The 45,632-nt window shown below is 42.5% G+C and carries 30 protein-coding genes and 1 pseudogene; 17 read left to right on the plus strand and 14 right to left on the minus strand.

Annotated elements, in window-relative coordinates:
• Positions 1 to 82: 82 nt before the first annotated feature.
• The 9 genes and pseudogenes from WKT20_RS09395 to WKT20_RS09430 all read left to right on the plus strand — a co-directional run bounded on the left by WKT20_RS09395 (position 83) and on the right by WKT20_RS09430 (position 16,329).
• Complete coding sequence (locus WKT20_RS09395; protein WP_340417274.1) at positions 83 to 1,930, plus strand: 2-oxoacid:acceptor oxidoreductase subunit alpha; 1,848 nt, start codon at positions 83 to 85, stop codon at positions 1,928 to 1,930.
• Between the two features lie 33 nt (positions 1,931 to 1,963).
• Positions 1,964 to 2,974: a 2-oxoacid:ferredoxin oxidoreductase subunit beta gene (locus tag WKT20_RS09400; protein ID WP_340417275.1), complete on the plus strand. Its 1,011-nt coding sequence runs from the start codon at positions 1,964 to 1,966 to the stop codon at positions 2,972 to 2,974.
• 145 nt (positions 2,975 to 3,119) lie between these two features.
• Positions 3,120 to 3,281: pseudogene (locus tag WKT20_RS18325) on the plus strand (two-component regulator propeller domain-containing protein); the annotation flags it as partial.
• A 75-nt stretch (positions 3,282 to 3,356) separates the two neighbouring features.
• Complete coding sequence (locus tag WKT20_RS09405) at positions 3,357 to 6,041, plus strand: helix-turn-helix domain-containing protein (RefSeq protein WP_340417276.1); 2,685 nt, start codon at positions 3,357 to 3,359, stop codon at positions 6,039 to 6,041.
• Between the two features lie 284 nt (positions 6,042 to 6,325).
• Positions 6,326 to 8,659, plus strand: a complete 2,334-nt coding sequence (locus WKT20_RS09410) for a GH92 family glycosyl hydrolase (protein WP_118165600.1) — start codon at positions 6,326 to 6,328, stop codon at positions 8,657 to 8,659.
• A gap of 2 nt (positions 8,660 to 8,661) precedes the next feature.
• Entirely contained in the window at positions 8,662 to 9,456 is a 795-nt protein-coding gene (locus WKT20_RS09415) for a basic secretory protein-like protein (protein ID WP_118028242.1), read from the plus strand.
• 16 nt (positions 9,457 to 9,472) lie between these two features.
• Positions 9,473 to 11,785, plus strand: coding sequence for a GH92 family glycosyl hydrolase (locus tag WKT20_RS09420; RefSeq protein WP_340417277.1), 2,313 nt, complete (start codon positions 9,473 to 9,475; stop codon positions 11,783 to 11,785).
• A gap of 32 nt (positions 11,786 to 11,817) precedes the next feature.
• Positions 11,818 to 14,937 carry a SusC/RagA family TonB-linked outer membrane protein gene (locus WKT20_RS09425; RefSeq protein WP_118028244.1) on the plus strand — a complete coding sequence of 1,040 codons (3,120 nt, stop codon included), beginning with the start codon at positions 11,818 to 11,820 and terminating at the stop codon, positions 14,935 to 14,937.
• A gap of 21 nt (positions 14,938 to 14,958) precedes the next feature.
• Positions 14,959 to 16,329, plus strand: a complete 1,371-nt coding sequence (locus tag WKT20_RS09430) for a RagB/SusD family nutrient uptake outer membrane protein (RefSeq protein WP_118165602.1) — start codon at positions 14,959 to 14,961, stop codon at positions 16,327 to 16,329.
• 34 nt (positions 16,330 to 16,363) lie between these two features.
• On the opposite strand, the gene upp is transcribed toward WKT20_RS09430, so the two are convergent.
• Entirely contained in the window at positions 16,364 to 17,017 is a 654-nt protein-coding gene (upp, locus tag WKT20_RS09435; RefSeq protein ID WP_118165614.1) for a uracil phosphoribosyltransferase, read from the minus strand.
• A gap of 280 nt (positions 17,018 to 17,297) precedes the next feature.
• On the opposite strand from upp, the gene pckA reads away from it, so the two are divergent.
• The 3 genes from pckA (at position 17,298) to WKT20_RS09450 (ending at position 21,553) form a co-directional block, all read left to right on the plus strand.
• Positions 17,298 to 18,902, plus strand: a complete 1,605-nt coding sequence (gene pckA / locus WKT20_RS09440; RefSeq protein ID WP_117702786.1) for a phosphoenolpyruvate carboxykinase (ATP) — start codon at positions 17,298 to 17,300, stop codon at positions 18,900 to 18,902.
• A 99-nt stretch (positions 18,903 to 19,001) separates the two neighbouring features.
• The gene (locus WKT20_RS09445; protein WP_445323274.1) at positions 19,002 to 20,885 is read left to right on the plus strand and encodes an alpha-L-fucosidase; all 1,884 of its coding nucleotides are present in this window, start codon (positions 19,002 to 19,004) and stop codon (positions 20,883 to 20,885) included.
• Between the two features lie 20 nt (positions 20,886 to 20,905).
• Entirely contained in the window at positions 20,906 to 21,553 is a 648-nt protein-coding gene (locus WKT20_RS09450) for a nitroreductase family protein (protein WP_117673302.1), read from the plus strand.
• A gap of 5 nt (positions 21,554 to 21,558) precedes the next feature.
• On the opposite strand, the gene WKT20_RS09455 is transcribed toward WKT20_RS09450, so the two are convergent.
• The 5 genes from WKT20_RS09455 to WKT20_RS09475 form a co-directional block, all read right to left on the minus strand.
• Complete coding sequence (locus WKT20_RS09455) at positions 21,559 to 23,379, minus strand: LTA synthase family protein (RefSeq protein ID WP_118242321.1); 1,821 nt, start codon at positions 23,377 to 23,379, stop codon at positions 21,559 to 21,561.
• A gap of 16 nt (positions 23,380 to 23,395) precedes the next feature.
• On the minus strand, positions 23,396 to 24,022 hold the full coding sequence (locus WKT20_RS09460; protein ID WP_117702783.1) for a ribonuclease H1 domain-containing protein: 627 nt from the start codon (positions 24,020 to 24,022) through the stop codon (positions 23,396 to 23,398).
• 83 nt (positions 24,023 to 24,105) lie between these two features.
• Positions 24,106 to 25,923, minus strand: a complete 1,818-nt coding sequence (gene argS / locus WKT20_RS09465; RefSeq protein ID WP_117702782.1) for an arginine--tRNA ligase — start codon at positions 25,921 to 25,923, stop codon at positions 24,106 to 24,108.
• 85 nt (positions 25,924 to 26,008) lie between these two features.
• Positions 26,009 to 26,329 carry a helix-turn-helix domain-containing protein gene (locus WKT20_RS09470; protein ID WP_259300818.1) on the minus strand — a complete coding sequence of 107 codons (321 nt, stop codon included), beginning with the start codon at positions 26,327 to 26,329 and terminating at the stop codon, positions 26,009 to 26,011.
• Positions 26,330 to 26,471: 142 nt separating this feature from the next.
• The gene (locus WKT20_RS09475) at positions 26,472 to 27,695 is read right to left on the minus strand and encodes a M16 family metallopeptidase (RefSeq protein ID WP_118165606.1); all 1,224 of its coding nucleotides are present in this window, start codon (positions 27,693 to 27,695) and stop codon (positions 26,472 to 26,474) included.
• A 107-nt stretch (positions 27,696 to 27,802) separates the two neighbouring features.
• Between WKT20_RS09475 and WKT20_RS09480 the strand changes: the two genes are divergently transcribed.
• A complete protein-coding gene (locus WKT20_RS09480; protein WP_118242317.1) occupies positions 27,803 to 28,336 on the plus strand; it encodes an LOG family protein in 534 nt (177 codons plus the stop codon).
• Positions 28,337 to 28,359: 23 nt separating this feature from the next.
• Positions 28,360 to 28,962 carry an SIS domain-containing protein gene (locus WKT20_RS09485; protein WP_007564050.1) on the plus strand — a complete coding sequence of 201 codons (603 nt, stop codon included), beginning with the start codon at positions 28,360 to 28,362 and terminating at the stop codon, positions 28,960 to 28,962.
• A 77-nt stretch (positions 28,963 to 29,039) separates the two neighbouring features.
• On the opposite strand, the gene WKT20_RS09490 is transcribed toward WKT20_RS09485, so the two are convergent.
• Entirely contained in the window at positions 29,040 to 30,173 is a 1,134-nt protein-coding gene (locus WKT20_RS09490; RefSeq protein ID WP_118165610.1) for a glycoside hydrolase family 88/105 protein, read from the minus strand.
• Positions 30,174 to 30,410: 237 nt separating this feature from the next.
• Between WKT20_RS09490 and WKT20_RS09495 the strand changes: the two genes are divergently transcribed.
• Positions 30,411 to 31,745 carry a rhamnogalacturonidase gene (locus WKT20_RS09495; RefSeq protein ID WP_117702502.1) on the plus strand — a complete coding sequence of 445 codons (1,335 nt, stop codon included), beginning with the start codon at positions 30,411 to 30,413 and terminating at the stop codon, positions 31,743 to 31,745.
• A 39-nt stretch (positions 31,746 to 31,784) separates the two neighbouring features.
• Here WKT20_RS09495 and ndk read toward each other — a convergent pair whose 3' ends face one another.
• The 5 genes from ndk to WKT20_RS09520 all read right to left on the minus strand — a co-directional run bounded on the left by ndk (position 31,785) and on the right by WKT20_RS09520 (position 38,577).
• On the minus strand, positions 31,785 to 32,261 hold the full coding sequence (gene ndk / locus WKT20_RS09500) for a nucleoside-diphosphate kinase (protein ID WP_340417278.1): 477 nt from the start codon (positions 32,259 to 32,261) through the stop codon (positions 31,785 to 31,787).
• A 97-nt stretch (positions 32,262 to 32,358) separates the two neighbouring features.
• Entirely contained in the window at positions 32,359 to 33,006 is a 648-nt protein-coding gene (locus WKT20_RS09505) for a response regulator (protein WP_117702503.1), read from the minus strand.
• Positions 33,007 to 33,076: 70 nt separating this feature from the next.
• Positions 33,077 to 34,984 carry an ATP-binding protein gene (locus WKT20_RS09510; RefSeq protein WP_117702504.1) on the minus strand — a complete coding sequence of 636 codons (1,908 nt, stop codon included), beginning with the start codon at positions 34,982 to 34,984 and terminating at the stop codon, positions 33,077 to 33,079.
• Positions 34,985 to 35,112: 128 nt separating this feature from the next.
• Entirely contained in the window at positions 35,113 to 35,523 is a 411-nt protein-coding gene (locus WKT20_RS09515) for a LytTR family transcriptional regulator DNA-binding domain-containing protein (RefSeq protein ID WP_007564062.1), read from the minus strand.
• Positions 35,524 to 35,664: 141 nt separating this feature from the next.
• The gene (locus WKT20_RS09520) at positions 35,665 to 38,577 is read right to left on the minus strand and encodes an exo-beta-1,4-galactosidase (protein WP_117702531.1); all 2,913 of its coding nucleotides are present in this window, start codon (positions 38,575 to 38,577) and stop codon (positions 35,665 to 35,667) included.
• Positions 38,578 to 38,765: 188 nt separating this feature from the next.
• On the opposite strand from WKT20_RS09520, the gene WKT20_RS09525 reads away from it, so the two are divergent.
• The gene (locus WKT20_RS09525; RefSeq protein WP_302463214.1) at positions 38,766 to 41,540 is read left to right on the plus strand and encodes an alpha-L-rhamnosidase; all 2,775 of its coding nucleotides are present in this window, start codon (positions 38,766 to 38,768) and stop codon (positions 41,538 to 41,540) included.
• Positions 41,541 to 41,561: 21 nt separating this feature from the next.
• On the opposite strand, the gene WKT20_RS09530 is transcribed toward WKT20_RS09525, so the two are convergent.
• Together WKT20_RS09530 and WKT20_RS09535 are read right to left on the minus strand one after the other, a co-directional pair.
• Complete coding sequence (locus WKT20_RS09530; protein WP_117702506.1) at positions 41,562 to 43,100, minus strand: YifB family Mg chelatase-like AAA ATPase; 1,539 nt, start codon at positions 43,098 to 43,100, stop codon at positions 41,562 to 41,564.
• 22 nt (positions 43,101 to 43,122) lie between these two features.
• Positions 43,123 to 44,145, minus strand: a complete 1,023-nt coding sequence (locus tag WKT20_RS09535) for a thioredoxin-like domain-containing protein (RefSeq protein ID WP_259300802.1) — start codon at positions 44,143 to 44,145, stop codon at positions 43,123 to 43,125.
• A 347-nt stretch (positions 44,146 to 44,492) separates the two neighbouring features.
• Between WKT20_RS09535 and WKT20_RS09540 the strand changes: the two genes are divergently transcribed.
• Positions 44,493 to 45,632 (plus strand): site-specific integrase (locus WKT20_RS09540; RefSeq protein ID WP_032559192.1); only part of this gene is annotated, 1,140 nt, incomplete at its 3' end.

Below are 45,632 nucleotides of genomic sequence, written 5' to 3' on the forward strand. Positions count from 1 at the left end.
TATCTCCCGATTTATTTTGTTTTTTTACGGAACTTCCCCATTTTTGCCAAAATTGATTTTGTGAACTTTAAATAAATACGATATGGCAGAAGAAATGATTGTCAAGGAACTGGACGAGGTAGTAGTCCGTTTCTCGGGTGATTCCGGTGACGGAATGCAACTGGCCGGTAATATGTTTTCCAATATTTCGGCAACCGAAGGAAACGATATCAGTACATTTCCGGATTATCCGGCAGATATTCGCGCCCCGCAAGGTTCATTGACTGGTGTGTCTGGCTTTCAGGTACATATTGGTGCCGGAAAGGTCTATACTCCTGGCGATAAGTGCGATGTGCTGGTAGCCATGAATCCGGCAGCCTTGAAAACACAATATAAATTTTGTAAACCGCAGGCGGTAATTATCATCGATTCCGATTCATTTACCAAACGTGATTTGGAAAAGGCCAAGTTTACGTTGGAAAATCCCTTTTCGGAATTGGGTATTAAGAATGAAGTCGTGTCGGCAGCTATCACTACTATGTGTAAGGAAAGCCTGAAGGATAGCGGGCTGGACAACAAGTCTATCTTGCGAACAAAGAACATGTTTGCTTTGGGGCTGGTATGCTGGCTGTTCCATCGTGATGTGAAGGTGGGCGAAAAAATCCTGCGCGAAAAGTTTGCCAAGAAACCGGAAATTGCTGAAGCTAATGTGAAGGTGCTTTACGACGGTTATCATTTTGGTGAGAATACTCATGCTTCTGTATCGATGAGTTATACCGTGCCAAGCAAGGCACAGAAAGAGCCGGGAAAATACATGGACATCAACGGCAACAAAGCTACTGCATACGGCCTGATGGCAGCTGCCGAGAAAGCAGGCTTGCAATTGTATCTGGGTTCTTATCCGATTACACCGGCTACGGATATCTTGCACGAGCTGGCCAAGCATAAATCGTTGGGGGTAAAGACAGTGCAGTGTGAAGATGAGATTGCCGGATGTGCTTCTGCCGTAGGAGCTTCGTTTGCCGGGGCACTGGCTGTAACGACCACTTCCGGACCGGGTATCTGTTTGAAGAGTGAGGCCATGAACCTGGCGGTGATTACGGAACTTCCGCTGGTGATTGTAGACGTACAGCGTGGAGGCCCTTCTACCGGACTGCCGACCAAGTCGGAACAGACCGACTTGCTTCAGGTACTTTTCGGACGTAATGGAGAAAGTCCGATGCCTGTGGTAGCCGCTTCTTCACCGACCGACTGTTTTGATGCGGCTTATCTGGCCTGCAAGGTTGCTCTGGAACACATGACTCCGGTCGTTCTGTTGACCGATGCCTATATTGCCAATGGCTCTGCCGCATGGCGTCTGCCCGATTTGAATACTTATCCTTCTATCTGTCCGCCTTACGTGAAGCCGGAAATGGCTGATTCATGGACACCGTTCCAGCGTGACCCGCAGACGGGTGTGCGTTACTGGGCTACACCGGGTACTCCGGGATTTATGCACCGTATCGGAGGATTGGAAAAGAGCAACGAAACCGGAGCCATTTCTACGGAACCGGAAAACCATTTCCTGATGACGAAATTGCGTGCCGAAAAGGTAGAAAAAATTGCCGATTCATTGCCGCCGCTTACGGTGGAAGGCAATCCGGATGCCGATTTGCTGATTGTAGGCTTTGGAGGTACTTACGGGCACTTGCATTCTGCCATGGATCAGTTGAACGCCATGGGAAAGAAAGCAGCACTGGCACATTTCCGTGTTATCAATCCGTTGCCGAAAAATACAGCCGAAGTATTGCGGAAATACAAGACCATCGTGGTGGCCGAACAAAATATGGGACAGCTGGCAGGTTATCTCCGCATGAAAGTGGAAGGTATTCACCTGCATCAGTTCAATCAGGTAAAAGGCCAGCCGTTCGTAGTAAAAGAGCTGGTAGAGGCTTTCAGTCAACTTTTTTAATGATTCATCAATAAATATTCTGGAGGAATAACAATGAGTGAAACAAAATATACGGCAGCAGATTACAAATCCGGACAGCCTCGCTGGTGTCCGGGCTGCGGCGACCACGCTTTCCTGAATTCTTTTCACAAGGCTTTGGCCGAACTGGGAGTACCTCCCCATGAAATTGCGGTGATTTCCGGTATCGGATGTTCTTCGCGTTTGCCTTATTACATGAATACGTATGGCATGCACACCATTCACGGACGTGCGGCTGCCATTGCTACGGGAGCCAAGGTGGTTAATCCGAATCTTACTATCTGGCAGATTTCCGGTGACGGTGACGGCCTGGCCATCGGTGGTAACCATTTTATCCATGCTATCCGTCGTAATGTAGATATTAACATCATCCTGTTGAATAACCGTATTTACGGATTGACCAAGGGACAGTATTCTCCGACTTCAGCCCGTGGGTTTGTAAGTAAATCTTCTCCCTACGGTACAGTGGAAGATCCTTTCCGTCCGGCAGAATTGTGTTTCGGAGCTCGCGGCCGTTTCTTTGCCCGTTGTGCGGCAGTAGATGGCGGTCCCTCTGTGGAAGTGCTGAAAGCAGCTGCCCGTCATAAAGGTACGTCGGTAGTGGAAGTATTGCAGAACTGTGTCATCTTCAATGACGGTACGCACAATGCGGTGGTCAAGAAGGAAGATCGTGAACGCAATGCGATTTATCTGGAGCACGGTAAGCCTATGCTCTTCGGTCCGAACAAAGAATTCGGTCTGATGCAGGAAGGCTTCGGGCTGAAAGTGGTGAAACTGGGTGAGAACGGTATCACGGAAAAAGACATCTTAGTGCACGATGCCCATTGTGAAGATCACACCCTTCAGTTGAAACTTGCGCTGATGGAAGGCCCGGATTTCCCGATAGCCTTGGGTGTGATTCGTGATGTGGATGCACCGACATACGATGAGGCAGTAGAAGCCCAGATTGAAGAGGTTTCAGCCAAGAAAAAGTATCACACGTTTGCCGAATTGCTGGAAACGAATGATACGTGGGAGATTAAATAACGTAATAAGATAGTTCTAAGAGGAGCCGGTGATTTCTTTCGCGCGGCTCCTTATTTGTCTTTATTCTTTATTTATCACGATTTTGTGTATTTTTGTATGACATTTTAATAAATGAATTATAGTTATGACAAGAAGCATCGGTAATATGAAAATTTATTTTACAGCTATTTTCTGGATTGTCTGTTGTCAGATTGCACGAGCTTCTGCTTCTTCTTATTCTTCTTTTGTGATTAATCACCTGCAGGGGCTTTCAAATAGTGCAGTGTTAAGTATTTTGCAGGATAACCAGGGACTCATGTGGTTCGGTACTTATGATGGTTTGAATTGTTACGATGGAAGAACAATTGAGGTGTTCCGTACTGATTTTTCCAAAGGGCGGACATTGGATAATAATATTATTTCCCGCATTCAGGTAGCAGGGAACGATAAATTGTGGGTACAGAGCTTCTTGGGAATTAATTTGTTTTCGACAGATTCTTTATCCGTGATAGATAATTACATTTTTCCAAATGAAGAAACTATCGTTTATTCTAACAGGAAAGGTGACAGTTGGGTCTTAGGGAAGCGTAATCTGTATTATTATAATACATATCATCAATGTTTTATCAAGGCGGATAGCGTGAAAATGCATCTTGATAATCTTGCACAATGTGCTTTTGTGGACGATAAAGGTGGATTACATGTGGTTCCGGCCAATGATACGCAAATGTATCATTTTTCATTGAATACATTTTCATCCGATTCATTGCAGGTTCACATGCAGGTAGCTTCTTCTCCATTGCATTCCAAACATATAAAGAATACATTTATTCAGGGAGGAGTCATTTGTTTTATCGATGAAGCGTATGATTTGTATCTTTATGATGTGTCGAAAAAATCGAAGATGTATATTCGTAACGTCAGGGAACTGTATACGAAGTATGGAAATTTTATAGATGTTTTTCCTTTTTATGATGATATCCTGGTAACACTTCATACGGGAGGTGTACTTCGTTTGATGGCTTCGCAGCAGTATGCTGAGGATTTGATGCGGGTTGATTTGCGTATATTTTCTGCTTATACAGATAATCAACAGGGCATTTTATGGCTGGGAACCGATGGGAACGGCGTGGTTAAGTTTACTAAAAAGAATGCATTAGTTACGAATTTGCTGCTGAATCACTTGTCTCCTGCTATCAGTGGACAAGTTAGAGGAATTATGACAGACCGTTATGGTACTTTGTGGATAGGAACAAAAGGAGATGGCTTGATATGTATTCCTGATTATCAAAAAGATTTTGACGGGAAATCGCTTTTTATTTATTCTCCAAAAGGAAAGTTGCCCTTAGCGAATTATATGCGTGGGCCTAATTTCTATCCGGTTTTTTTACTTAAAAAGAAAAATAACAGTGATGATTTCTGGGTGGGAATGTCTGATTCTTTACTTTATTATTACTCTTATCAGGAGGATAGATTGATTCAGGTACAGGGGTCTATACATCGTTCAACGGAGATACATGGCATATACGAAGAAAATGATTCTACTCTTTGGTTAGCAACGATGGGCAGCGGTCTGCTTCGAGTTACCTTGGATGTCTCTTCCAGAATCCCTCGCATTCGTAAGTTTAGATGTTTCCGTTGTTTTTCTGAACAAAAAGAGATTGTGGAATATTCCTCTTTGTGGGTACAAGGGGATTCTTTATTGTGGCTTGGAAGCCGGGGACAAGGACTCGTACGGTTTGATATAAAGAATCATGAATATCAAGTCTATTCGTTGCGTGAAAAATTGGGAAAGGCGGTAGACGATATATTGTGCTTGTGTGAATATGGGAAAAATCATTTCTTTGCTGGTACTACAGCTGGATTAGTTTCGGTCAATATTGACGGACGAAATATTATTCCTTCTTATATTGGACGAGAGCAAGGGCTTGTAAATGAGATGATACATGGCCTTGTGAAGGATGAAGCAGGTATTTTATGGATGGGAACAAATAAAGGAATGATAAAATACGATCCGGTTAGTGAAGGTTCCTACACATATTATTATAGCAAAGGAATTGAAATCGGAGAATTCAGTGATGATAGTTATTATCGAAGCCCTTACAATGGAGATATTTTCCTTGGGGGAGTAAATGGGCTGCTTTATATGGATGCTCATCAGTCGTCTATTCCTGAATATTATCCGGAGCTTATTCTTCGTCGATTAATGATTGATCGTGAAGAAGTGAATATCAATAAATATTATTCCTCAGATAAAAAGGCAATTTGCTTGTCTGAAGAGAAGAATACTTTTTCTTTACAGTTTGTGGCTTTAGATTATTTGAATTCCGACATTGAGTATTCTTATATATTAGAAGGCTATGACGAAAAGTGGAGTCTTTTCTCTAAGGAGAATGAGGCTGTATTCCGGCATGTCCCGCCTGGGGAATATATATTTCGCGTACGTTATAAAAAAGATGTGTTAGATACGGTTTGTAAGGAATATTCGGTTATAATTAAAATCGTTCCTTTGTGGTATCATACAGTGTGGGCATATGTAGGAATTTTCTTACTGTTTCTGGCTTGTCTGGTAGGATATGTTTATAAGTTATATCGTAAGGGATTTTTTAGTCATGTGGCAAGAGCCTGGGCTGTATCACGTAAGGGACTGGAAATCGAAAACGAAAGAGAACTTTCAATGAAGCAGGCTGCATTGGGAGATTGGGCTGACTATTTTTCTCATTGTCATTTACCTGAACAAATCACGTTTGTACAGAGAATTCTTGAGGTTATAAATGAGAATTTGGATAAAGAAGAGCTGGGACCAACCTTTCTGGCAGAAAAAATGCATGTAAGTCCTCGTCAATTTTATCGGAAATTCAAAGATTTATCGGGTATCACTCCCAGTGATTTTATTAAGAAATATCGAATAGTGAAGGCTGCTCATCTTTTGGCTGAAACAGATTTATCCATTCAGGAAGTTATTGAATCTGTCGGGATTTCCAGTCGTCCGTATTTCTATAAGGAGTTTGCAGAAAAATATGGAACCACTCCTAAAAATTATCGCATGCAGCATCGAAAAGATGAAAATGTGAATAATATGGAGTAAACTCTGAGAAAAGGGCATTTATGTAGTGGCATAGGTGTTCTTTTTTTGTTTATAGTTGTTCTCTAAATGATTTTATTACCTTTTCTTTATTTGTTCTCTAAATGAATATAGTGTAATGCAATATCTTGTAAATCAGCATGTAATTATGTTCTGCATTTTGTTTGTAATTCTTTGTTGAGACATTCTAATCAGCAAGTGGAAAATGTCTGTAGCAAGGAAAGGTTTATAGTAGTTAAACTCTACTTTTACATGTAGTAAAAACTGACTTTAAACCTAATTTTAGTATGCTTCGAAAAATACAATTTTGCTTGCTTGCCGGACTGCTCGCTTCTCCGGTATTTGCTCAACAAAAGGCAGTGGATTATGTAAATCCAATTATTGGAACCAATGGGATGGGACATACTTTTCCCGGCGCTTGTGTACCTTTTGGCTTGATACAGCTTAGTCCGGATACTGATACTATCCCTCACAATGTAAATGGAGAATACCAGAAGGATGTATATAAATATTGTGCCGGTTACCAATATTCAGATCCTACTATTGTAGGCTTTAGTCATACACATTTAAGTGGTACGGGACACTCCGACTTGGGGGATATGTTGATTATGCCGACGGTGGGAGAGCTGAAACTGAATCCGGGACGTGCTTCTCATCCGGATGAAGGATACCGTTCCCGTTACAGTCATTCCACTGAGCATGCATCGGCTGGATATTATGAAGTAGAGCTGGAAGATTATAAGATAAAGGCTCAGCTTACAGCTACTCCTCGTGTCGGTATTCATAAATATACTTACCCTTCCTCTGACGGGCGTATTGTTCTCGATTTGAATCATGGTATTTATAATTATGATGGGAAAGTGCTTTGGAGTTATTTGAGAGTAGAAAACGATACTCTTCTGACCGGCTATCGGATAACTAACGGATGGGCCCGGACGAACTATACGTATTTTGCCATTTCTTTCTCACAGCCGATAAAAGATTACGGGTATGTAGATAAAAAGAAACCGGTTTATACGGGTTTCTGGAGACGTTTTAAGATGGATCGTAACTTCCCGGAAATAGGCGGACGTTCTGTGGTTTCTTATTTTAATTTTGACACTTCTTCCAATAAAGAACTGGTAGTAAAAGTGGCTCTTTCGGCTGTCAGCACGGAGGGGGCACTGAAAAATTTATTGGCAGAAGCTGGTGGAAAAAGCTTTGAGCAGGTAGTAGCGGAAGCATCAGAAGCTTGGAATGAAAAGCTGGAACTGTTTGAAATAGAAGGAACGGAAGACCAGAAGGCCATGTTCTATACTTCGCTGTACCATACGATGATTAACCCTTCTGTGTATATGGATGTGGATGGGCATTATCGCGGACTTGACCATAATGTGCATCAGGCGGAAGGATTCACTAATTATACAATTTTTTCTCTGTGGGATACCTACCGTGCAGAACATCCGTTCTTGAACCTGGTTACTCCTTTGCAAAATGCGGATATGGTGAAGTCTATGATTGTGCATCAACAACAGAGCATACATAAAATGCTGCCGGTATGGAGCTTGATGGGAAATGAAAACTGGTGTATGAGTGGCTATCATGCCGTACCTGTATTGGCTGATGCTATAGCTAAGAAGGTTGTTACGGAAAAAGAAGCGGCTTTACAGACGATGGTGGAAACATCGAATGTAGATTATTATGACCATTTGGACGATTACAAGGAACTGGGATATATTCCTTTTGAAAAGAGCAGTACGGCAGTTTCCTCTACCTTGGAGTTTGCGTATGACGACTGGGCTATCTATCAGACGGCCTTGCAGGCTGGCAAAGAAGATATTGCCAAGAAATATTATGCCCGTGCCTTGAATTACCGTAATGTGTTTGATAAGAAAAGAGGTTTTGCTTGTCCACGTGATGCGAAAGGGAACTTTAAGGCGGATTTTGATCCTTTGCAGACACATGGAGAAGGTTTTATTGAAGGAAATTCATGGAATTTCTCTTTTCATGTACCTCATGATGTATACGGTGTGATGGATTTGATGGGAGGAGAGAAAGTTTTCCTGAATCGTCTGAATGAGCTTTTTGAGATGCATCTTCCAAAAAAATATTACGAAAAGAACGAGGATATTACGGAAGAAGGTCTGATAGGTGGTTATGTACACGGCAATGAACCCAGTCATCATATTCCTTATCTGTATGCCTGGACTTCACAGCCTTGGAAAACACAGTTCTGGACACGTGAGATTGTAGACCGGATGTATCGCAATGATATTAACGGGTTAGGAGGAAATGATGACTGCGGTCAGATGTCAGCCTGGTACATGTTTACGGTGATGGGCTTTTATCCGGTTTGTCCTGGAACGGACCAATATGTACTTGGAGCTCCTTATTTCCCTTACCTGAAACTACATCTTCCTAATGGAAAAACGTTGGAAATCAAAGCTCCTGGTGTAAGCGACAGCCGGCGTTACGTACAGTCGCTGACCATTAACGGAAAGAAATACGAAAAACTGTATGTCACTCATGCAGACCTGCTGGAAGGCGGTGTATGGGAATTTAAGATGGGAGCCTCTCCAAACAAGAAAAGAGGACAAAAAACAGAGTATAAACCTTATTCATTAACTAACGGAATTAAATAAGTATGAAAACACAATTGTTATTGGCCGGTATAGCCTTTGGGTTGGCCGGAATCTCGGCTTGCACCGGGCATCAGTCAAATTCAGAGGAGAAAACGGTGGATATCTGGAAGGATTATCCTGTAGGTTATATTGTATTCGATGACCAGGCGCCCGAGACAGAAGGTTCAAAGGTTTACCATCGTATTGTGACTCATCCGCAGGATTACATTGCAGAACAGGCGCGTACGGTGTTAGCCACATTGTATGATGCTCCGTCGGACAGCATTGTTCCGGTAGATACTATTCACTATTCGTTGCAGGATATAGAAGGAGTCTCAGCTAAGGATGGTGGAAATGGGGTAGTAAGTATCTTCTATAGTACTCGTCATATTGAAAAATCGTTTGCTGCTAATGACACGGCAAAATTGTTTTTCGAAACCAGAGGTGTTCTGCTGCATGAACTGACTCATGCTTATCAGTTAGAGCCGCAGGGAATAGGAAGCTATGGAACCAACCGTGTGTTCTGGGCCTTTATCGAAGGCATGGCTGATGCCGTACGTGTGGAAAATGGAGGATTTACTCCGGCTGACCGTCCGAAAGGAGGAAATTACATGGACGGATACCGTACAGCAGGATATTTCTTTGTTTGGTTGAAAAACAATAAGGACAAGAATTTCCTGCGTAAGTTCAACCGTAGTACGTTGGAGGTTGTTCCCTGGTCGTTTAATGGAGCGATTAAGTATGCATTGGGAGAAGAATATGATATAGATAGTTTGTGGCATGAATATCAGGTGGCTGTAGGCGATATTAAGGAATAGTAAAAAACAGTTGATTATGAAGCGTATTCTTAAAATATTCTTTTTGTGTACAGCTTTGCCAGTGTGTTCGCTTTCAGCTGAAAGTCTGACACAGTATGTCAATCCGATGATTGGTACTGATGGTTACGGCAATGTTTATCCGGGTGCACAGATTCCGTTTGGTGGTATACAGATAAGTCCGGATACGGATGCTAAGTTCTATGATGCAGCGGCCGGATACAAGTATAATCACACTTCTATTCTGGGATTCAGCCTGACACATCTGAGCGGAACAGGAATTCCTGATTTGGGTGATTTCTTATTCATACCTGGAACAGGGGAGATGAAACTCGAGCCGGGTACACGGGAGAACCCCACAGAAGGTTATCGTTCGCGTTATTCTCATGAGAAGGAGTGGGCTTCTCCTAATTATTATGCTGTAGAACTGTCTGATTACGGTGTGAAAGCTGAAATGACAGCCGGATTACGTAGTGGCATGTTCCGTTTCACCTATCCTAAGTCGGACAAGGCATTTATCATGATTGACATGAACCATACCCTTTGGCAGAATTGTGAATGGTCAAATTTGCGTATGGAGAATGACTCTACCCTGACAGGTTACAAGCTGGTAAAGGGCTGGGGACCGGAACGCCATGTCTATTTTACCGCAGTATTTTCTAAGAAGCTGAAAAACCTGCGTATCATGCAGGATAAGAAACCGGTTATCTATAACACTTCCCGTTTCCGCAGTTGCTATGAAGCGTGGGGAAAGAATCTGATGGCTTGTATCTCCTTTGCAGCCGAAGAGGGAGAAGAAGTGATTGTGAAAACATCGGTGTCGGCTGTCAGTACTGCTGGAGCGACACTGAACTTACAGGAACTGAACGGTATGACATTCGATGCTTTACGTGAAAAGGGAGTCGGTCTGTGGGAAAAGGAATTGTCCAAGTATCAGATTGAGGCCAAACCGGAAGTGAAGGAAGCTTTTTATACGGCTGCCTATCGTGCAGCGCTGCATCCGTTTGTTTTTCAGGATGCAGACGGCCAGTTCAGAGGGTTGGATAAGAACATTGAGAAAGCCGGGGGTTTTACCAATTACACTGTCTTCTCATTGTGGGATACATACCGTGCCTTGCATCCTTGGTTTAACCTGGTACATCAGGATGTCAATGCAGACATTGCCAATTCGATGCTGGCCCACTATGACAAAAGTGTAGAGAAGATGTTGCCGATATGGTCTTTCTATGGCAATGAAACCTGGTGTATGATTGGTTATCATGCTGTATCTGTACTGGCAGATATGATTGTGAAGGGCGTAAAAGGTTTTGATTACGAACGTGCCTATGAGGCCATGAAGACTACAGCGATGAACGAACACTATGACTGTCTGCCGGAATACCGTGAGAATGGCTATGTTCCTTTTGACAAGGAAGCTGAATCTGTTTCAAAGACATTGGAGTATGCTTATGATGACTACTGTATTGCGCAGGCTGCCAAGGCATTGGGTAAGACAGAGGATTATAAGTACTTCCTGAACCGTTCGCTTTCATACCAGACGTTGATTGATCCGGAGACAAAGTACATGCGTGGCAAAGACAGTAAAGGTAACTGGCGTACACCTTTCAGTCCGATAGCTTATCAGGGACCGGGTTCGGTGAACGGATGGGGCGATATAACCGAAGGTTTCACGATGCAGTACACATGGTATGTACCTCACGATGTGCAGGGATACATCAATTTGGCAGGAAAGAAACTTTTTCAAAAACGGTTGGATGAACTGTTTACCGTGGAGTTGCCTGAAGATATTCCTGGCGCTCACGATATACAGGGACGCATTGGCGGATATTGGCATGGAAATGAGCCTTGTCATCATGTAGCCTATCTCTATAACTATTTAGGTCAGCCTTGGAAATGCCAGTACTGGGTGCGTGAGATTACTTCCCGTTTCTATGGCAATGAGCCGGGCTCGCTGAGTGGAAATGACGACTGCGGTCAGATGTCGGCATGGTATATGTTTAACTGTCTGGGATTTTATCCGGTAGCTCCTTCCAGCAACTTTTATAACATCGGTTCGCCTTGTGTCAAGAGCCTGACAGTGACATTGAGCAATGGCAAGCAGATAAAGATGACTACGGAAGGTTGGTCAGAAGAGGCAGTTTACGTAAAGGACCTGTATGTGAACGGACAGAAATATACGAAATCCTATTTGCCGTACGACATGGTAAAAGAGGGAGTAACACTACATTTTGTCATGAGTGAAAAGCCTTCTTACAAAAGAGGAGTGGCTAAAGGGGATATACCTCCATCAATATCTTTACCTAATAAAACTGCTTTGTATCGAAGTGAATAATAACATAATATTAACCTTTAATGTAATGTAATATGAAAGCAACATTTTTTATGCAGCGTCCTATAACAGGCTTGCGTTATAAGTCGGTGGCTGCTTTATTGGCGTGTGGAAGTATGGGAATGCCTTTTGCTGTTGCTGCAGAGACTGCAGGAGAATGGGGAAATATGGCAAAGGAAACCATGCAGCAGACTCAAAAAGTGAGTGGTACTGTGGTTGATAAAGATAATGTGCCTATCATTGGTGCTACGGTTGTAGTAGAAGGTACATCAACAGGTGTTATTACGGATTTGGACGGTCGGTATACGATTGATATGCCAGCAGGAAAAAATAAGTTACAGTTTTCTTATATAGGTTATTCTACTTTAACCGTAGATGTTAATTCTCGTGCAGAAGTAAACGTTACTTTATTCGAAGAAACGGTAAATATGCAGGAAGTTATTGTAGTAGGCTATAATACGGTGAAAAGAGGACAGTTGACAGGAGCAGTTGATATGGTGAAGAGTGAGAAAATCTCGAATCAGACTTCTGCTGCATTGGAAGACCGTTTGCAGGGAAAAGTCGCTGGTTTGATGATTTCTACCGGTTCTGGTCAGCCTGGTAGCTCTGATGTCAAGGTTCGTATTCGAGGAACCGGATCTATTAACGGTTCTAATACTCCGCTCTATATATTAGACGGTGTAATGATTGAGGCTGCTCAGTTTGCTTCTTTGAATAATGATGATATTGCCGATATTCAGGTACTTAAGGATGCTTCTGCAACAGCAATTTATGGATCTCGGGGTTCTAATGGTGTAATTGTGATTACAAGTAAGCGTGGTAAGGAAGGACGTACCTCTGTAAATTATAATCTCAAATTGGGAACTTCTATTATGCGTGATTTGAAGAATAGGATGATGACAGGTGCGGAGAATATCTTATACCAAACTTATTGTGCAGAACAGAATCCTGACTCTAATCAGTTCCCTTTAATGCATTTGTTAAGCCTTGAGAGTAAAGAAAAGCAAGGTACGATTAGTGCCAGTGAATTGGCTGAATTGAATGCAGGACGCGGTCGCTTGGAAAGTGCACGTGCTACTGATACCGATTATTTGGATTTGATGACACAGAATGGCTTTACAATGGAGCATAATGTGTCTGTGAACGGAGGAAATGAGAAAACGAAGTTTTATGTTTCGGGTTCTTTCTTAAAGCAAGATGGAGTTCTGAAAGAGTCTGGAATGTCTCGTTATTCTGGCAGATTTAATTTAGACCATAAATTGAGCAGAGTGATAGATTTTGGTCTGAGTACCAGCATAGGTTATTCGGATTCAAAATTTGCTGACCCAGATTATGATGAGTCCGGAAACCGTCAAAGCTGGATGAACCCTTGGTTTACTACCTATCTGGCATATCCTTATGAAAACCCGGATGAATGGTTTAATGGGGATAACCCGACTTTACTTACCAAATATCTTCATCGTAAAAAGGGATTGCTTCGTTTGGTCGGATCAGCTTATGTAAATGTAAATATTACTGACTGGTTGCGTTTTAAGACTAATTTTGGTATGGACTATTATGGTCGTAAAACTACTACCACTCTGGACCGTGAACATCCAAAGGCAGTCAGCAATCATGGCTATATGTCGCAAGCCACTTCAGACATGCGCCGTTATACGTGGACAAACACGTTGAATATGATGAAAACCTTTAATGATATTCATTCATTATCGGGAGTTGTAGGTTTTGAATTGTATGATGGAGTATATTCTGGATTTAATCAGACCGGATATGATTTGGATCCGTTTATGTCTGATTCTCCGGCTGGTATCGGTGATAAGACTGGCTCATCCGATAATCCTCCTACAATTGGTGGTAGTAAGACACATAGTAACTTGATGTCCTTCTTTACTCAGTGGAACTATACTTTGAAAGATCGTTATAATTTCTCAGCGAGTGTACGTTATGATGAATCTTCTAAATTCTTAGGTAGCAATAAAGGAGCAGCGTTTTGGTCAGCTGGTGTTGCCTGGACTATCAGCAATGAAGATTTTATGAGTCGCTTTGAAAAGATTAATCAATTGAAATTGCGTGCCAGCTACGGTACAACGGGTAATCAAGATGGAATCAGTGACTTTGGCTCTTTCAATGGGTATACAAAAACATCTTATAACGGACAATCTGGCTATTATCACAGTATATTAGGAAATGCAGACTTAAAGTGGGAAACTTCAGGACAGTTTGATTTAGGTATGGATTTACGTATGTTTGATAATCGCTTGAATGTTTCTGCTGATTTTTATATTAAGAATACTCAAGATTTGCTGATGGATAAAAAAATCTCACAGACATCTGGGTTTAGTGAAATAAAAACGAATGCAGGTTCTATTCGTAATACTGGTATTGAATTGTCAATAAGTGGAACGCCTGTACGTACTGCTGATTTTGAATGGAATATTGGAGCTAATATTACGTATAATAAAAACCAGATTACTGACCTTGGTACTTGGGCAAATGCGGACAACAAGTTTGTAAATGGAGATTATCTTTATGAAGTTGGTAAGTCTTTAGGTACTTGGTACATGGTAGAATGGGCCGGTGTAAATCCTGAAACAGGAGAAGTATGGTTCTATGATCAGAAAGGTGGAAAAACGGAAGATATTTCTCAGGCACCTTTTGTTGATAAGTTCAAATCATCTGAAGTTCCTGTGTTTGGTGGATTTGATACCAGTCTGACTTATAAAGGAATTTCCTTGTCAGCCAATTTTACTTATGCATTGAATTATTATATTATGAATGCTACTCGCTGGTATGTAGATAACCATAATTTTAATGGTAACAAACCGGCTTATATGTTGACAATGTGGAGACAACCTGGTGATATAACCAATGTGCCTCGTTTTGATTCCCAAAATAACCCGAGTCCTTGGGCTTCACAATTCCTTGAAGATGCTTCTTTCTTGCGCTTAAAAACATTGCGCTTGTCTTGGACTCCTTCTCGTAAGTTGTTGGAAAAGCAGAAAGTGTTCCAGTCAATGAATATATTCTGCCAGGGTGAAAATTTGTTTACAGTAACTGGATATTCAGGCATGGACCCGGAAGTAAGTGGAGATACAGACTATATGTCATATCCAACTCCTATATCAGTTACTTTTGGAGTTAATGTAAGTTTTTAATTAATTAAAACGAATGAAATTATGAAGACATTATATCAAGCCCTTTGCATTGGGGGAATGGCATTGATGGCTGTTTCTTGCGATTATACAGATTTGCAGCCAACAGATCAGATTGGTGATGAAATGATTTTTAGTTCTGTATCAGCTTTAGAACAGACGGTTACAGGTGCGTATGCACAAATGTCTGCAAAACAGATTATTCGTGTGACTGCAGTATTGTCTGATGATGTGATTAAAGGAGGACAAAATGGAGGAGCCGGTGATGATACATATCAGTGGACTTATACAGCTTCTACGGGTGAACATGCTGATATCTGGTCTAAAGAATGTAATGTAATTAATCAGGTAAATAGAATCTTGAAAGGAGCAGAGAGCGTAGAAGCTACTACTGATGAAGAAGTTGCCAGTAAAAATAATAGTATTGCTACTGCTAAATTCTTGAGAGCATATAATAGCTTAGAATTATTATTGTTCTTCTCTGATATTGAAAAAGAAGATTCATACGGTATTCCTTATGTAAAGGAACCGGTTGTGCTGGAAACTCCGGGCCGGAATACTGTTGGGGAATGCTTTGATTACATGATTCAGGACTTAACTGATGCGCGTCCTTTATTGCGTCAGGTTGCTCCAGATGATCCGGTTTATGTATCACAAACTGCCGTGGATGCATTGTTGGCTCGTATATATTTGTATAAAAAAGATTATGGCAAGGCTTATCAGTATGCGGATGCCGTTCTGCAACAGAAGTCTTTTGCCACTATGGGTGAGTATACGGATATTTGGAGTGATAAGAGTAATGCAGATATAATCTGGAAACTGAAAAGAGCGGTTGGTGAGGAAACTATTGGTACAATATTCTGGGGTGCAGATAACAGTAGTTCTTTTGAAGCTGCTCCTGAATTAATCAATTCTTACTTGGCTGACGATATTCGATTGAATTTGTTCATTGCTGACGGCGTGGATCGTGATGGAGTTGCCGTAAAGAAGGTCAATAAGTATAAAGGAACAGAAGCAAATGTAGGATTAGCTGATGGTAAGATGTTGCGTTCATCCGAAATGCAGCTAATAAAGGCAGAAGCTATTGCTTATACAGATCTTGACAAGGCAAATGTCTTGTTAAATGATTTAAGACGTGAGCGCATTTCAGGATGGGTTGATCAGAATTATGGAACATTAGATGAATTTATGGAGGAATTACTAGTGGAGCGTAGAAGAGAATTGTGTTATGAAGGACATCGTTTCTTCGATATGCGTCGGTTTGGAAAATCTCTTTACAAGCCTGTGATTAAAAAGACATTGGAAGCAGGTAATTTCCGTTGGTTAATGCCGATACCACTGGGTGAACTTCAAGGTAATTCTGTAATTGCTAAGCAGCAAAATCCTGGTTATTGATAAAAGGAGAGGATGCAATCGCATCCTCCTTTATTTATTCTTTTTCTCCATAACACAAATCGCCTGCATCTCCCAGTCCCGGCACGATATAGGAATGAGCATTCAGTTCCGGGTCGATGGCGCCGCACCATACGGTGGTTTTTTCAGCCGGGAATACTTTTTTGATATGCTCGATGGCTTGACGGCTGGCAATGACCGAAGCAATGTGTATATGCGCTGGCTCTCCTTTGGTAAGTAAAGCTTCGTAGGCTAATTCCATGGAACTGCCGGTAGCCAGCATCGGATCGGTCAGAATCAGAATCTTTCCGTCCAGTCGCGGAGAAGCAATGTATTCAATGTGGATATCAAAGTTGTCTTCATTGATGTACTTACGATAAGCAGAAACGAAGGCATTTTCCGCATGGTCGAAATAATTGATAAATCCCTGATGAAGTGGAAGTCCTGCACGAAGGATGGTAGCTACTACGGGCTGTTCGGAAGGTATGTTCTCTACGGCTGTGGCGAGTGGGGTTTGTACGGATACCGGATGGTAGGGAAGGGTCTGGCTGATTTCGTATGCCATGATTTCACCCACACGTTCAATGTTGCGTCGGAAGCGGATGCGGTCACCTTGTACATGTACGTCGCGGATTTCAGAAAGAAACTGGTTGAAAAGGCTGTTGCTTTGGTTAAAGTTGATTATTTTCATAAACATTTTCAGGTTCTTAGGGGTTTTATTATTTAGATTTCAGTCTGCAAAGAAACAAAATAAAATTGATTTGTAATGTGGATTTGACAATTTTGTTACACAAGTATAAATCTTTAAATGATTACGGATTTTTTTCTGTAATAACTTCTTTGAATTAAAAATATCTACTACTTTTGTAGTGCCTAAAACAAGGAGATGTTGAAGAGCAGAAAAAGCAGATTAGGCTTACAGATTTAGACAATAAACATTTGATATAATAACCAAATTAATCATTTGAACAATGGCAAATTTAGATCTTACTAAGTACGGTATCACTGGAACCGTAGAAATCGTACACAATCCTTCTTACGATGTATTGTTTGCAGAAGAAACAAAAGCAGGTTTGGAAGGCTTCGAAAAAGGTCAGGTAACTGAACTGGGTGCAGTAAACGTAATGACTGGTATCTACACTGGTCGTTCTCCTAAAGATAAATTCTTGGTAAAAGACGCTACAAGTGAAAACACTGTATGGTGGACTTCTGAAGAATATAAAAACGACAACAAGCCTGTAACTACAGAAACTTGGAATGTATTGAAAGAATTGGCTGCTAAAGAATTGTCAAACAAGAAATTGTATGTTGTTGATGGTTTCTGCGGCGCTAACGAAGCTACTTGCTTGAAAGTTCGTTTCATCATGGAAGTTGCATGGCAGGCTCACTTCGTAACTAACATGTTCATCCGTCCGTCTAAAGAACAGTTGGAAAACTTCGAACCTGATTTCGTTGTTTACAACGCTTCTAAGGCTAAAGTTGAAAACTACAAAGAACTGGGTCTGAACTCAGAAACTGCAGTTGTGTTCAACTTGACTACTAAAGAACAGGTTATCCTGAACACTTGGTACGGTGGTGAAATGAAGAAAGGTATGTTCTCTATGATGAACTACTTCAACCCGTTGCGTGGTATCGCTTCTATGCACTGCTCTGCTAACACTAACATGGAAGAAACTGAATCAGCTATCTTCTTCGGTTTGTCTGGTACTGGTAAGACTACTTTGTCTACAGACCCGAAACGTAAGTTGATTGGTGATGACGAACACGGATGGGATAACGAAGGTGTATTCAACTACGAAGGTGGTTGCTACGCTAAGGTTATCAACCTGGATAAAGAATCTGAACCAGATATCTACAACGCAATCAAACGTGACGCTCTGTTGGAAAACGTAACAGTAGACGCTAACGGTAAGATTGACTTCGCAGATAAGAGCGTAACTGAAAACACTCGTGTTTCTTATCCTATCCACCACATCGAAAACATCGTGAAACCTACTTCTAAGGGTCCTCACGCTAAACAAGTTATCTTCTTGTCTGCTGATGCATTCGGTGTATTGCCTCCAGTATCTATCTTGAATCCTGCACAGGCTCAGTACTACTTCTTGTCTGGATTTACTGCTAAGTTGGCTGGTACAGAACGTGGTATCACTGAACCGACTCCGACATTCTCTGCTTGCTTCGGTGCTGCTTTCTTGAGCTTGCATCCTACTAAATATGCAGAAGAACTGGTTAAGAAGATGGAAATGACTGGTGCAAAAGCATACTTGGTTAACACTGGTTGGAACGGAACTGGCAAACGTATTTCTATCCGTGATACTCGTGGTATCATCGACGCTATCCTGGATGGTTCTATCGAAAAAGCTCCTACTAAGACTATTCCTTACTTCGATTTCGTTGTTCCGACAGAATTGCCGGGTGTTGATCCGAAGATCTTGGATCCGCGTGACACTTACGCTGATGCTGCTGAATGGACTAAGAAAGCTGAAGACTTGGCTGGACGTTTCATCAAGAACTTCGCTAAGTTTACAGGTAACGAAGCTGGTAAGGCTTTGGTTGCTGCTGGTCCGAAATTGTAATTCAGACTTACAAAATCTTAAATATGAAAGCGGTTTCCTTCGGGAAGCCGCTTTTTTTGTATCTTTGGTCGTAGTTTTAATTCGTAAATCTAATTTATTATGAGAAAGTCTATTCATCTTCTATCCATTCCAGTTGTGGCTTGTTGCTTGTCGTGTACTTCCGGAAAGGTGCTTCCGCCTGAACCGATTCTTCCTGTGCCTGAACCTAAGCAGGTGGAATGGCAGCAGATGGAAACGTATGCTTTTATCCATTTTGGCCTGAATACTTTTAATGACCGGGAATGGGGATATGGAGATACGGATCCGAAAACGTTTAATCCGACGAATCTGGATTGTGAGCAATGGGCGCAGACACTGGTAAAAGCTGGTATGAAAGGAGTGATTCTTACTGCCAAACATCACGACGGATTCTGTTTGTGGCCGTTTGAAGGTACAGACTATAGTGTAAAGAACTCTCCGTGGAAAAACGGACAGGGAAATGTGGTGAAAGAATTGTCGGAGGCTTGTAAGAAATATGGACTTAAGTTTGCTGTTTATCTTTCGCCATGGGATCGCCATCAGGCTAATTATGGTACGCCTGAGTATTTGCCTTACTTTTATGCGCAGCTACATGACTTGCTGACGAACTACGGACCTGTATTTGAAGTATGGTTTGACGGTGCTAATGGTGGTGACGGATGGTATGGTGGTGCCAAGGATATACGTACCATTGATCGCAAGAACTATTATAATTATCCTCGTATTTATGAAATGCTGGACAGTATTCAGCCTCAGGCTATCATTTTCTCGGATGGAGGACCTGGTTGCCGTTGGGTAGGTAACGAGAAAGGTTTTGCTGGAGCTACCAACTGGTCATTCCTGCGAAAGGGAGAGGTGCATCCGGGATATGATAAGAACTATGAATTGCAGTATGGACATCCGGATGGAAATCAGTGGGTGCCTGCAGAGTGTGATGTGTCTATCCGTCCGGGATGGTTCTATCATCCGGAGGAAGATGACAGAGTAAAAAGTCCGGATCAGCTGGTGGATTTGTATTACCGCAGTGTGGGGCATAATGCCACTTTGTTGTTGAACTTCCCAGTAGACCGGAGAGGGCTGATTCATCCGGTAGATTCTGCCAATGCGGTTCGTTTTCATGAGATGATTCAGCAGCAGTTGAAGACAAATCTGGTGGCAGGAATGACTCCCAAGGTTTCAAATGAACGTGGAGGAGATTTTGTGGCATCTGCCTTGACCGATGATAATTTTGATACTTACTGGGCTACGGAAGACGGGGTAACTACAGCTGATATCGAGTTCTCGTTTGATACGCCTGCTCGGATGAACCGTATGATGCTTCAGGAATATATTCCGTTGGGACAGCGTGTAAAGGCATTTGTGGTGGAATATCTTGATAAAGATACATGGCTTCCGGTGAAACTGAATGAAGAAACGACTACCATTGGATACAAACGTCTGTTACGTTTTGAAACGGTGGAAACAAAGGGTATACGTATCCGGATTACAGATGCGCGTGGTCCGCTTTGTTTGAGCAGTGTGGGAGTGTATGATGCAGGCAATGTGTCTGATTCATTTGTAGAGAAGGTGGAAGACATTGAATCTTTGCCTTATCTTTTGCCGGATGTTAAAGCCGATGAGGCGGCAAAGGCTTCTGACAAGCAGGCGCAGACGACTTGTTTTGTAGAAGGTGACCGTTTGTTGATTGAACTTCAAGAGGAGCGACTGGTTTCTTCTCTTCATTTCTTGCCTGATCAGGGTGAACCTAACAAGGGTCTGATTGCCAATTATGAAATACGTGTCGGCGTGAGCAAGGATGCAGTGAGTCAACTGGTCAAATCGGGTGAGTTCTCAAATATACAGAACAATCCGGTGATGCAGTCGGTATTCTTTACTCCGGTAAAAGCCCGTTATATAGAGTTGAAGGCTACGCGTATGATTCGTGCGGGCGAACCGATGGGATTTGCCGAATTAGGGGTGAAATAACTAGGTGAAAATAAGAGTTTATGAAAAAAGTAATTTATTCAATGTTAGGAGCAGGGTTATTGTGCCTCTCCAGCTGCGGTGGACAGACGCAGACGGAACAGACCCCTGCGGTTGATAAATCTTCGGCTAAAAATCAGGTGATTGAAACTATCATGACGCGACGGAGTGTGCGAAAATATCTGCCGCAGCCGGTAAACCGTGATACAATGCAGATGATTCTGGACTGTGGTATTCATGCACCCAACGGACAGAATAAGCAGTCATGGGCAGTACGCGTGGTAGACAATCCGGAGTTTATCAATGGTATTACGGAGGTGTATAAGAAGTTGAATCCCAAAATGGCAGAAGATCCGGGATTCAAGAATATGTTCCGCAATGCACCTACGGTAGTATTTATAGCCAACGATACTTCGTATGACATGTCGCAGATAGACTGTGGACTGTTGGGAGAAAATATGATTCTTTCGGCTTGGTCAATGGGTATCGGTTCCTGCTGTTTGGGAAGCCCCATACGTTTTATGAAGACAGAGCCTCAGGTAGCAGACTATCTGAAGCGCCTGAATATACCTGAAGGCTATGAATTGTTGTATTGCATAGCCTTCGGATATCCAGATGAGTCACCGGCAGCCAAGCCGCGTGATGCATCGAAAGTGATGTTTGTGGAGTAATCTATTTATCGCGCTCCTAAATCGTCATAAGAAGATTGTAGAATCGCTTTCCCCAGTTCTGTGCGTCGTTCGTTCGGAGCTGGGGATTCTATTAATGTCTTGCCGGAATTGTTATCAATCAGTGTGGTACCGGTACTGTCGCGGAAGGCAAATCCGTTGTTATAGGTATAGTAAGCAAACGGGTACTTGTAGTTTTTACCTAACACGTTACGGCTGAAGTTGAATTCCTTATGGCTGATTCCCAATTGTGCCAGCAGGGTAGCGGCCATATCACTTTGGTTCATCAGTTTGTCAATGACCATAGGCTGCTTAATGGCGCCTCCTAACCATAGCATCGGAATGTGGTGGATACGTGGGTCATGCACCAGTCCTTCTTCCGGATAATAGTAGCCATGGTCTGGCAGACACACGATGAGTAAGTTCTTCCATTGAGGAAGCGTCTTGAGTTTGTCGATAAATTTCCCCAGACAATCGTCAGTGAAAGCAAAAGCATTAGGAATTTTCTCTTTCAGGCGATGGTAGGGTACCTCAAACGGCTCATGGCTGCTCAGGGTGAGGAAGGCCGTATGCCAGGGCTGGTCAGTATCCCGTTCTTTTATCTGGCGGTAGAGGTACTCAAAAGTAATGTCATCGTTTACTCCCCATGGGTTTTTCCGTTCTTCCATGCTGAAATCTACATCTGCTGTCAACTGTTGGTATCCGCTGCCCAGCAAATAACTCTTCATGTTGGTGAAGTTGATATCGCCTCCATACAGAAAATCTGTGGCATAGCCTTGTTCCCGCAGTTTCCCGGCAATAGAAGGCAAGGTGCGGCTTTTGGCGGGAGATTTCATGACGGAAACCGTCGGGAAGCTTTGGTATCCGCTGAAGGTACAGACCGTACCTCGGTCGGTTCGGAAACTGTTGGCATAACAATTAGTAAAGAAGACTCCTTCCTTGCTCAGGCGCTCCAGATTCGGACTGACACCGGGTATTCCTCCTAATGATTCTACGAATACTCCTCCAAAACTTTCCATGAGGATAATCAATACATTAGGACGGTTGGTGGTAAGTAATGAAACTTCATTCTCTCCTGTATCAGCATACAATCCTTCGAATAAACTTGCCCGTTTTTCTTCATCGAAGAAATTGAACTGCTGGGAAAAGTCGGTGGTTTTGCTGATGGAAGACAACAGACTGAAGTCCGGATTGATGGCGGAATGATTCAGAAATTCGTCATTGCAGAAATAGGCTTGTCCTACGTTGCTGGTTGATTCGGTTACACCTCCTCGTATGACGATAAAGATAACTCCTCCCAAAAGCAGAGTTATCAAACTGCCTGTGATACGCTTCTGGACTTGTGGCAGACAGTCTGGTGTGATCTTATATAATCCCCATGTCACCAAGGCTGATAAGATGAGGATACACAGCAGTCGTATCAGAATAAATCCAAAGGATACACTGGCCATGGCATTCTTCGGAGAATCCAGGTAGAGGAAGATGGAAGCATCTAATTTGAATCCCCAAAATGGATACAAGGCCATATCGCCGATGAAGATAAGTGTGGTAGCCAGACTGATTAAAACGTAGTAGCCGATAAGTATCTTTTTCAACGGGAAACGGCGGAACCATATACTGCAAAGAATGGCCAGCCAGGGGATGGCCGTCAGGTATCCGGTGGTTGCTGCGTCAAGCGTAAAGCCATGGAACAATACCCGAAGGTAGTCTATGAAAGCTGTTCCCTTCTCGCATGCACCGTTATAGAGCATAAAGACAGGTTTCTGAAGCAGGAAGTAGCCCAGTATGCTGGCAAAAAAACATCCCAGATATGTAAGTCTCTTTTTCATCTGTTTAAGTTTTTGATTATTTACGTCCGAAGTCAGCAGGGACTTCTCCCCATACGTCAGTCTCCCACTTGAGCAGGGGAGTGGTATAAGTGTTTTCCTTCAGCCATTTTTCTGCCCGTTCAATTAACTGGAAGAGTGCTTCTGTTTTCTCGGTTCGTTCCAGTTTGGTCTTGCATTTTCTTTGCTTCACCCAAGAGAGGGCATTACGACTGTCGGAGTAGATAGGCATGTTCAGGTTCTTTTGTTTAAGAAGTGCCAGTCCATGGACTATGGCCAGAAATTCTCCGATATTGTTGGTACCGTAAACTGGTCCGAAATGGAAGATTTCCTGTCCTGTCAGCAGGTATACTCCGCGATATTCCATGGGGCCAGGGTTACCGCTACAAGCAGCATCTACTGCCAGACAGTTTAAATTGAAGTTTTCGGGGAGTTGTGCCTCAGGCTTTTCTAAAGATGATGCACGGTGGCGGTTCATGTATTGATGTGCAGGAGTCGCGAAAGCATGTTCAGCTTCCTCTTGTGAATCGAATGACTTATATATGGCTCCTTTATAGCCTTGTATTTGCAGTTGGCAATCGGTCCACGAAGAATAGATGCCCGGATTCACTCCTTTCCAGACTACGTAGAATTTTTTTTTAGCCATAAGATGGTCTTTAAAAAGAAAGTGGCTGTGCAAAAAGAGTGTGGTTTACCCCTTTGCCAGCCACTTGATATACAAGATTGTGATTACATGCGTTCAGGTACTTCGATACCCAGCAAGCCCATAGCCAGCTTGACTACTTTGCCTACATTCTGGCTCAAGGCGAGACGGAATATTTTCAGAGCTTCATTTTCTTCACGCAGAATGCTGAAGTCATGATAGAACTGGTTGTATTCTTTTACCAGGTCGTAAGCATAGTTTGCCAGAATAGACGGATTGTAATCTGTTCCGGCTTGTTTCACTACGTTGGTAAAGTCTGCCAGCATTTGAATCAGACCTTCTTCTTTTGTACTCAGTTCAATACCGCTTGGGATGACAGCCGGGATGCTGAGTCCAGCTTCTGTAGCTTTACGCAGAATAGACTGGATACGTGCGTATGTATATTGGATGAACGGACCTGTGTTTCCGTTGAAGTCAATAGATTCTTTCGGGTTGAAAGTCATGTTTTTGCGTGCATCCACTTTCAAGATGAAATATTTCAAGGCGCCCAAACCTACGATGCGTGCGATGTCGTCTGCCTCTTCCTGAGTCAGTCCGTCCAGTTTGCCCAGTTCGTTGCTGGTTTCCTTGGCAGTTTCAATCATGGCCTCCATCAGGTCGTCAGCGTCTACTACTGTACCTTCACGGCTCTTCATCTTACCTTCCGGCAGTTCCACCATACCGTAAGAGAAGTGTACGAGGTCTTTACCCCATTCGAAGCCCAACTTGTCGAGCAGAATAGACAATACCTGGAAGTGATAGTTCTGTTCGTTACCTACCACATAAATCATCTTGTTGATAGGATAATCTTGGAAGCGCAGTTTGGCAGTACCGATGTCCTGTGTCATGTATACAGAGGTACCGTCACCACGGAGCAGCAATTTGTGGTCTAATCCTTCCGGAGTCAGGTCGGCCCATACAGAACCGTCTTCCTTGCGATAGAACAATCCTTTTTCCAGCCCTTCCATTACCTTTTCTTTTCCTTCAAGGTAAGTCTGTGATTCGTAGTATATCTTGTCGAAGCTTACTCCCATCATCTTGTAGGTTTCATCGAAACCTGCATATACCCAGTCGTTCATCTTCTTCCATAGGGCACGTACTTCCGGGTCGTTTGCTTCCCATTTGCGAAGCATTTCGCGTGCTTCCAGCATCAACGGAGAATTAGCTTCGGCTTTTGCCTTTGCTTCTTCTTCGTTCATTCCTTCAGCCTGATATTGAGCCATCAGTTCTTTCACTTCAGCTTTGTAGTGCTTGTCGAAAGCTACATAGTAATCACCAATCAGGTGGTCGCCTTTCTTGCCTGATGATTCAGGAGTTTCACCGTTGCCATATTTCAACCAGGCCAGCATGGACTTACAGATGTGGATACCCCGGTCGTTTACGATGTTTGTTTTTACCACCTTGTTACCGTTGGCAGCCATGATGTTAGCCAGCGCACTTCCCAGCAGGTTGTTACGCACGTGACCCAGGTGAAGCGGCTTATTGGTATTAGGAGAAGAATATTCAATCATGACAAGTGGCGCATTGTCGTCTGCTTTCTGTATACCCCACTGGTTATCGGTGTGGATACGGTTCAGCAGTTCAATCCATACGTCAGATGCAATGGTCAGGTTCAAGAAACCTTTAATTACGTTATAGTTTGCGATGGCCGGTTCATTCTGTTTCAAGTATTCCCCAATTTCTTGTGCAGTTTGTTCCGGGCCCTTTTTAGACATCTTCAGGAAAGGAAAGACAACCAGTGTCAGGTGGCCTTCAAACTCTTTCTTTGTTTTCTGAAGTTGAACCATTTTGGCAGGAACTTCCTGATTGTATAAGGTCTTTATACCGTTCAGGATAGATTCGGTCAGTTTATCTTCTATTTTCATGTGTATATAGTTTATGTAATTATCCTATCTTAACCGTACAAAGATAGTGATTTTTACGCTTTTCCTGCCGCTCCGTTGCGTATTATTACATATTCTTTCTCCATTCCGACGGAGAGACCCCTTCCTGAAGTTTGAATTGTTTGCTGAAGTGAGCTAAATCAGTGAAGCCTATTCGTTCGGCTATTTCTGACAAATTGCGCTTCGGAGGTTGTGTCATTAATAGTTTGGCTTCTTCTATGCGTAAGTGATTAAGCCATAAATTAAAGTTTAGTCCATAGGTATGATTGATGTAGTTTGACAGGTAGGTCCTGTTAATACCTATGGTTTTGCATAGTTCAATGATGGTAAGCCTGGAGTTTAAGAACCCTTTCTGTTTAATCCATTCTTCCAATCTACCTTTGATCATTTCATTCTTTTTCATAGTTTCCTTATTTTTCCCGAATGTAGTAAGTTTTAGAAATTTATGAAAAGACAAAAAACAACTTTACGGAGTATGTGTTTATATTCAGTGACTAAATGGTAAAAAAAATGGATTATCTGGCCTGAATTTACTTATAAATAAGTGTGGAAAGATAGTTCTCGGAGAGGACCTCGTTAGCAATGTCAAGTAGTTGTGTTGAGGTCAGTGCTTCAATCCTTTTGAATACTTCTTCTTTTTCTTCGTAAGTATGATAATGCAGAAAGCATTTGCCCATGTTGAGTGCATTATTTTCAAAATTGTCTCCAGCAACTCCTATCTGTCCGATGATTTGTTTTTTAGCAGCTGCGAGTTGTAGAGAGGTCAGTGCATTTTCTCTAATTTTTTTAAGTTCCTTATGTACTAATGAAATACAATGATCTGTATCATGCAGGTCACAACCAAAATAGATACAGAATGTACCTGTATCTGTATACGATGTGAGATTGGATTCTACATTATAAACCAATCCTCTTTTTTCGCGTAAAGAGATGTTGAGCCGGCTGTTCATGCCAGGGCCTCCGAGAATATTATTAAGCAGGTACAAACCTGTACGCCGTTCATCATAAGCGTGGTACCCTCTTCCTCCAATCATGACATGTGCTTGGTGAGTGTCCTTGTGAATGGTTAGTTGGTTAGGTTTGTAGGCAGGAGGAAGCATGCGCGCTTCTTTTATTCTTTCAAAGCGGGGAATATCTGCAGTCACTTTCTCAAGCGTACGGATTACTTTCTGGAAAGGAATATCTCCTTGAACGAAAAATATCATGTTTTCCAGTTGGTAGTGGGAATGAACGAAATGTTGCGCGTCTTCGCTTGTGAACTGGCGTAAAAGTTCTGGATTACCAAGTATGTTTCTGCCTAGCGGATGGTTCGGGAAAATCAGTTCTTCAAAATCGTCAAAAATAAGTTCCGCAGGACTATCTTCATAACTTTGGATTTCGTCGATAATGACTTCTACCTCTTTTTCGATTTCATTAGCTGGAAACACACTGTGGAAAACAATATCGGTCAGTAATTCCGCAGCCCGGTTGAAATGTTCTTTTAAAAAAGCACTGTAAATGACAGTTTCCTCCTTATTGGTATAGGCATTCAGGTCACCTCCCACATTCTCCATGCGATTAAGAATGTGCCAGGCTTTTCGCTTTTCTGTACCTTTAAAAATCAGGTGCTCTACAAAATGGGCCATACCTTGCTCTTGCGGAAGTTCATCGCGTGTGCCGGCGTCGATGGCAAAGCCACAATAAGCCACATTTGTAGGACTGGTAGTATGAATAAGTCGTAAGCCATTTGAGAGAGTAAAAGTTGAATATGCCATATTTCAAGAAGTGTAATTTCTTTTTCGCTGCAAATTTACAATAAATACCTATTGTCTTTCTTCAAAAAATGCAGATATTTGCAGAGTATGACATTTCAAACTAATATATGAATAAAATTGCAGTCTTTTGTTCGGCCTCAGATGCGATAGATCCTGTATTTATGGAAAAAGCAAGAGAGCTGGGCGCATGGTTAGGCCAGCATCATAAATGGCTGGTTTACGGGGGCTCCAATACAGGACTGATGGAAGTCCTTGCTAAAAGTGCGAAAGAAAACGGAGCTATGATAATGGGAGTTATTCCCACTAAACTGGAGGAACATGGCAGAGTCAGCGACTTGCTTGATGTGACATTTCATTCGGTAAACTTGAGCGACCGGAAAGATATTATGTTGCAGGAATCGGAAGTAATGGTAGCTTTGCCGGGTGGAATCGGTACGCTGGACGAAGTATTTCATGTGATGGCTGCCTGCAGTATAGGATATCATCAGAAAAAGGTTATCTTTTATAATGTGGAAGGCTTTTGGAATGATATGCTGGCTTTCTTGAATCGTTTGGAGAAAACACATTTTGCACATCGTCCGTTGAAAAATTATTTTGAAGTGGCGAATACGCTGGAGGAACTGACCCATTTATTGGAATAAAATTATAATTTAATCATAATCTTATGAATTCATCAATAAAAGATTTATTACAGCGTGAAGCACAGGCCGTGTTGAATATTCCGGTAACAGACGGATATGAAAAGGCGGTAGAGCTGATTGTGGAACAGGTACATGAGAAAGGCGGAAAACTGGTAACCAGTGGTATGGGTAAAGCTGGACAGATAGCCATGAATATTGCCACTACATTCTGTTCCACGGGTATCCCCTCTGTGTTTTTACATCCGAGTGAGGCACAGCATGGCGATTTGGGAATTCTGCAAAAAAATGACTTGTTGCTTTTGATTTCTAATTCTGGTAAGACAAGGGAAATTGTGGAACTGACCGAACTGGCTGCACGCCTAAATCCGGAATTGAAAAAAATTGTTATCACGGGAAATCCGGATAGTCCGTTAGCGGAAGCGGCAGATATTTGCCTGGCTACAGGGCACCCTGATGAAGTTTGTTTGTTAGGAATGACGCCTACTACTTCTACGACTGTGATGACGGTGATAGGAGATATTTTAGTTGTAGAGACTATGCGAAAGACTGGCTTTACGATTGAAGAATATAGCAAGCGCCATCATGGCGGGTATTTGGGAGAGCGTTCCCGTGCATTGAGCAAATAAAATATGGGTGTGCGAGAAGGCACACCCATTTCTTTTTACGGAAAGAAATAAAACATTTCTACCTATTGTATCTGATGTTATTGTTGTAGTTTGTAGATTTCCGTTCCAGCCAGCAGGAAACATCCTACTCCATAATCTTCGAAGTCTGGGACGCTTTCGTAGGTGACAGGTTGTCCGTCTTTAGGTTCTTTTCCAGTTCCTTGCACGTAGCCTAAAAAACCATTGGAATGAACCGCATCTTTTACCATGGCATTCCAGCCTTTTAATAAAATGGGTAAATATTCTTCTTTATCCAGTAATCCGTTTCGCACTCCCCATGCCATTCCGTAGACAAACAAAGCAGTTCCTGTAGTTTCTTTGCCACCGTAATTTCCGGCATCATGAAGACTTACGTTCCAGAATCCGTCTGTACGCTGACAAGCTTTCAGTGCTTTGCTCATGAGTAAGAAATCATTGATGTAATCCTGACGATGTTTTTCGTTTGCAGGAATTTCGTCGAGCACACGTACGAGTGCAGCGTATGCCCACCCGTTTCCTCTGCTCCAATAGCAGTCTTCGCCATTAGGTTCTTTGTAGGGAGGTAAGAAATCGGCATCTCTCCACCAAAGTCCGTCTGCCAGGTTGAACAATCCTTTTCCTCCCAGCTGATTACGTGAGAATTCATACATATCCCACATCTTGTCGAAATATTTCTGCTCTCCTGTCAGGTGTCCCATTTTGGCTAGTACTGGCATGCCCATTTGAATGGCATCTACCCAGGTCCAGTCTCCTACTTGGGGAGTATTGACAAGCATGTTCATATTGGATTTGATATTTTTCAGCATTTCAGGCTTGGGACAAAGATTATATAAGTCGATATAAGTTTGTCCACAGCAGTAATCATCAGCGTTACGTGTGGTATTTCCGTTTCGCATACCCCATTCATGGTATTCAGCCCAGTTGTATGCATAATCGTAGTATTCTGCGCGGGGGAAAATGGAATATAGAGACATTAATCCTTCATAGTATACTCCTCTGGTCCAGATATTACTAGGGCGGGTAACTTTACGTACAAAACTAGGAGTCCGGTAATCTGCATATTTCTCCATGAAATACTTATTTACTTTAATCATCACTTCCAGTGTTTCTTTTTGTGGTGGTAGTTTTTGTGCAGTAGAAGTGGTGAATCCCCAGCTCATTATAAACAGAAATGCGATAAGAATCTTTCTCATAATTAAATAAAGGTATTAGTTCTGAAATTGTATCAACAAAGATAGGAGATACAAGAACATTTGTACATGGAAAATCATGCAAATACATTGAAAATCATTCAAAAAATGCTCTTGGCTCTTCTTATGGATGTTTTTTGTACAAAAAGACATGTAATTGCATGATTCTCTATTCCTTCTTGTCGAAAAAGTTTTCTATTTTGCTTACATATTTATTTTAGTTTTTAATGTATTCAGAAGATGAGGGGATATTGTGTAAAAGGCTGGCTTTTATGGTGCTTATCCTGGATGGCCGTCAGTGTATTTGCCAGTGAAATTTTTCCGGATGGAACACCAATTCCAGAATGGTTCAGAGAGCATCGGGTGGTATCAGTAAAAGAGCTGGGAAAGCAATATTGTATCACAAATTATGGTGTGCAAAATGATAGTACGATTTTACAGACAGAACGTATTCAGGCAGTCATTGATAAAGCGGCTCAAGAGGGTGGAGGAGTGATCTGTATCCCTAAAGGGACTTTTTTGTCGGGCTCTCTTTTTTTCAGACCTCGTACTCATCTTTATCTGGAAAAAGGAGCAACTCTGAAAGGAAGTGATGACATTAGTCATTTTGATGTGATTGATACCCGTCTGGAAGGGCAGAATCTAACGTATTTTGCAGCTTTGGTTAATGTCATTGGAGTGGATGGATTTACACTTTCAGGCGAGGGGAAGATAAATGGAAATGGACTTCGTTTTTGGAAATCTTTTTGGTTGCGCCGACAGGTAAATCCCCAGTGTACGAATTTGGAGGAACTTCGTCCACGGTTGATATATATTGCTGATTCAAAAAATGTGCAGTTGTCTGGGGTCAGATTGGAAAATTCTCCGTTCTGGACTACTCATTTATATCGTTGTGAGAATGTGAAGTTGCTTAATCTTTCTATTTTTGCTCCTCATTCGCCGGTGAAAGCACCTAGTAGTGATGCTATTGATATTGATGTGTGCAAGAATGTGTTGGTAAAAGGTTGTTATATGTCTGTAAATGATGATGCCATAGCTTTGAAGGGTGGAAAAGGACCTTGGGCAGACCAAGATAAGGTGAATAATGGAAGTAATCTGAATATCATTATAGAGGATTGTGTATGGGGATTCTGTCATAGCGCATTGACTTGTGGTAGTGAGTCTATACATAACCGCAATATTCTGGTGAGACGCTGTCGGGTAGAGCATGCACAGCGTTTGCTTTGGCTAAAGATGCGTCCGGATACGCCGCAAAATTATGAATATATTCAGTTGGAAGATATTACGGGCTCTGCCATTAATTTCTTGTTTGCCCAGCCTTGGACTCAGTTTTTTGATTTAAAGGATAGGAAAGATGTCCCCTATTCATATTCAAGTCATGTGACGATGCGTAATATTCAATTGGATTGTGATGTCCTTTTTGCGGTGAAGAAGGATGAAACGCAGTATAAGCTGTCTGATTTTCTATTTGAGAATTTAAAGATTACAGCTCGTAAGTCGGGGGAGATTTGTAAAGATTATATTCATAATCTGCAAATTCGGAATGTAACAGTAAACGGAGTACATTTAAAATAAAAACGATGTGGTAGCAATTGCTACCACATCGTTTTTATTTTAGGTAAGTTTGTATTCGTCAGGGTAATAAATAAAATCGATAACTGCCCTGTCATATTCGAATAACTCTTCAGGTTTGAAGAATCTTTCAATTTCTTCAATAGCTGTTTTAGGTGAATCTGAGGTGTGGATGATGTTTTCTTGTGAACTTACACAATAATCTCCTCGGATAGTACCTGGAACGGCTACACGGCCATTGGTGGCTCCTGTCATGGAGCGTACCACCTGAATGGCATCTACTCCTTCATAGCAACATACAATCACAGGACTGGCCATCATAGAAGCTTTTACACGAGAAAAGAAAGGTTTTCCGGCCAAGTGGGCATAATGCTCATTGAGCAAATCCTCCGTAAGTTGCATCATTTTCATGCCAGCCAGGCGCAGGCCTTTACGTTCAAATCTATGGGTTATTTCTCCGATAAGTCCGCGCTGTACGGTACTGGGTTTTAAAATTACTAATGTTTTTTCAAGACTCATAGTTCGTTTATATTAAGGTGATACAAAGATTCATTGCGCCCAAATATACGAAAAAAAGGATATGAGCCCTAAAAACGAGTGGATTTTTTATTTAAAGCTATTTGGAATCCAAAGGTATTATTCCAAGGTTGATAGCTTTCAGAACAAGGTCTACGGCATTCCTGGCCTCCAGTTTGCTCATGAGGCTTTTGCGGTGAGTTTCAATTGTATTATTGGATACATACAGCAATTCTGCAATTTCCCTTGTATTAAATCCTTTAGCAATAGCCTGCAATACCTCCATTTCTCTTAAAGTAAGCTGTTCTTTTATCTGTTCTTCTGTCTGCATCCGGTTTAAAATGGATTTGAATCGTTTGCAAAGGTATTGGCCTCCTTTTAAGATTGTCTGGATGGCTAGTGTCAGTTCATTAATATCTGCCGATTTTAGTATGGCCCCACTTATGGAGGCTTTAGTCAGTCTTTTAAGTATCCATATCTCTTCATGCATGGTATTAATCAAAATACGTGCTTCCGGGTGCTTTTGCAGGATGGTTTCTATCAGTTCGAACCCGTTGGTGTCGGGAAGTTCCACATCAAGCAGATAGATGTCGAACGGTTGCATGGCTATCAGAAGCATTGCTTCTGCTCCTGATGAGGCAGTATATACCTTTTCTATTTCAGGCATTTGAGACACTACATGCTTGATGCCTTGTAGTATAAGAGTATGGTCATCGACTAATAGTATTTTGGCTTTAGGACTTGTCATTTTGTCGCATTTTACACTGCAAAGAAAAAAATATTCATTGAAAAGATTTTCACTGAAAACCGTGATTTTTTCAATGAAGATGCACCTGAATATGAATATTCACTCCAGTCTTGTCTTTTTCTATCTTGTAATCTCCTGCAATAGTTTTTAACCGGTCGTTGATGGTTCGCAAGCCTATTCCTTTAGATAAATCAGCATGTGGACTCCAGTTCCCGTCATGATGTACTTCAATAATAAGATAAGTGGCATTTTTTTCTATTTGGATACAGATAACCTTTGCCTGAGTATGTTTGAGTATATTCCCGGTCGTTTCCTGCATGATGCGGTAGATTTCGTATCCTATATGTTCTGAAATACTTGACCAGTCCGTGTGAGGATAGGGAGTATATTGTATGGAAATTCCTGAAATCTCTTGCATTTTAGAGAAATAATCAGCTAACATTTCATTCAGATCGGTAAACTGGAAATTGGGTGGCATTAGTTCATGTGAAATGGCTCGTACGCCGCTACGAATCTCTTCTAATGTCTGAATGGTATTTGTTTTTAGATCCTCAGCAGAGCTTTGTTGCTGCATTTGAAGAATGGCTCCCAGCAGGTCATTACATACCCCGTCGTGCAAATCCTTAGCCAGTCGTTTGCGCTCATTTTCCAAGCCTTCTATGTATTGGCGGGCAGCAATCAGTTCGGTTTCCTTCTTTTGCACTTTCCGTTTGTGCAGCAGAATGGAAATAGCTATTAATAGTAACCCGATTACTGTAAGGTAATAGATGGTATGGCGTAAACGGCTTTCTTGTTCTTGTGCCTGAGTCTTTTCCAGAAGAGCAATTTTCAGTTCTTTGTCACTTGTCCGTAATTTCTCATTCAGTTCAGATAGTTCATGCTTGATTTTTCCACCGAAAATGGAATCCTGGTAAATGCATACTTCTTGCATGTTCTGATATGCTTTTTGGTAGTTCCCTAATCCTTCATAGTTACGTGCTGTTAAAATGTGATATTTATCGTATGGTAATTGAGTTTGAATTAATGGATTGCTTGTTAGTATGCTGAGACTTTTCTGATATTCTCCAATCCAATTATAAAGGCTGGCTTGTGTGCTATAAAATTCAAGTGCTGTCGGACTGTTTCCCGGGATTTTATGAATCAATTCTTCTCCTTTTTTTAGAAAAATCCTGACGGAATCTTTTTTGTTCCATAATTGATAGGTACTCAGTAAAGGCGATAGGGAGCTCATGGCAAGTAAAGGATATTTTAGTTTTAATGCCTTGTTGATATTTTTTTTAAAAATATGGCTTGCTTCGACATACTTACCCATACTGCTATAACATCCTCCAATGAGACTGCTGGCATATAATTCCATTAGTGAATCGTTTGCTTTTCGGGCGTATTCCGCTGCCTGCTTACCTTGCGTCAATGCTTCTTCATAGCGCTTGTTAAGATGGTAGAGCACGCCAATGTTATAATAGGTGGAAGCAATGTCTTCGTACTTTTCTGTTTTTTTACAGAGATCGATGGCACGGTTATAGTGATATACGGCTGAGTCGAACATTCCTAACTTACGGTAGCAGACACCAATGGAAGATTCTACCACACCCTCCAGATCGTATCTTCTTTCTTTGAGTTGGGGAGCATGTGTTGCAACCGTTTTAAATTTCTCTTTAGCTTGTTCTATTTTTCCTTCCATGAAAAGATAGTTAGCCAGTGAGTTGAGTAACTGCAAATATCCTTCTTCTTCAAAAGTCGGTTTTGAATAAAGAGAAAGTCCTTTTTGAATGTAGTGATAGGATGAGTCATGGTCTAGAGTCTCATATTCAGCTCCTAAGAATTGATATAACTCAATTAGTTGCTCTTTGGTAGAATTTTTTTGCTCTGCTAATTGTAATTCGCGTTTTAAACTATCAATTGTTGCTGTTTCAGCTTGTATTGGCAAGCACAAGACTGTGTGAAGAAAGGTACCTAATGTGAAAAGAAGTTTTTTCATGTAACCTAATTTTGTGAGTTCTACAAAGTAGCGTTTTTTTGTGGAATATACAAATTTCAGCTAAAAAACATCTGGAATATGAGATAGAATGTGTGTGTCTGGAATAACTTAGAATAAAAATATTATGGCTAAAATAAGCAAAATCGTGCAGTCAGTTCTCTTTTATATTTTTGGGAGATATATAACTCATTTGTATAATGAAAAGGAGGGGTCATAAGGCAGCGGTTATTCTGTATCATGTGTAAATAGTGCATATTGATAATGTAGGATTGGTGAATTTGCACAAATTCTTCATTGTATGTACATAAGTCTTTGGCGCGTAGATTAGCCTTAAGGCGGAGGAAAGAACCGTCTGTCAAAGCTATCTCCCAGCTTTTTCTTGTCGAAATATATTTGAAATAACCAATATCATTTGAGCGTAACACGTGTAAGTTCCCCATAAAGGTCTGGATGAGTAAAGGTTTGCCCAATTTTGCATCAAAAAGTCTTCTTAAGCGTTCAAGAGCTGCATTGTATCGCTGAATCTCGGTTGTTTTCATTTCTCTTTTGCATTGTAATTTTGTTTGTCAAATATAACTCGTCTTATGAGGGAGGAAAACACGGAAAACCGTGATTTTTGTATAAAAGTAAAAAAGCCGCCTCGCAGTGCAAGACGGCTTTTTATTACAGTGTGTTTGTTCTTATTTTGAAGTATTGATATTAGCTGATGGGCGGAAGTCGAACATTAAGTTCAAATGTAATCCTTCATCTCCTTGTTTGATGCGAATATTTCCAGGTTGACTGTTCGGACCTTGTTGTTCGATTGGTTTGAAGGAACAGATGGCCGGTATGTCAAGCAAGAAGGATATATCACCCTCAGGGAATTGCGGCATGGTTCTTCTAACACGTCCTACAGGTTCTTCCGGTGTAAAGATGTGATAGAAGATTCCATCGTTTCTTGAATAAACAGTAAACGGTGTTTTGTCGCTTTCCAGTGTAGCCCAGTACATGTTGGCATGATATCCTTTAAATTCTGGATAAATCAGATTTTCAAAACTTTCTCCTGTAATGGTATTGTTGTAATCTTTATGCCAGATGTTATAGTTGGTACCAGGGATACGGTTTTTCCACACACGATAAGGACCACGTCCCAGCCATTTCATGCCGGTACAGTTTGCTTCTGGGTAAGAGAAGGTCAATCCGAGATTGTATACTTTTGTGTCCATGAAGGCATCGTCAAATCCTCCGCCTCCGGAGGCACGGTTTAGTAGGATGGCGTCCATATAAAGCAATCCTTGATCGGTCAGGCGCCATACAATGGAATCGGCTGCTCCTTTATATTTGGCACAAAATATGGCTCCTTCTTGTGTTTCACGCACGTAGCTGAGTGAAGGCTCATAGCGCATTTTCATTCCTACAGCTACCGGACCGTCTTTGAACGGGACCTCTGTTTCTCCTGCTTTTACTTGCTTGATGATACCGGTAGTGGCATCAAACGTTACACTTACCTTCGCACTGTTCAATACGATGTGGCTGGCATTGCGTGAGGCGGTAGCTTTGGGAAGTGCTTCTAGGGTCATGGGTGATTGTGCCATTTTATGGTCAAAATATTGTTTTACCAGGCGGATAGGATAGCTCCAGTTACAGATGCTATGTCCATTTTTGTCGAAGGCTTCTAATTCCAGTACATCACCTTCATGGAAATTGTCTGGAAGGTCGAAATGAGCTGTGCCGGTTTCTCCTGGCTGGATAGCAGGGAGAGTAACTTCTCCGTGGCTTAATTCAACGGATTGTGTTACACCTTTCAATGGAGTGTCACATGACAACACTTTGTACGTCATTTTGCATTCCTTCAGATTCGTGTAAGTATATTCGTTGGTAACCAGGAAATTGCCATTAAAATGAGAGGTAATGAGCAGTGGTTTCAGTTGGATAGGTGACCACTGGGCACGGATGGCATAGAAGCTACCTTCTTTTTCACGACGAGGGCCAACAACTCCATCAGGCGCATTTGACTTGTCAGAATCCAGAATACCTCCTTTGTCACTTCGTTTGGGAGCTTCGTCGCAGAAAACCCAGATAAATCCTCCGGCAAATAACGGGTTCGTATTCCAGCGATCCCAGAAATCCCGTAATCCGGCACCTCCTCCTTGGTCGTACATGGCATGCATGAATTCTGTAGGCATGAAGACCTTATAGCCATTGGTAAATCGGGCTACTCCTGTCAGATAAGCCGGATAATGGTGCGTATCCAGATCGTTGAAGTCGGCCCATGGGTGGACTACATGCCGTTTTTGAAGCTTGTCGTATTGAGCAAACAGTTTATCCAGCTGATAATTCCATCCTCCTTCATTTCCATTGCTCCAAATGATGATGGACGGATGATTGACATCACGCTGTACCATTTCTTTCACCAGTTTGCTTCCTACTTTTTCGTCGTAGCAATTCTGCCATCCTGCCAGTTCATCCATGTATACGATACCTAGTGAATCGCACATATCCAGGAAATGTTCGTCGGGGGCATAGTGTGATCTTACTGCGTTCATGTTCATTTCCTTGATAAGAAGTGCATCCTGACGACTCATGGCCGCACTGGTTGCTCTTCCGCCGTCGACGGAGAATGAATGGCGGTTAATACCTTTTACGACGAGTTTGGTTCCATTCAGATATACTCCGTCTTGTGGGAAAAATTCGACGGTGCGGAAGCCGATTCTGGTTTCACGCGTCTGGATTACTTTTCCTTCCGGTGATTTTAATTCCAGACGAGCTACATACAGGTTAGGGTCTTCTGTGGACCAGGTTTGGATGTCTGCCCACTGTCCTTCTATCTGTTGTTCTTTGCCAGAGTCTGTAATTTTTTTGGAAAGTGCAGACTTTCCCGTATTTGTCAGGATGGTTTTTCCGTCTTTCAAACCTCGTACCGATACGTGAAGTTCATATCCTTTCGCATCGCCATACATTTCACATGAGGCTTGAAACTTTCCATGCTGGTCGGCATTGAGTACAAAGTGTTCAATGTGTACTTGTGGAACAACTTCCAGCCATACCGGACGATAAATTCCTCCATAAAGCCACCAGTCAGCTTTACGTTCTGCGGCGTTGATGGATGAATTAGCAGATTCTTTAGCGACTTTTACTTCAAGTGTATTTTTCTTTCCGAGGGTGAGTAAGTCGGTGATGTCATAACAAAAACGGTTGAATCCGCCCTGATGCATTTCTCCGGCCAGTTTGCCGTTGATTAAGACTTCCGTATCGGTCATGACTCCGTCAAAATAAATTTTTACCCGCTGGCCGCTCCATGATTTGGGAGCCTCGAATTTGTGACGATAAATACCTGTTTCATCACTTGGCTTGGCACCTTTGATGGTATACCATCGTCCGTAGGTATATTCTCCAAATCCTTGCAGTTCCCAGTTGCAGGGAACTTCTATCTTTTTCCATTTGCCGCTGTTTTGTCCTTTTGAGCAGAGAAAGTCCCATGTCACGGTATTGTCAATACCGGTTCCTGAAAGATAAATTCGTTCCGGATGGGGGGCTTGCGCTTGCAAATGCAAGCCAGGCACGTTGCAGAAAAGGCTGGCAAGTAGGGTCAGTCTGATAAAGTTGTTTTTCATATCCGTGTTCATTGATTTATTTTCTACAAAGATACGTACCTTCATGAAATGAATGAATGGAATAATGTACATCTTGCTTGGAGGATTGTGTATCAGACGTACAAAAATCCATGAATCTGTACATTCCTATAGTTGTAAAGGCTGGATAACTTTTATCTTTGCAAGTATGAAACCTAATTTGTAATTCCATGAAAAAGAACAACATCTTATTTTTTCTCTGTTTGTGCTCTGCGATGGGGGCGGCTGCACAAAACTGGCCAGAGGTAAAGCCTGAAGCACGTCCTGGCAGCCGTTGGTGGTGGTTAGGAAGTGCCGTCGATAAAGATAATCTGAATTATAACCTGAAGGAATATGGCAAGGCCGGACTTGGTAGTTTGGAGGTTACGCCTATTTATGGGGTAAAAGGAAATGAATCTCATAATCTCTGTTTTCTGTCGCCTGAATGGATGGAAATGTTCCGTTATACGCAGGAGGTGGGTAAGACAAACGGGATAGACATTGATATGAATACCGGAACGGGATGGCCTTTCGGAGGCCCTGAGGTTTCTCTTTCACAAGCTGCAGCAAAAGCTATTTTTGAATGTTATGAGGTAAAGGGAGGTGAACCGGTAAAGTTGGAAATCAATATCCGTGACCCTAAAGAACAGAAACAGCGGGATGTAGCTTACCTGGATTGTCTGATGGCTTATGGAACAGATGGGAAAGTAGTAAATCTGACCAAAAAAGTAAAAGACGGATATTTGCAGTGGGATGCTCCGGCAGGTGATTGGCAACTGGTGGCATTGTTTGTGGGGCGGACTTTTCAGAAAGTAAAGCGTGCGGCTCCCGGGGGAGAAGGATATGTTATGGATCATTTTAGTCCGGTGTCCGTAAAATCTTACTTTGAGAAGTTTGATAAGGCTTTCAAGACAAACAAAGTCAACTTTCCCCGTACCTTCTTCAATGATTCGTATGAGGTGTACGGAGCAGATTGGACTCCTGCATTCTTGAAAGAATTTGCTGCACGTCGTGGTTATCGGCTGGAAAATCATTTTCCGGAGTTTATTTCACAGGAACGGACTGAACTGACGCGTCGACTGGTGTCTGATTATAGGGAAACATTGGGAGAACTTCTGGTTGAGAACTTTACGACTGCATGGACCAAGTGGGCGCATGGGCATGGAAGTACGACCCGTAATCAGGCACATGGATCTCCTGCCAATCTGATTGATACGTATGCTTCGGTAGATATCCCGGAGTGTGAAGGGTTTGGATTGACTGATTTTCATATCAGGGGATTGAGGCGTGATTCACTTACACGTCCTAATTTTTCGGATATTTCCATGCTGAAGTATGCTTCCTCGGCTGCACATATTGCAGGAAAACCTTATACTTCTTCTGAAACATTTACCTGGTTGACAGAGCATTTTCGTACTTCTCTTTCACAGTGTAAGCCTGATATGGATTTGATGTTTGTGTCGGGTGTAAATCACGCATTTTTTCATGGTACCCCCTATTCTCCGAAAGAAGCAGCCTGGCCTGGTTGGCTATTTTATGCTACGATAAACATGTCGCCCACCAATACGATATGGCGTGACGCGCCGGCTTTCTTTGAGTATATAACTCGTTGTCAGTCTTTTCTTCAATTAGGTAAGCCTGATAATGATTTCCTGGTTTATCTTCCGGTTTATGATATGTGGAATGACATTCCAGGACGTTTTGTTGGCTTTGATATTCACAAGATGGATCAGTATGCGCCGAAGTTTATCAAGACGATACAAACCATTATGGCAGGTGGCTATGATGTAGACTATATTTCTGATTCTTTTATTAAAAGTACATCGTGTCAGGATGGTATGTTGAAGACACGTGGAGGTGCTTGTTATAAGGCGCTTATCGTACCTGCAGTAAAGTTGATACCGGTTTCTACCTTAAAGAAGCTAGTAGCATTGGTACGTCAGGGGGCAACCGTAGTGTTTGTGGAACATTATCCGGAAGATGTGCCGGGGTATGCTTCTTTAGAACAGAATCGGAAGCAACTATTTGCACTGCTGGAACAATTGCCAGGAGAAAAGTCTTTCCGAGGCACACAGGCTTTTAATTTCGGAAAAGGACGTATCATTGTGGGAAGTGATTACCATGAGGCATTAGAACGCACAGGAGTTCCTGCAGAAGAACTGAAGACTCGTTGGGGAGTACAATTTATCCGGCGTACACATACAGAAGGGCACCATTATTTTATTTCCAACTTACAGGCCAAAGATGTGGAAGGATGGGTTACATTGAATGTGCCTGAAAAAAATATGATGTGTTTTGATCCGATGACGGGTAAACGGGGAATTGCAAAAACGCGGGAGGTGGAAGGAAAAACTCAGGTATATATGCAATTGAAGTCTGGGGAGAGTATCATTCTTCAAACTTTTACTCGTTCTTTGCAAGGAGTGCCTGAATGGAAATATAGGAAGGAAATGGACTATAGCTTGAGTTTGGATCATGGTTGGAAACTGAAATTTGTAGAAAGTTATCCGGCTATTGAAGGAGAGTTTAAAATAGATACGCCTTCTTCATGGACAGAAATGGCACATCCGGCTGCGAAGATTAACCGGGGTACTGCATTGTATTCATTGGAGCTGGATTTGCCTGAATTATTGGCAGATGATTGGATTCTAGACTTGGGCGATGTGCGTGAGAGCGCACGTGTGCGTATAAATGGGCAGGAAGCAGGTATTGCCTGGGCAGTTCCCTTCCGTTTAAGCATAGGGCAATTGCTAAAGCCTGGTAAGAATCTCATAGAAGTGGAAGTCACCAACCTTCCGGCAAATAGTATTGCTGAAATGGACCGCCAGGGAAAACAATGGCGTATTTTTGAGGATATCAATATGGCCAAACTGAATTATGAGAAAGGTACTTACGGACATTGGGAAACACTACCTTCTGGCTTGAACGGAATAGTTCGGTTGATACCTGTTAAATATTTATTTTGATTGTCTGGGCTGGATAGATAATTATCCGGCCCAGTTTTCTCTGTCCAGATTGCGATAGCTGATAGCCTCTGCCAAATGTTCCGGACGTATTTCATTACTTCCCTCCAGGTCTGCAATGGTTCGTGAGACTTTAAGAATACGATCGTAGGCACGGGCTGAAAGGTTCAGTCGGTTCATGGCATTTCTTAAAAGTTCCAGGCCAGCGGCATCCGGTTGTGCATAGAGGTGTAGTAGTTTAGAAGTCATTTGGGCGTTACTATAGATTCCATGTTCATTAGCAAAGCGTTGGCTTTGTATTTGTCGGGCACGGACTACACGTTCGCGAATGCTGGCACTGCTTTCTCCCGGTGTGCTTTTGGAGATTTCTTCAAAAGGAACGGGTACAATTTCTACTTGAATGTCTATGCGGTCGAGCAGAGGGCCTGAGATTTTGTTCAGGTATCGCTGTACTTGTCCCGGACTACATACACAATTTCGTGTGGGATGGTTATAGTAGCCACATGGGCATGGGTTCATGGAAGCGATTAATTGGAAGTTAGCTGGATACTCCAGGCTATACTTTGCTCTTGAAATAGTGATACGATGGTCTTCAAGGGGCTGCCGAAGCACTTCCAGTACGCTTCTGCTGAACTCAGGGAGTTCATCAAGAAATAACACTCCATTGTGTGCCAGGCTGATTTCTCCAGGTTGAGGTGTAGCTCCGCCACCTACCATGGCTACTTGAGAGATGGTGTGGTGTGGGCTGCGGAACGGTCGGGTGGCAATAAGCGAGGAACCTTTTTTCAGTTTTCCAGCTACTGAATGTATCTTAGTTGTTTCCAGGCTTTCTCCTAATGAGAGTGGAGGAAGGATGCTGGGAAGGCGTTTGGCCATCATGGACTTGCCACTTCCTGGGGCTCCAATGAGCAGCACGTTGTGTCCGCCTGCTGCGGCTACTTCAAGTGCTCGTTTTACATTTTCCTGTCCTTTTACTTCTGCAAAGTCAAAAGGGAAAGTTGACTGGTGTTTATAGAACTCTTCACGTGTGTTGACAATGGTAGGTTGCAAACTGCAATTGCCGTTCAGAAAATCGATTACTTCTGTAATGCGTTCCACGCCATATACGTCCAGATTATTTACGACAGCGGCTTCCGATGCATTCTGTTGCGGAAGAATAATCCCTTTAAAACCTTGTTGACGGGCAGCAATGGCGATAGGAAGTGCACCTTTAATGGGTTGCAGACTTCCGTCCAGGCTTAATTCTCCAATAATCAGATAATCTGTCAAGTGTTCAGAGGAGATTGTTTCATTAGCTGCCAGGATACCGATAGCCAGCGGGAGATCGTATGAGGCTCCTTCTTTCCGGATATCAGCTGGAGCCATGTTGACTACTATCTGTCGGGTAGGAAACTTATATCCGTTTACTTGTAGAGCGGATACGATACGTTCGTGGCTCTCCTTGACAGCAGAGTCTGGGAGACCCACTAAATAAAATTTTATTCCGCGCGAACAGTTGACTTCAATTGTTACAATAGTGGCATCAATGCCTTGTACTGCGGCTCCAAAAAGTTTGACAAGCATTTAAGGTCGTTTTTATTGTGTTTTACTTTTGTTGTTTGTCTTCTGCTATCAAGGCTTCCATCTTGGTCTGTAATGCATTTCCGTAAAGATTACTGCCTAAAATTTTCCGGTTCCGGTCTATCAGTATGTTGTATGGAAGACGCTGTATGTTTTGTTGTTTCAGAATCTGATTATTCCATCCTTTGTAGTCGCATACTTCAATCCACTGTTCTGTATCTTTTTGCGTATTTTTTCCCCATTCTTCCTTGTTATAATCTAGTGAGAAGTTGACAACCCGGAAATTGTTCTTAGAGAATTTTTCGCATAGAGCATATAGGGAGTCTTTTATAGCTATGCTTTCCTTATCCCAACTTGCCCAAAAGTTAATGAGCGAATATTGCTTTTGTGTTCCACTGCTGCTCCATGACAAATATTCGCCGTTTCTTTTCTTTACAGACAAGTAATTCAGATAAGTCGAAGTGCTTTTTTCTTTTTCGGGTAGTTTCTGTAGAACTTCATTCAATACTCTACAATCTTTCACTTTACCGGTCAAAGGCTCAGTCAGTCTGGCAATGAGGGACAGATTGGGATTGGCTGATTGTGAAAAATACCAGTACAGTATATAAGCCGAAGCAGGTGAGGATGGATGGCTCTTGATAAAGTTCTCAGCTTGTTGGCATATTTGTGCAGAATCTTTCAGCGCGTGTATACTTTGCAGAAATTCCTGGTATTCATTATTCGGACCATCTCCTTTAATTTCCGGATGTGCGAAACTTCCTTTTACAGACACTTTCCAGCCTTTGTCTGCAAATATCGGAAAGACTTCACCTGAATCATTAACTAATCGGAAAGTATTCAATGTGTCGGGAGAGAAGGCATAAGTGAATTTACCTCCTCTTGGATAAATAGTATCCAGTTTGGAATCCGGGTCATCAAAGACTACCAGAATCATGTTGGAAGTAATGCCTTCCAGTTCCCCTTTGAGTTCAAATTCATCGCTTTGTCTGCACGAATCCAGACAAAACAACAGATATACAGATAAGAGGAGCAGGTATAATTTTTTCATAAACCGTATTTTGCGTACGCAAAGTTACTACAAAAAAGTGAAATGCGGAAAGATATAGTGATAGAATTGAGTTACAAGGGTTTTGGTTGAAGTGGCGATAATCCGTGAAGCCATTACAATCCCTGCCGAAGCCAAATCCTGACGCCGCTACGTTACTTGTTCGTAACCATGCCCGAAAATGCGACAAACGGGTACGAATAGCGAAACAAGGCTCTAAGGAATAGTGAGTTATCCATAACTCATGCGAAAAATCAGGTTACGGAAAAAGATTGCGCCGTTCCTCCCCGTTTTGCGTACCAACACCGGACTCTTCACCAACTAATTTTGAAACCCAAAAATTAAGGACAATGAAGAGTACATTTTCAGTAATCTACTACCTCAAGCGTCAGGTAGTGAAAAAGGACGGGACAGTTCCCGTCATGGGACGCATCACGGTGGACGGCAGCCAGACACAGTTCAGCTGCAAACTGACTGTCGATCCGAAACTGTGGGACACCAAAGGTGGACGTGTCACGGGCAGAAGCACGGCGGCACTCGAAACGAACCGTATGCTTGACAAGATGCGGGTACGCATCAACAGGCATTATCAGGAAATCATGGAGCGTGACAACTTCGTCACGGCGGAGAAGGTGAAGAACGCCTTTCTCGGACTGGAACACCGCTACCACACGCTGATGCAGGTGTTCCGCCAGCACAACGAGGACTACGAGAAGCAGGTGGAGGCAGGCATGAAAGCCAAAGGCACGCTGCTGAAGTACCGCACCGTTTACAAGCACATGCAAGAGTTCCTCGACATCCGCTACCATGTGAAGGACATCGCCCTAAAAGAGCTTACCCCGGCTTTCATCTCCGACTTCGAGATGTTCCTGCGCACGGACAAGCACTGCTGCACCAATACCGTGTGGCTGTACGTCTGCCCGTTACGGACGATGGTATTCATCGCCATCAACAACGAGTGGCTGACGCGCGACCCGTTCCGCGAGTATGAAATCAAGAAGGAGGAAACAACACGCAGTTTCCTGACCAAAGATGAGATCCGCCTGCTGATGGAGGGGAAACTGAAAAACGCCAAACAGGAATTGTACCGCGACCTCTACCTGTTCTGCGCCTTCACGGGGCTGTCGTTCGCGGATATGCGCAACCTTACGGAAGAGAATATCCGCACCTACTTCGACGAACACGAGTGGATAAACATCAACCGCCAGAAAACGGGCGTGGTGTCCAACATCCGCCTGCTCGACATCGCCAACCGCATAATCGGCAAATACCGGGGACTGTGCGGGGACGGCAGGATATTTCCCGTTCCGCATTATAACACGTGCCTTGCCGGTATCCGTGCCGTCGCCAAGCGTTGCGGCATCACCAAGCATATCACGTGGCATCAGAGCCGCCACACGGCAGCCACGACGATATTCCTCTCCAACGGTGTTCCCATCGAAACGGTCAGCTCCATGCTCGGACACAAGAGCATAAAGACGACGCAGATT

The organism is Phocaeicola sp. ICN-14070, from assembly GCF_037892625.1.
In the GTDB taxonomy this organism is placed as follows: domain Bacteria; phylum Bacteroidota; class Bacteroidia; order Bacteroidales; family Bacteroidaceae; genus Phocaeicola; species Phocaeicola plebeius.

Coding starts and splice junctions, on each gene's coding strand:
- WKT20_RS09395 (WP_340417274.1), top strand. CDS start 83: ATGGCAGAAGAAATGATTGTCAAGGAACTGGACGAGGTAGTAGTCCGT.
- WKT20_RS09400 (WP_340417275.1), top strand. CDS start 1,964: ATGAGTGAAACAAAATATACGGCAGCAGATTACAAATCCGGACAGCCT.
- WKT20_RS09410 (WP_118165600.1), top strand. CDS start 6,326: ATGCTTCGAAAAATACAATTTTGCTTGCTTGCCGGACTGCTCGCTTCT.
- WKT20_RS09415 (WP_118028242.1), top strand. CDS start 8,662: ATGAAAACACAATTGTTATTGGCCGGTATAGCCTTTGGGTTGGCCGGA.
- WKT20_RS09420 (WP_340417277.1), top strand. CDS start 9,473: ATGAAGCGTATTCTTAAAATATTCTTTTTGTGTACAGCTTTGCCAGTG.
- WKT20_RS09425 (WP_118028244.1), top strand. CDS start 11,818: ATGAAAGCAACATTTTTTATGCAGCGTCCTATAACAGGCTTGCGTTAT.
- WKT20_RS09430 (WP_118165602.1), top strand. CDS start 14,959: ATGAAGACATTATATCAAGCCCTTTGCATTGGGGGAATGGCATTGATG.
- upp (WP_118165614.1), bottom strand. CDS start 17,017: ATGAAAATAATCAACTTTAACCAAAGCAACAGCCTTTTCAACCAGTTT.
- pckA (WP_117702786.1), top strand. CDS start 17,298: ATGGCAAATTTAGATCTTACTAAGTACGGTATCACTGGAACCGTAGAA.
- WKT20_RS09445 (WP_445323274.1), top strand. CDS start 19,002: ATGAGAAAGTCTATTCATCTTCTATCCATTCCAGTTGTGGCTTGTTGC.
- WKT20_RS09450 (WP_117673302.1), top strand. CDS start 20,906: ATGAAAAAAGTAATTTATTCAATGTTAGGAGCAGGGTTATTGTGCCTC.
- WKT20_RS09455 (WP_118242321.1), bottom strand. CDS start 23,379: ATGAAAAAGAGACTTACATATCTGGGATGTTTTTTTGCCAGCATACTG.
- WKT20_RS09460 (WP_117702783.1), bottom strand. CDS start 24,022: ATGGCTAAAAAAAAATTCTACGTAGTCTGGAAAGGAGTGAATCCGGGC.
- argS (WP_117702782.1), bottom strand. CDS start 25,923: ATGAAAATAGAAGATAAACTGACCGAATCTATCCTGAACGGTATAAAG.
- WKT20_RS09470 (WP_259300818.1), bottom strand. CDS start 26,329: ATGATCAAAGGTAGATTGGAAGAATGGATTAAACAGAAAGGGTTCTTA.
- WKT20_RS09475 (WP_118165606.1), bottom strand. CDS start 27,695: ATGGCATATTCAACTTTTACTCTCTCAAATGGCTTACGACTTATTCAT.
- WKT20_RS09480 (WP_118242317.1), top strand. CDS start 27,803: ATGAATAAAATTGCAGTCTTTTGTTCGGCCTCAGATGCGATAGATCCT.
- WKT20_RS09485 (WP_007564050.1), top strand. CDS start 28,360: ATGAATTCATCAATAAAAGATTTATTACAGCGTGAAGCACAGGCCGTG.
- WKT20_RS09490 (WP_118165610.1), bottom strand. CDS start 30,173: ATGAGAAAGATTCTTATCGCATTTCTGTTTATAATGAGCTGGGGATTC.
- WKT20_RS09495 (WP_117702502.1), top strand. CDS start 30,411: ATGAGGGGATATTGTGTAAAAGGCTGGCTTTTATGGTGCTTATCCTGG.
- ndk (WP_340417278.1), bottom strand. CDS start 32,261: ATGAGTCTTGAAAAAACATTAGTAATTTTAAAACCCAGTACCGTACAG.
- WKT20_RS09505 (WP_117702503.1), bottom strand. CDS start 33,006: ATGACAAGTCCTAAAGCCAAAATACTATTAGTCGATGACCATACTCTT.
- WKT20_RS09510 (WP_117702504.1), bottom strand. CDS start 34,984: ATGAAAAAACTTCTTTTCACATTAGGTACCTTTCTTCACACAGTCTTG.
- WKT20_RS09515 (WP_007564062.1), bottom strand. CDS start 35,523: ATGAAAACAACCGAGATTCAGCGATACAATGCAGCTCTTGAACGCTTA.
- WKT20_RS09520 (WP_117702531.1), bottom strand. CDS start 38,577: ATGAAAAACAACTTTATCAGACTGACCCTACTTGCCAGCCTTTTCTGC.
- WKT20_RS09525 (WP_302463214.1), top strand. CDS start 38,766: ATGAAAAAGAACAACATCTTATTTTTTCTCTGTTTGTGCTCTGCGATG.
- WKT20_RS09530 (WP_117702506.1), bottom strand. CDS start 43,100: ATGCTTGTCAAACTTTTTGGAGCCGCAGTACAAGGCATTGATGCCACT.
- WKT20_RS09535 (WP_259300802.1), bottom strand. CDS start 44,145: ATGAAAAAATTATACCTGCTCCTCTTATCTGTATATCTGTTGTTTTGT.